The sequence below is a fragment of the Kitasatospora sp. NPDC057738 genome, assembly GCF_042798815.1.
GTDB classification, from domain to species: Bacteria; Actinomycetota; Actinomycetes; order Streptomycetales; family Streptomycetaceae; genus Kitasatospora; species Kitasatospora lactacystinica.
Genome location: NZ_JBHVJT010000007.1, coordinates 93,485 through 145,019 on the forward strand (window position 1 = coordinate 93,485; position 51,535 = coordinate 145,019).

The 51,535-nt window shown below is 72.4% G+C and carries 38 protein-coding genes and 1 riboswitch; of the genes, 20 read left to right on the forward strand and 18 right to left on the reverse strand.

The genetic code is table 11. The features are described from left to right. Positions 1-130 precede the first annotated feature (130 nt). From glgB to ACFVGO_RS05955, 4 genes are all read right to left on the reverse strand, one after another. Complete coding sequence (gene glgB, locus ACFVGO_RS05940; RefSeq protein WP_380630930.1) at positions 131-2,569, reverse strand: 1,4-alpha-glucan branching protein GlgB; 2,439 nt, start codon at positions 2,567-2,569, stop codon at positions 131-133. Positions 2,570-2,630: 61 nt separating this feature from the next. After that, positions 2,631-4,121: a maltokinase gene (locus tag ACFVGO_RS05945; protein ID WP_359901409.1), complete on the reverse strand. Its 1,491-nt coding sequence runs from the start codon at positions 4,119-4,121 to the stop codon at positions 2,631-2,633. Between the two features lie 251 nt (positions 4,122-4,372). Then, a complete protein-coding gene (gene treS / locus ACFVGO_RS05950; protein WP_380348689.1) occupies positions 4,373-6,097 on the reverse strand; it encodes a maltose alpha-D-glucosyltransferase in 1,725 nt (574 codons plus the stop codon). Then, positions 6,094-8,049 carry an alpha-1,4-glucan--maltose-1-phosphate maltosyltransferase gene (locus ACFVGO_RS05955; protein ID WP_359901567.1) on the reverse strand — a complete coding sequence of 652 codons (1,956 nt, stop codon included), beginning with the start codon at positions 8,047-8,049 and terminating at the stop codon, positions 6,094-6,096. Before ACFVGO_RS05955 ends, treS begins: the two co-directional genes overlap by 4 nt. A 1,115-nt stretch (positions 8,050-9,164) precedes the next feature. Between ACFVGO_RS05955 and glgP the strand changes: the two genes are divergently transcribed. Continuing rightward, positions 9,165-11,843: an alpha-glucan family phosphorylase gene (glgP, locus tag ACFVGO_RS05960; protein WP_380630931.1), complete on the forward strand. Its 2,679-nt coding sequence runs from the start codon at positions 9,165-9,167 to the stop codon at positions 11,841-11,843. A gap of 167 nt (positions 11,844-12,010) precedes the next feature. Here glgP and ACFVGO_RS05965 read toward each other — a convergent pair whose 3' ends face one another. Both ACFVGO_RS05965 and ACFVGO_RS05970 read right to left on the reverse strand, forming a co-directional pair. Continuing rightward, entirely contained in the window at positions 12,011-13,858 is a 1,848-nt protein-coding gene (locus ACFVGO_RS05965; protein ID WP_359901418.1) for an ABC transporter ATP-binding protein, read from the reverse strand. Beyond that, entirely contained in the window at positions 13,855-15,750 is a 1,896-nt protein-coding gene (locus tag ACFVGO_RS05970; protein WP_380630932.1) for an ABC transporter ATP-binding protein, read from the reverse strand. Before ACFVGO_RS05970 ends, ACFVGO_RS05965 begins: the two co-directional genes overlap by 4 nt. Before the next feature lie 236 nt (positions 15,751-15,986). Here ACFVGO_RS05970 and ACFVGO_RS05975 point away from each other — a divergent pair, with 236 nt between their 5' ends. Then, positions 15,987-17,414, forward strand: coding sequence for a family 2B encapsulin nanocompartment shell protein (locus ACFVGO_RS05975; protein WP_380348692.1), 1,428 nt, complete (start codon positions 15,987-15,989; stop codon positions 17,412-17,414). A 10-nt stretch (positions 17,415-17,424) separates the two neighbouring features. On the opposite strand, the gene glgX is transcribed toward ACFVGO_RS05975, so the two are convergent. Further along, the gene (glgX, locus tag ACFVGO_RS05980; RefSeq protein WP_380630933.1) at positions 17,425-19,695 is read right to left on the reverse strand and encodes a glycogen debranching protein GlgX; all 2,271 of its coding nucleotides are present in this window, start codon (positions 19,693-19,695) and stop codon (positions 17,425-17,427) included. A 216-nt stretch (positions 19,696-19,911) separates the two neighbouring features. Here glgX and ACFVGO_RS05985 point away from each other — a divergent pair, with 216 nt between their 5' ends. The 4 genes from ACFVGO_RS05985 to ACFVGO_RS06000 all read left to right on the forward strand — a co-directional run bounded on the left by ACFVGO_RS05985 (position 19,912) and on the right by ACFVGO_RS06000 (position 24,927). Continuing rightward, positions 19,912-21,297: an Ig-like domain-containing protein gene (locus ACFVGO_RS05985; protein WP_359901429.1), complete on the forward strand. Its 1,386-nt coding sequence runs from the start codon at positions 19,912-19,914 to the stop codon at positions 21,295-21,297. 217 nt (positions 21,298-21,514) lie between these two features. After that, positions 21,515-22,774, forward strand: coding sequence for an Ig-like domain-containing protein (locus ACFVGO_RS05990; protein WP_359901431.1), 1,260 nt, complete (start codon positions 21,515-21,517; stop codon positions 22,772-22,774). A 214-nt stretch (positions 22,775-22,988) separates the two neighbouring features. Further along, entirely contained in the window at positions 22,989-24,230 is a 1,242-nt protein-coding gene (locus ACFVGO_RS05995; protein WP_359901434.1) for an Ig-like domain-containing protein, read from the forward strand. Between the two features lie 199 nt (positions 24,231-24,429). After that, positions 24,430-24,927: an ATP-binding protein gene (locus ACFVGO_RS06000; protein WP_359901437.1), complete on the forward strand. Its 498-nt coding sequence runs from the start codon at positions 24,430-24,432 to the stop codon at positions 24,925-24,927. 354 nt (positions 24,928-25,281) lie between these two features. On the opposite strand, the gene ACFVGO_RS06005 is transcribed toward ACFVGO_RS06000, so the two are convergent. The 3 genes from ACFVGO_RS06005 to ACFVGO_RS06015 form a co-directional block, all read right to left on the reverse strand. Continuing rightward, positions 25,282-26,130 carry a hypothetical protein gene (locus tag ACFVGO_RS06005; protein ID WP_380630934.1) on the reverse strand — a complete coding sequence of 283 codons (849 nt, stop codon included), beginning with the start codon at positions 26,128-26,130 and terminating at the stop codon, positions 25,282-25,284. A gap of 210 nt (positions 26,131-26,340) precedes the next feature. Further along, positions 26,341-26,538 (reverse strand): DUF397 domain-containing protein, encoded by a 198-nt coding sequence (locus tag ACFVGO_RS06010; RefSeq protein ID WP_380630935.1) that lies wholly within the window; start codon positions 26,536-26,538, stop codon positions 26,341-26,343. Beyond that, positions 26,535-27,323: a helix-turn-helix domain-containing protein gene (locus ACFVGO_RS06015; protein WP_380630947.1), complete on the reverse strand. Its 789-nt coding sequence runs from the start codon at positions 27,321-27,323 to the stop codon at positions 26,535-26,537. The genes ACFVGO_RS06010 and ACFVGO_RS06015 overlap by 4 nt, the downstream gene beginning before the upstream one ends. A 186-nt stretch (positions 27,324-27,509) precedes the next feature. Between ACFVGO_RS06015 and ACFVGO_RS06020 the strand changes: the two genes are divergently transcribed. Both ACFVGO_RS06020 and ACFVGO_RS06025 read left to right on the forward strand, forming a co-directional pair. Next, positions 27,510-27,944, forward strand: a complete 435-nt coding sequence (locus ACFVGO_RS06020) for an ATP-binding protein (protein WP_380348709.1) — start codon at positions 27,510-27,512, stop codon at positions 27,942-27,944. Between the two features lie 98 nt (positions 27,945-28,042). Next, complete coding sequence (locus tag ACFVGO_RS06025; RefSeq protein ID WP_380630936.1) at positions 28,043-28,573, forward strand: GNAT family N-acetyltransferase; 531 nt, start codon at positions 28,043-28,045, stop codon at positions 28,571-28,573. A 64-nt stretch (positions 28,574-28,637) separates the two neighbouring features. On the opposite strand, the gene ACFVGO_RS06030 is transcribed toward ACFVGO_RS06025, so the two are convergent. Beyond that, on the reverse strand, positions 28,638-28,811 hold the full coding sequence (locus tag ACFVGO_RS06030) for a hypothetical protein (RefSeq protein WP_380538158.1): 174 nt from the start codon (positions 28,809-28,811) through the stop codon (positions 28,638-28,640). Between the two features lie 94 nt (positions 28,812-28,905). Next, on the reverse strand, positions 28,906-29,601 hold the full coding sequence (locus ACFVGO_RS06035) for a hypothetical protein (protein WP_380630937.1): 696 nt from the start codon (positions 29,599-29,601) through the stop codon (positions 28,906-28,908). A 435-nt stretch (positions 29,602-30,036) separates the two neighbouring features. On the opposite strand from ACFVGO_RS06035, the gene ACFVGO_RS06040 reads away from it, so the two are divergent. Then, positions 30,037-31,206, forward strand: coding sequence for a protein-L-isoaspartate O-methyltransferase (locus tag ACFVGO_RS06040; RefSeq protein ID WP_380630938.1), 1,170 nt, complete (start codon positions 30,037-30,039; stop codon positions 31,204-31,206). A 159-nt stretch (positions 31,207-31,365) separates the two neighbouring features. Here the strand turns inward: ACFVGO_RS06040 and ACFVGO_RS06045 are convergent, their stop codons facing one another. After that, the gene (locus tag ACFVGO_RS06045; RefSeq protein ID WP_380630939.1) at positions 31,366-32,625 is read right to left on the reverse strand and encodes a hypothetical protein; all 1,260 of its coding nucleotides are present in this window, start codon (positions 32,623-32,625) and stop codon (positions 31,366-31,368) included. Positions 32,626-33,065: 440 nt separating this feature from the next. Here ACFVGO_RS06045 and ACFVGO_RS06050 point away from each other — a divergent pair, with 440 nt between their 5' ends. Both ACFVGO_RS06050 and ACFVGO_RS06055 read left to right on the forward strand, forming a co-directional pair. Further along, positions 33,066-34,001, forward strand: coding sequence for an EamA family transporter (locus tag ACFVGO_RS06050; protein WP_359901466.1), 936 nt, complete (start codon positions 33,066-33,068; stop codon positions 33,999-34,001). Positions 34,002-34,162: 161 nt separating this feature from the next. Further along, positions 34,163-34,615, forward strand: coding sequence for a nuclear transport factor 2 family protein (locus tag ACFVGO_RS06055; RefSeq protein ID WP_380630940.1), 453 nt, complete (start codon positions 34,163-34,165; stop codon positions 34,613-34,615). A 34-nt stretch (positions 34,616-34,649) separates the two neighbouring features. Here ACFVGO_RS06055 and ACFVGO_RS06060 read toward each other — a convergent pair whose 3' ends face one another. Continuing rightward, a complete protein-coding gene (locus ACFVGO_RS06060; protein ID WP_380630941.1) occupies positions 34,650-35,402 on the reverse strand; it encodes a TetR/AcrR family transcriptional regulator in 753 nt (250 codons plus the stop codon). A 145-nt stretch (positions 35,403-35,547) separates the two neighbouring features. On the opposite strand from ACFVGO_RS06060, the gene ACFVGO_RS06065 reads away from it, so the two are divergent. After that, the gene (locus ACFVGO_RS06065; protein ID WP_380348723.1) at positions 35,548-36,171 is read left to right on the forward strand and encodes an NADPH-dependent FMN reductase; all 624 of its coding nucleotides are present in this window, start codon (positions 35,548-35,550) and stop codon (positions 36,169-36,171) included. Positions 36,172-36,193: 22 nt separating this feature from the next. After that, a complete protein-coding gene (locus tag ACFVGO_RS06070; protein ID WP_380630942.1) occupies positions 36,194-37,903 on the forward strand; it encodes a DHA2 family efflux MFS transporter permease subunit in 1,710 nt (569 codons plus the stop codon). 80 nt (positions 37,904-37,983) lie between these two features. Here ACFVGO_RS06070 and ACFVGO_RS06075 read toward each other — a convergent pair whose 3' ends face one another. From ACFVGO_RS06075 to gcvT, 4 genes are all read right to left on the reverse strand, one after another. Beyond that, positions 37,984-39,351: an L-serine ammonia-lyase gene (locus tag ACFVGO_RS06075; protein ID WP_380538136.1), complete on the reverse strand. Its 1,368-nt coding sequence runs from the start codon at positions 39,349-39,351 to the stop codon at positions 37,984-37,986. Positions 39,352-39,513: 162 nt separating this feature from the next. Further along, positions 39,514-40,782 carry a serine hydroxymethyltransferase gene (glyA, locus tag ACFVGO_RS06080; protein WP_359901482.1) on the reverse strand — a complete coding sequence of 423 codons (1,269 nt, stop codon included), beginning with the start codon at positions 40,780-40,782 and terminating at the stop codon, positions 39,514-39,516. Positions 40,783-40,862: 80 nt separating this feature from the next. Next, positions 40,863-41,243 carry a glycine cleavage system protein GcvH gene (gene gcvH, locus ACFVGO_RS06085; protein ID WP_359901485.1) on the reverse strand — a complete coding sequence of 127 codons (381 nt, stop codon included), beginning with the start codon at positions 41,241-41,243 and terminating at the stop codon, positions 40,863-40,865. A 100-nt stretch (positions 41,244-41,343) separates the two neighbouring features. Further along, positions 41,344-42,465 (reverse strand): glycine cleavage system aminomethyltransferase GcvT, encoded by a 1,122-nt coding sequence (gene gcvT, locus ACFVGO_RS06090; RefSeq protein WP_359901488.1) that lies wholly within the window; start codon positions 42,463-42,465, stop codon positions 41,344-41,346. 228 nt (positions 42,466-42,693) lie between these two features. After that, positions 42,694-42,795, reverse strand: a riboswitch (glycine riboswitch). A gap of 258 nt (positions 42,796-43,053) precedes the next feature. On the opposite strand from gcvT, the gene ACFVGO_RS06095 reads away from it, so the two are divergent. From ACFVGO_RS06095 to ACFVGO_RS06125, 7 genes are all read left to right on the forward strand, one after another. After that, the gene (locus ACFVGO_RS06095; protein ID WP_359901491.1) at positions 43,054-43,857 is read left to right on the forward strand and encodes an enhanced serine sensitivity protein SseB C-terminal domain-containing protein; all 804 of its coding nucleotides are present in this window, start codon (positions 43,054-43,056) and stop codon (positions 43,855-43,857) included. Positions 43,858-43,974: 117 nt separating this feature from the next. Then, positions 43,975-44,901, forward strand: a complete 927-nt coding sequence (locus ACFVGO_RS06100; RefSeq protein WP_359901493.1) for an enhanced serine sensitivity protein SseB C-terminal domain-containing protein — start codon at positions 43,975-43,977, stop codon at positions 44,899-44,901. A gap of 445 nt (positions 44,902-45,346) precedes the next feature. Then, positions 45,347-46,336, forward strand: a complete 990-nt coding sequence (locus ACFVGO_RS06105) for an ABC transporter permease (protein WP_359901496.1) — start codon at positions 45,347-45,349, stop codon at positions 46,334-46,336. A gap of 80 nt (positions 46,337-46,416) precedes the next feature. Next, complete coding sequence (locus ACFVGO_RS06110; protein WP_359901498.1) at positions 46,417-48,189, forward strand: ABC transporter substrate-binding protein; 1,773 nt, start codon at positions 46,417-46,419, stop codon at positions 48,187-48,189. Between the two features lie 98 nt (positions 48,190-48,287). Next, positions 48,288-49,298: an ABC transporter permease gene (locus tag ACFVGO_RS06115; RefSeq protein ID WP_380359380.1), complete on the forward strand. Its 1,011-nt coding sequence runs from the start codon at positions 48,288-48,290 to the stop codon at positions 49,296-49,298. Continuing rightward, a complete protein-coding gene (locus ACFVGO_RS06120) occupies positions 49,295-50,365 on the forward strand; it encodes an ABC transporter ATP-binding protein (RefSeq protein WP_359901503.1) in 1,071 nt (356 codons plus the stop codon). The genes ACFVGO_RS06115 and ACFVGO_RS06120 overlap by 4 nt, the downstream gene beginning before the upstream one ends. Positions 50,366-50,399: 34 nt before the next feature. Further along, positions 50,400-51,464, forward strand: a complete 1,065-nt coding sequence (locus ACFVGO_RS06125; protein ID WP_380359384.1) for an ABC transporter ATP-binding protein — start codon at positions 50,400-50,402, stop codon at positions 51,462-51,464. Positions 51,465-51,535 lie beyond the last annotated feature (71 nt).

Sequence of the window (51,535 nt, forward strand, 5' to 3'; positions counted from 1 at the left end):
CACCCCAGAGACCCCCTCCAAGAAAAAGACGGGGGGGGTCGGAAAAGGGGGGGGATTCCCCCCCTGTTCCCCCGCGGGTGGGGGGGCACCCCTGGGCCTTTTTTTTGCCCGCCCCCCGGCCGCCCGGCGCTCAGCGGGCGGGGCGGAGCCAGACGGTGGAGAGCGGGGGGAGGACCAGTTCGGCGGAGCGGGGCTGGCCGTCCCACTCCACCGGCTCGGCCTTGACCGGGTGGGAGTTGCCGACGCCGCTGCCGCCGTACTCCTCGGCGTCGGTGTTCAGTGCCTCCTCCCAGAGCTGCTCGCGGCCCGCCAGCCGGGGCAGGCCGACCCGGTGCCCGTGCCGGACGACCGGCGAGAAGTTGCAGACCGCGACCAGCGGCGTGCCGTCGGCCGCGTACCGGACGAAGGAGAGCAGGTTGTCCTCGGCGGCGCCGCCGTCGAGCCAGCGGAAGCCGTCCGGGACGGTGTCCAGCTCCCACAGCGCCGGGGTGTCGAGGTAGCACCGGTTGAGGTCGCCGACCAGCCGGCGCACCCCGAGGTGGTCCCGGTGGGCCGGCCACTGCTCGTCGAGTACCCACCACTGCGGGCCCTGCTCGTGGTCCCACTCCGCGCCCTGGGCGAACTCCTGCCCCATGAACAGCAGTTGCTTGCCCGGGTGGGACCACATGAAGCCGAGGTAGGCGCGGTGGTTGGCGCGCTGCTGCCACCAGTCACCGGGCATCTTGGAGACCAGCGCCTGCTTGCCGTGCACCACCTCGTCGTGGGAGATCGGCAGGACGTAGTTCTCCGAGTAGGCGTACACCATCGAGAAGGTGATCTCGTTGTGGTGGTACTTGCGGTGCACCGGCTCCTTGGAGATGTAGACCAGCGAGTCGTGCATCCAGCCCATGTTCCACTTCAGCCCGAAGCCGAGGCCGCCGGCGTCGGTGGGCCGGGTGACCCCGTCCCAGGCGGTGGACTCCTCGGCGATGGTGATCACGCCCGGGCAGCGGCGGTAGACGGTGGCGTTCATCTCCTGGAGGAAGGAGGCCGCGTCGAGGTTCTCCCGGCCGCCGTACTGGTTGGGCGTCCAGTCGCCGCCCTCGCGGGAGTAGTCGAGGTAGAGCATCGAGGCGACGGCGTCCACCCGCAGGCCGTCGATGTGGAACTCCTCGCACCAGTACACCGCGTTGGCGACCAGGAAGTTGCGCACCTCCTTGCGGCCGTAGTCGAACTCCAGCGTCCCCCAGTCCGGGTGCTCGGCGCGCAGCGGGTCGGCCGGCTCGTACAGCGGCTCGCCGTCGAAGCGGGCGAGCGCGAAGTCGTCCTTGGGGAAGTGCGCGGGCACCCAGTCGACGATCACGCCGATGCCGTGCCGGTGCAGGGTGTCCACCAGGTGGCGGAAGTCGTCGGGGCCGCCGAGCCGGGCGGTGGGGGCGTAGTAGCCGGACACCTGGTAGCCCCAGGAGCCGCCGAAGGGGTGCTCCATCACCGGCATGAACTCCACGTGGGTGAAGTTCAACTCCTTGAGGTAGCGCGGCAGTTCCTCGGCGATGGCGCGGTAGGTGGTGAGGTCCGGGCGCCAGGACGGCAGGTGCAGCTCGTACACCGACATCGGTGCCCGGTGGTGCGCGGAGCGGGCCCGGCGGGCCATCCACTCGCCGTCCTGCCACGTGTGGTCGGAGGAGGTGACCACCGAGGCGGTGCCGGGCGGGCACTGGGCGGCCCGGGCGAGCGGGTCGGCCTTGTCCAGCACCCAGCCCTGCCGGGTGTGCACCTCGTACTTGTAGGTGGCGCCCTCGGCCAGGCCGGGGACGAACAGCTCCCAGATCCCGGACGAGCCGAGCGAGCGCATCGGGTGCCCGGTGCCGTTCCAGTGGTTGAAGTCGCCGATCAGCCGCACCCCGGCGGCGTTCGGCGCCCAGACCGCGAAGGCGGTGCCGGCCACCCCGTCGACGGTGCGCACGTGCGAGCCGAGCGCCCGCCACAGCTGTTCGTGCCGGCCCTCGGAGATCAGGTGCAGGTCGAGTTCGCCGAGGGTGGGCGGGGTGCGGTAGCCGTCGTGCTGGCGCAGCGGCTCGCCGTCGGGGTACGTCACCAGCAGGGTGTAGTCCGGCGGATCGCCGCCGGCCACCAGGCCGGTGAACAGTCCGCCCTGCTGGTGGGTGAGTTCGGCCGGGCCCTGGGGGGTCTCCACGACCACCCGTTCGGCGAACGGGCGCAGCACCCGGATCGCCGTGCCGCCGAGCACCGGGTGTGCGCCGAGCAGGGCGTGCGGGTCGTGGTGCTGCCCGCCGACCAGCCGGTCCACCTCGGACGGCGGCAACGGTGCCTCGGGCAGCCGCAGCGCCCCGGAGGGGGCCGGGCGTCCGGCCTCCCGGGGTTCTCCGGCGCCGGACCGGGGGGCGGGCCGGGGGGTGGGCGGAGGCTCGGAGGCGGTCCCGGCGTCCTCCTCCTCGGTCGCCCGGCGCGCTTCGCGGTCGTGGCCGGCGCGCCCTTCGGCCGCCCGCCCTTCGGCTGGGAGCGGTCCGGCCAGGAAGGTGGCCGGTACGGTGCGGGTGGGGCGGCCGGTCGGGTCGATCGGCGTCACGGCGGGGTCCTCCTGCGACGGGGGTGGGCGAACTCCTGCGGGCGGTACAGGAAGCGGGGGGTCAGACGGACAGGGCCAGCCGGTTGATCGCGGCCAGCGGGATCGGCAGCCAGCTCGGCCGGTGCCGGGCCTCGTACACCACCTCGTACACCGCCTTGTCGATCTCCAGCGCGCGCATCAGCTCCGGCGAGGCGGCCGGGTCGGCGCCGCCGCCGGCGGTGTAGCCGGCGCAGTAGGCGGTGCGGTTGCGCTGGGCCCAGGCGGCGGCCAGGTGGGCCAGCTCCGGGTCGACCGGGCCGCCGGCCAGCAGGTGGGCGGCCGCGTAGTCGAAGGAGCGCAGCATCGCGGCGACGTCGCGCAGGGCCGGCTGCGGTTCGCGGCGCTCGTTGACGGACTTGGCCGGCTCGCCCTCGAAGTCCAGCAGCACCCAGCCGTGCGGGGTGCGCATCGCCTGTCCGAGGTGCAGGTCGCCGTGGATGCGCTGGACCGGCAGACCGTCCGGGTGGGCGTCGGCGAGCTGCTGGAAGGCGGCGCGCAGCGCGGCCCGGAAGCGCAGCAGCCCGGGGACGGCGGCCACGGCGCTGTCCAGCCGGTCGGCCATCGCGCCGGCCAGGCGTCCGGTCTGGGTGCGGTCGAGCCGGGCGACCGGCATCGAGCGGGCCAGCACCCGGTGCACCTCGGCGGTGGCCCGGCCGAGCCGGTGCGCCTCGATGGCGAAGTTGCCCGGGGACCGGTCGCCCTTGAGCCGGCCGACCTGGTCGAGGGCCAGTTCCCAGCCGTCCTCGGCGTCCGGCAGGTAGCGCTGCAGCAGTCCGAGGGTGGCGGGCTCGGCGCGTTCCATCCGGCTCTCGAACCAGGCGGCGACCCGGGGGATGCGGGTGGACCCGGCCCGCGAGAGCGCGAGCGAGAGTTCGAGGTCGGGGTTGGTGCCGGGGTGGATGCGGCGGAACAGCTTGAGGATGTACGAGGTGCCGTAGATGACCGAGCTGTTGGACTGCTCGGCGGTGGAGGCGCGGCCGGGGAGGTTGGCGGGCAGCCCCGAGCCGGGGGTGCGGCGGAAGGACAGCGCGCCGAAGCGGTCGCCGGTGGCCAGGTGTTCCAGCAGCCGCCCGGTGAGTTCCGGGTCGTGCACCGCGTCGTAGAGGGTCGCGCCGTCGTACGGGCCCTGGCTGAGCCGGCCGAGCACGGCGCCGGGCCCGATGTCCCCGAGCCCGCCGGAGCGGATGCCGAGCAGCAGTTGGTAGATGTCGCCGTGCGGGGCGCCGGCCGTGGTGGCGTGCTCGACCCGTAGCAACAGGTGGAGCAGGGCCGGGTCGCCGACCTGCAGCGGGGTGCCGACCACCGGGGTGAGGCCGGTGATGGGCCGCCCCTTGCCGGCGTACCAGCGCTGGGTGGGCAGCCACGCCGCGATCAGCGGCAGGGCCGCCTGGACGAGTTCGCTGACGCCCAGGGCGGTTCTCCGGACCCCGGCGCCCCGGGTGCCCGCCGCGGCGGCGGAACCGGCGGGGGCGCCGTCCTGGAGGTGGGCTTGAGAACGGGAGGTTTCGGACATGGCTCCCTTTCCCCGGAAGCACGCGGACTGCCCGACGGGTCGTGGCCGGGTCCGTCAGTCTTCCGGATTGCGGCGGCGCGGCGGTCGCGGCACGCGAGCACGGCTCGGGTGTCACGCCTTCGTGTGGGTGGCCGTTGGGCTGTTCTCCGTACGCGGTGGTGCAGAGAACTCCGGGGGCGCGGGGGTTCAACTCGCGCCCCCGGAGGGTCTGATGGTGCTGTTCACGCTGGTGTGCGGCGTGCGGCGGATCGTTACTTCGATCGCCTGGTCCCGCTCAGGCGCGGGGGCTGCCGGAGCTGGAACCAGTAGAAGCCGTGCCCGGCCAGGGTGAGCAGGTAGGGCCACTCGCCGATCGACGGGAAGCGCACCCCGCCGATCAGCTCGACCGGATACCGCCCGCCGTACTGCCGCAGGTCCAGCTCGGTCGGCTGCGCGAACCGCGAGAAGTTGTTCACGCACATGACCAGGTCCCCCTCGTGCTCGCGCACGAAGGCCAGTACGGCGGGGTTGCTGGAGGGCAGTTCGGCGTAGCCGCCGAGGCCGAACGCCGGATTGAGCTTGCGGATCTCGATCATGCGACGCGTCCAGTGCAGCAGCGAACTCGAACTGCTCTGCTGCGCCTCGACGTTGGTCACCTGGTAGCCGTACACCGGGTCCATGATGGGCGGCAGACTGAGCCTGCCCGGGTCGGCGGAGGAGAAACCCGCGTTGCGGTCCGGGGTCCACTGCATCGGGGTGCGCACGCCGTCCCGGTCGCCGAGCCAGATGTTGTCGCCCATGCCGATCTCGTCCCCGTAGTAGAGCACCGGGGAGCCGGGCAGGGAGAGCAGCAGGGCGGTGAACAGCTCGATCTGGTTGCGGTCGTTCTCCAGCAGCGGGGCGAGCCGGCGGCGGATGCCCACGTTGGCGCGCATCCGCGGGTCCTTGGCGTACTCCGCGTACATGTAGTCGCGCTCCTCGTCGGTGACCATCTCCAGGGTCAGCTCGTCGTGGTTGCGCAGGAAGATCCCCCACTGGCAGCCGCCGGGGATCTGCGGGGTCTTGGCGAGGATCTCCGACACCGGGTAGCGGGACTCCCGGCGCACCGCCATGAAGATCCGCGGCATCACCGGGAAGTGGAACGCCATGTGGCACTCGTCGCCGCCGGAGGCGAAGTCGCCGAAGTAGTCGACGACGTCCTCCGGCCACTGGTTCGCCTCGGCGAGCAGCACGGTGTCCGGGTAGTTGGCGTCGATCTCCTTGCGGACCCGTTGGAGGAACTCGTGGGTCTCCGGCAGGTTCTCGCAGTTGGTGCCCTCGCGGGCGAACAGGTACGGCACCGCGTCCAGCCGGAAGCCGTCGATGCCGAGGTCGAGCCAGAACCGCAGCCCGGCGATCATCTCGTCCTGGACCCGGGGGTTGTCGTAGTTGAGATCCGGCTGGTGCGAGAAGAAGCGGTGCCAGAAGTACTGCTTGCGGACGGGGTCGTAGGTCCAGTTGGACGTCTCGGTGTCGACGAAGATGATCCGGGCGTCCGGGTACTGCTTGTCGTCGTCGGCCCACATGTAGAAGTCGCCGTACGGCCCGTCCGGGTCCGTCCGGGAGGCCTGGAACCACGGGTGCTGGTCGCTGGTGTGGTTCATGACGAAGTCGATGACGATGCGCATGCCGCGGGCGTGGGCGGCGTCGACGAACTCCATGAAGTCGGCGAGGTCGCCGAACTCCGGCAGCACCGAGGTGTAGTCGGACACGTCGTACCCGCCGTCGCGCAGGGGCGAGGCGAAGAACGGGGGGAGCCAGAGGCAGTCGATCCCGAGCCACTGGAGGTAGTCGAGCTTGGCCGTGAGCCCCTTGAGGTCCCCGACCCCGTCGCCGTTGCTGTCCTGGAAGGACCGCACCAGCACCTCGTAGAAGACCGCACGCTTGAACCAGTCGGGGTCGAGCGTCTTCTTCGAGGTCTCGGGGAAGGTGTCGGGGACGGGCTCGTTCACTGTCACGCTGGGTTCCTCCGAACCGTGAGGAGGTGAGCCGGCTCGGCTGAGGGATCGAGCCGGACGTAGTTGTGCCGGCCCCAGGTGAAGACGGCGCCGGTGAGCTCGTCGTGCACCGCGTACGGGCCGTCGCCGTCCAGCGTGACGGTGGCCTCCTGGACGTGGTGCGGGTCGAGGTTCACCACGGTGATGACCTGGTCGGTGAGCCCCTCGGGGGTGGTCGCGGTCTTGGAGTAGGCGAGCACCTGGTCGTTGTCGGTGGGGTGGAAGCGCAGGTCGCGCAGCTGCTGGAGGGCGGGGTGGCGGCGGCGCAGCCGGTTCAGCACGGTCAGCAGCGGGGCCAGGGTGTCGGTGCGGCTCCAGTCGCGCGGGCGCAGTTCGTACTTCTCCGAGTGCAGGTACTCCTCGGAGCCCGGGTGGGCCGGCTCGTCCTCGTACAGCTCGTAGCCGGCGTAGACGCCGTAGCTGGGGGAGAGGGTGGCGGCGAGCACCGCGCGGACCGCGAAGGCGGCCCGGCCGCCGTGCTGGAGGTACGCGTGCAGGATGTCCGGGGTGTTGGCGAAGAAGTTGGGCCGCATGTAGGCGGCGGCGTCACCGGTGAGTTCGGTGAGGTACTCGGTGAGTTCCGGTTTGGTGGTGCGCCAGGTGAAGTACGTGTACGACTGGTGGAATCCGATCTTCGCCAGGGTGTGCATCATCGCCGGGCGGGTGAAGGCCTCCGCCAGGAACACGACGTCGGGGTCGGTCCGGGCGACGTCGGCGAGCACGTTCTCCCAGAACGCCACCGGTTTGGTGTGCGGGTTGTCGACCCGGAAGATCCGGATGCCGTGGGACATCCAGAACCGGAGGATCCGGATGGTTTCCTTGACGATTCCGTCCATGTCCTGGTCGAAGTTGACCGGAAAGATGTCCTGGTACTTCTTCGGCGGATTCTCGGCGTACGCGATGGTGCCGTCCGCGCGGTGGCTGAACCATTCCGGGTGCTTGTTCACCCAGGGGTGGTCGGGGGAGCACTGGAGGGCGAAGTCCAGCGCCACCTCCAGGTGCAGCGCCCGGGCCTCGGCGACGAAGTGGTCGAAGTCCTCGATGGTGCCGAGGTCCGGGTGGACCGCGTCGTGGCCGCCCTCGGGGGAGCCGATCGCCCAGGGCGAGCCGACGTCGTGCGGACCGGCCGTCAGGGTGTTCTCCGGCCCCTTGCGGAAGGCTCGGCCGATCGGGTGGACCGGCGGCAGGTAGACCACGTCGAAGCCCATCGCGGCGACGGCCGGCAGCCGCTCGGCGGCGGTGCGCAGGTTGCCCGGGCGCGGCGGCTCGACGCCGGCCGGGTCCACCACGGCGCCCTCCGAGCGGGGGAAGAACTCGTACCAGGAGCCGAACAGCGCGCGTTCGCGGTCCACCTGGAGCGGCAGCGGGCGGGAGGCGCTGAGCAGCTCGCGCAGCGGGTGGCGGACCAGCACGTCGAGCACCTCGGGGGCGAGCGCGGCGGCCAGCCGGGACAGCGGCGGCAGGGTCGGGTCGCGCAGCGCGTCGGCGGCGGCCAGCACGTCGGCGCGGCCCTCCTTCTTGGGCACCCCGGCCGCGGCCCGCTCCAGCAGCCGGGCGCCCTCCTCCAGGACCAGCGCGGTGTCGATCCCGGCGGGCAGCTTCACCGCGGCGGTCCTGCGCCAGGTGGCGACCGGGTCGCTCCACGCCTCCACCAGGTACGACCAGCGCCCGGGCGCGGTCGGGGTGACGTACGCGCCCCAGCGGTCGGTGCCCTCGGCCAGTTCGCGCATCGGCGTCCACGGGCCGCTGCGGCCGCGCGGGTCGCGCAGCACCACGTTGGCGTTGACGGCGTCGTGGCCCTCGCGGAAGACGGTCGCGGTGACCGGGAAGGTCTCGCCGACGACGGCCTTGGCCGGGCGGCGGCCGGCGTCGACGAGGGGACTGACGTCCAGGACGGGGATGCGGCCGATCACGGTGTCGCTCTCTGTCGTCTTGCGGGCGGAGGGCTTGGCGGAGGGCTTGGTGGAGGGCTTGGCGGCGGCCTTGCCGACGGTCCTCCCGGCGGGTTCGGCCGCGGTCCGGCGGGCGGTCGCCGGTTCGGCGGGCGCCTTGGCCGCGGCCGTCCGGCGGCGCGGCGCGGGATCGGCCCCGGTGCCGGCCTTCGGGGTGGTGGCCGACGCGGTGGCGGTGGTGCGGCGCGTGGTGGTGCGCCGGCGGGGCGCCGCGGTCCGGTCCTCCTCGCTCCCGGGGTGTCGGGTCGCGGAGGGCTGTGCCGCGGGGGGCTGGGCTTCGGAGGATCCGCCACCGACCGCCCCGGACGCCCTCGGCGCCGGCATCGCCGGATCTGTCCGAGTGTCAGAATCCATCCGTCCGGCGGATTCCGCGACCGCTGCGTCGAGGCCTTCGGCCACCGGTGTGGACTGGTCCCGCGTGTCGCCGTGCATGCCAAGCTCCTGCCCGAGATCGGCGGCAGCTCCCCGCGGGCCGGGGTCGGGCCGGGGGAGTACCGGAGGACTGCTGGGTGGGGAGGACGTGCCACCGGAGCCTGCCCGCGCCGCTGTTCCCGGCAACCTGCCCGGCGCCCGCCGAGCCGGTGGTGGGACGCCCCGGAGCCCGTGTACGTCCCGGCGCACGCCTGCGCGGGCCACGCCCCGGCCGACCCGGTCCACCCGTGAACGAGCGGGCCGGGCGTCAGGACACGCGTCCGTGCGCGGTGAGCGCCGAATGGGCTAAGAAGGACGGGAACGGCCAACGCGAAAAGGATTCGGACGTGCTGCTTCGCGGGGGACGCCACCCGTCGTCGCTCTCCCCACAGCACCAACGACCTTCGGTCATCCTCGCACCGGCGACAAGGTTTTTGCAGCGGTACGACAGTAGTTTCGGGCCTTCTCCCGGGTGGACGGGCCCCCGGAAATGGAGTCGTACCGAAGAGTTCACGTATTGGTAGCGCGGGCCCCCGAAATGTGCGCCTCGCGCGCCCCTCGTGCAGACCAATGCGCCGAATGCGATCTCATCAATAGCCCGAACGGATGCCCAATAGCCCACTTGACGCACTGTCGGGCCGACCGCCGAGGCTACGCTTCACGCCGTGAAGGCAATCCGCAGATTCACCGTCCGCACCGTCCTGCCCGAACAACTCCAGCCGTTGCACGAGCTGGCCCTCAACCTGCGCTGGTCCTGGCACCCCGAGACCAGGGACCTCTTCCGGTCCGTGGACCCGGAGGTCTGGGCCGCGACCGGCGAGGACCCGGTACGGCTGCTCGGGGACGTCCCGGCCGCCCGACTGGCCGCACTCGCCACGGACCGGCGCTTCCTGCGCAGACTCGGCGACCTCGCCGACGACCTGCGCGAGTACCTCACCGGCCCCCGCTGGTACCAGAACCAACAGCAGTCCGACGCCGCCCCGCTGCCCGCCGCGATCGCCTACTTCTCGCCCGAGTACGGCATCGCCGCCGCGCTGCCCCAGTACTCCGGCGGACTCGGCATCCTGGCCGGCGACCACCTCAAGGCCGCCAGCGACCTCGGCGTGCCGGTCGTCGGCGTCGGCCTGTTCTACCGGCACGGCTACTTCCGGCAGTCCCTGAGCCGGGACGGCTGGCAGCAGGAGCGCTATCCGCTGCTCGATCCGGACGAACTCGCGGTCAGCCTGCTGCGGGAGGCCGACGGCACCCCCGGCCGGGTCGACCTCGCCCTGCCCGGCGGCCGCACCCTGGCCGCCCACATCTGGAAGGCCCAGGTCGGGCGGGTCCCGCTGCTGCTGCTCGACTCCGACATCGAGGCCAACTCGCCGGCCGAGCGGGACGTCACCGACCGGCTGTACGGCGGCGGCAGCGAGCACCGGCTGCTCCAGGAGATGCTGCTCGGCATCGGCGGCGTCCGGGCCGTGCGCACCTACTGCCGGCTCACCGGGCACCCCGCCCCCGACGTCTTCCACACCAACGAGGGCCACGCCGGCTTCCTCGGCGTCGAACGCATCCGCGAACTGATCGCCGACGGCCGGGCCGGCCTCGACTTCGCCGCCGCCCTGGAGGCCGTCCGGGCCGGCACCCTCTTCACCACCCACACGCCCGTCCCGGCCGGCATCGACCGCTTCGACCGCGAGCTGGTCGCCCGCCACTTCGGCGGCGACGCCACGCTGCCGGGCGTACCGGTCGACCAGGTGCTCGCGCTCGGCGCCGAGAGCTGGCCCGACGGGGACCCGAAGCTCTTCAACATGGCCGCCATGGGCCTGCGGCTCGCCCAGCGCGCCAACGGGGTCTCCACCCTGCACGGCGAGGTCAGCCGCTCGATGTTCAACGGCCTGTGGCCCGGCTTCGACCCCGCGGAGGTGCCGATCACCTCGGTCACCAACGGCGTGCACGCCGCCACCTGGATCGACCCGGCGGTGGTCCGGCTCGGCGCCGCCGAACTCGGCGCCGAGCGCGCCGAGGAGGCGATGACCACCGGCGAGACCCGGCGCTGGAGCGGACTGGAACGCATCGGCAACACCGAGGTCTGGGAGCTGCGGCGCACCCTGCGGGCCCAGCTGGTGGAGGAGGCCCGCCGCCGGCTGCACGACTCCTGGCGCCGGCGCGGGGCCGGCGCGGCCGAGCTCGGCTGGGTCTCCTCGGTGCTCGACCCCGACGTGCTCACCATCGGCTTCGCCCGCCGGGTGCCCTCGTACAAGCGGCTCACCCTCATGCTGCGCGACCCGGAGCGGCTGCGCGGACTGCTGCTGCACCCCACCCGGCCGGTGCAGATCGTCGTCGCCGGCAAGGCCCACCCGGCCGACGACGGCGGCAAGCGGCTGATCCAGCAGATGGTCGCCTTCGCCGACGACCCGGCGGTGCGGCACCGGATCGTCTTCCTGCCGGACTACGACATGGCGATGGCCCAGCGCCTCTACCCGGGCTGCGACGTCTGGCTGAACAACCCGCTGCGCCCGCTGGAGGCCTGCGGCACCTCCGGGATGAAGGCCGCGCTCAACGGCTGCCTCAACCTGTCCGTCCTGGACGGCTGGTGGGACGAGTGGTTCGACGGCCGCAACGGCTGGGCGATCCCCACCGCCGACGAGAGCGGCGGGGCGCTCGACCCGGACAGCGGCGAGGCCGAGCGGCGCGACGACATCGAGGCGGCCGCGCTCTACGACCTGATCGAGAACCAGGTCGCCGCCCGGTTCTACGACCGGGACGCCGACGGGCTGCCGCAGCAGTGGATCGCCATGGTCCGGCACACCCTGGTCACCCTCGGGCCCAAGGTGCTGGCCGGGCGGATGGTCCGGGAGTACGTCGAACGGCTGTACGCCCCGGCGGCGCAGGCCCAGCGGGAGCTGGCGGGGCAGCACGCGACCGAGCGGTTCACGGGCGCGCGCGAGCTGGCGGTCTGGAAGGCGAAGGTCCGGGAGGCGTGGCCGGCCGTCCGGGTCGAGCACGTCGAGGCGGACTGCCCGGCCGAGGCGCAGGAGCTGGGCAGCTCGCTGGCGCTGCGGGTGCAGGTCGCGCTCGGGACGCTGGAACCGGGCGACGTCGAGGTGCAGGCGGTCTCCGGCCGGGTGGACGAACGGGACCGGATCTCGGACGCCTGCCTGCTCGCCCTCAAGCCGGTCGGCGGTCCGGACCTGGACGGCCGCACCCGGTACGAGGGCTCGTTGGAGCTGTGCCGGACCGGCCCGTTCGGCTACACCGTCCGGGTGCTGCCCGCGCACCCCCGGCTGGCCTCGCCGGCCGAGCTGGGGCTGGTCGCCCTGCCGGCCGAGTCGGCCGGGATGGACGCCGGACTGCTGCGCTGACCCCGCGGGCGGCTGCCGTGCGTCCCGGCGGGGACGGCGGCGGCCCGCGGGGCGGCCGTGAACCGCGGCCGCGGCCGGGCCCGTAGGTCCGGTCGGGAAGTGGGGAGGCCCGGCCGGGTGCGTGACGGCGCACCCGGGCGGGCACATTCATGGGGGCCCGGAGGGCCCTAGACCAGGCTGTCCCGCCAGGCCCGGTGGAGGGCGGCGAAACGGCCGGAGCCGTCGATCAGCTCCTGTGGGGAGCCATCTTCCACGATCCGGCCCTGATCCATCACCAGGACACGGTCGGCGATCTCCACGGTGGAGAGCCGGTGGGCGATGATCACCGCCGTCCGGCCGGCCAGCACGGTGCGCATCGCCCGCTGCACGGCCTGCTCCCCGGGGACGTCCAGCGAGCTGGTCGCCTCGTCCAGGATCAGCACCGCCGGGTCGGCCAGCAGGGCGCGGGCGAAGGCCACCAGCTGGCGCTGGCCGGCCGAGATCCGGCCGCCGCGCTTGCGCACGTCGGTGTCGAAGCCGTCCGGCAGGGCGGCGATGAACCCGTACGCGCCGATGTCGCGGGCGGCCTGCTCGACCTCCGCGCGGGTGGCGCCGGGGCGGCCGATCGCGATGTTCTCGGCGACGGTGCCGGAGAACAGGAAGGACTCCTGGGTGACCATCACCACCCCGCGCCGCAGCTCGGGGGTGGCCAGGTCGCGCAGCTCCACGCCGTCCAGCCGGATCCGGCCGTCGGTCGGGTCGTAGAAGCGGGCCAGCAGCTTGGCGACCGTCGACTTGCCCGCGCCGGTCGCGCCGACCACCGCCACCGTCTGCCCGGCCGGGATCGACAGGTCGAAGGGCGGCAGCACCTCCTTGCCGGTCCGGTAGGCGAAGCGGGTGCCCTCGAAGGCCACCGCCCGGCCCTTGCCGTCGGCCCGGGGCAGCTCGACGGGCTCGGCCGGCTCGGCGACGGTCGGCTCGTGTGCGAGCAGGCCGGAGATCTTCTCCAGGGCGGCGGCGGCCGACTGGTAGCTGTTCAGGAACATCGCCAGCTGGTCGATCGGGTCGAAGAGCCGGCGCAGGTAGAGCGCGAAGGCGGTGAGCACGCCCAGCTCCAGCGCGTCGTCCACGACCAGGTAGGCGCCGAGCAGCACCACGCCGGTGGTCCACAGGTTGGCGGTGGCGCGGGAGAGGCCGACGTAGCGGGCGATCTCCAGCAGGCCGTCCGCCGTCGCGGTGGCGGACTGCTGGTTGACCACGGCGAAGGCGGCGTCGTTGGCCTTCTCGCGGCGGAAGGCCTGCACCGGACGGATGCCGTTCATGGTCTCGGTGAAGCGGACGATCAGCGAGGCCGCCGAGGTGCGCGAGCGCCGGTAGACCCGGCGCGAGCGGTGGCGGAAGGAGCGGGCGATCAGGGCCAGCGGCAGGAAGGCCGCCAGCGAGACCAGGCCGAGCCGCCAGTCCAGCACCAGCAGCAGCACCGAGATGTAGCAGACCGACAGGAAGACCGTCAGCAGCTCCTGCAGGCCCTCGGAGAGCAGCTCGCGCAGCGCGTCGATGTCGCTGGTGGCGCGGGAGATGATCCGGCCCGAGGTGTAGCGCTCGTGGAAGTCCAGGCTGAGCCGCTGGGCGTGCCGGAAGATCCGGCCGCGCAGCTCCAGCACGATGTCCTGGTTGACCCGGGCGCTGATCTTGATGAACGCCCACTGCAGCACCGGGCTGAGCAGCGCGCAGAACAGGTAGGCCGCGACCACCGCGATCAGCGGGCCGGAGTCGTGCTCGCGCAGCGCCGGGATGCCGCGGTCCATCGCCACCGCGACCAGCAGCGGCCCGGACTGGAGCGCGGCCTGCTGGACCAGGATGATCACCATCGCGATGGTGATCCGGGCCCGGTGCGGGCCGAGCAGCGAGCGCAGCAGCGCCCGGGGAGCACCCGGCGGGACGGGGATGTCCTCCTCGTCGGCGGGAGGCGCGGGCAGCTCCTCCTCGGCCGGCTCGGCGGGCCCGGTCCGGACGGGTTCGGCGGTGGTGGTCATGCGTGCCCTCCATTCGACGCGAGGGAGCCCTCGGGCACCGGGGCGGCCTCGCCCGACATCAGTTCTCGGTAGTGCGCGCAGTCGCGCAGCAGCTCCTGGTGGGTGCCGACGGCCGCGATCCGGCCGTCGGCCAGCACCGCGACCCGGTCGGCGAGCAGCACGGTGCTGGGGCGGTGGGCGACGACCAGGGCGGTGGTGGTGCCGAGGACCTCGCGCAGCGCCCGCTCGACCAGGGCCTCGGTGTGCACGTCCAGGGCGGAGAGCGGGTCGTCCAGCACCAGGAAGGCCGGGTCGCCGACCACCGCGCGGGCCAGCGCGAGGCGCTGGCGCTGGCCGCCGGACAGGCTCAGCCCCTGCTCGCCGACCTCGGTGTCCGGGCCCTGCGGGAGCTTCTCGACGAAGCCGGCCTGGGCGGTGGCGAGGGCGGTGCGCAGCTGCTCCTCGCCGGCGCCCGGGGCGCCCATCAGGACGTTCTCCCGGACGGTGGCGGAGAACAGGGTGGGCTCCTCGAAGGCGACCGCGACGAGTTCGCGCAGCCGCTGCCGGGGCAGCTCGCGGACGTCCCGGCCGTCCAGCGTGATGGTGCCGGCGGTGGCGTCGTACAGCCGGGGGAGCAGGGCGGTGAGCGTGGTCTTGCCGCTGCCGGTGGCGCCGACCAGGGCCATCGTCTCGCCGCTGCGGACGTGCAGGTCGATGCCGGCCAGCAGGTCGGGGCTGTCCCCGGGGGCGTCGGGGTAGCGGAAGCGGACGCCGGTGAAGCGGATGCCGTCCGCGGCGGCGAGTTCGGCGGAGGTGCCCGGGTCCGGGGTCTCCGGCTCGTCCATCACTTCGAAGAAGCGGTCGGTGGCGGTGGCCGCGTCGTTGCCGTAGGCGAGCAGCCAGCCGAGCGACTCGACGGGCCAGCGCAGCGCGAGCGCGGTGGAGAGGAAGGCGACCAGGGTGCCGGCGCTCAGGCCGTCGTTCGCCACCAGGTAGGCGCCGACGGCGAGGGCGCAGCCCAGCGCGATCTCCGGCAGGCCGACGGTGATCGCCCACAGGTTGGCGAGCAGGTGCGCCTTGCGCAGCTCGGTGCGGCGCAGCTCCTGGGACTGGGCGCGGAAGCGCTCGGCCATCGAGCGGTGGCGGCCGAAGGCCTTGAGGATGCGGATGCCGAGGACGGACTCCTCGACCACGGTGGCGAGGTCCCCGTTCTGGTCCTGGGCGCGCCGGGTGGCGCCGGAGTAGCCGGTCTCGAACCGCCGGGTGACCACGAACAGCGGGACGACCGGGATCAGGGCGATCAGGGCGAGCCGCCAGTCCTGGGTGAACATCAGTACCGTGCCGGCCAGGAACATCACCGAGTTGACGATCAGGAAGACCAGCGGGAAGGCCAGGAACAGCCGCATGGTGTACATGTCGGCGGTGGCCCGGGAGAGCAACTGGCCGGAGCCCCAGCGGTCGTGGAAGGAGACCGGCAGCCGCTGGAGCTTGGCGAAGAGGTCCCCGCGCATCGCCGTCTCCAGCCCGGCCAGCGGGCGGGCCAGCACCACCCGGCGGGTGTAGAACAGCGCCGACTCGACCAGGCCGAGGATCAGCAGCAGGCCGACCAGGGGCCAGAGGCCGGCGAGGTCGCGCTCGGCGACCGGGCCGTCCACGATCCGGCCGAGGACCACCGGGACGGCGAGGGTGCTCAGCATGGCGAGCGTCGCGGCCGTCACCGAGACGGCCAGCCGGCCGCGGACGGCGCGGGCGTACGGCCACAGGCGCAGCAGGGAGCGGACCGCGGAGTGCCGCGGCCCGGGCCCGGTCCGGCCGGTTCCGTCGGGTTCGCCGGTTCTGCCGGGCTCCCCGGGGCCGTCGGTTCGGGGGCTTCCCTGGGGCGGGTTGTCGTGGTCCTGCCTGTTCTCGGCCATCGCGGTGAGGGTAGGCACAGAGCCCGTCACTTCTCATCCGGTTTTTCGCCCCTGTCGGTGCGGCCCGCCGAGAACCGGCCACCCGAATGGCCGGGTCGGGCGCCAAGGACGGGGGGCGCGCGCAGCCGTTCGTGCGGGGAGGAGTGCGCCGTGCGCCTCTTGCGAGCGCCCTGCTGATCGGCCGATGACACCTTCTGACGGATGCCTTTTGATGCGCGAGTGACAGGAGTGCACACATGACGGTCGAAACCGAACCCACCCCAGGGCCCGGCTCCGCAATCGTGCAGGTACGGGCCCAGCTCAGCCTCAGCACGACCGCGGCGCGGAACCTGGCGACGACGACCAAGTCGAAGCCGCAGATGCAGGAGATCACCTCCCGCTGGCTGCTGAGGATGCTGCCGTGGGTGCAGGTCAGCGCGGGCACCTACCGGGTCAACCGGCGGCTGAGCTTCGCCCCCGGGCAGGGCCGGGTGAGCTTCGCGAAGACCGGCTCCGCGGTGACGGTGATCGCCCCCTCGCTGGCCGAGGTTCCGGCGCTGCGCGGTTTCGAGGACGAGGAGGTGCTGGCCGAGATGGCCCGCCGGTTCGTGCAGCGGGACTTCGCGCAGGGCGACGTGCTGGTGCGGGAGGGGGAGCCGATCGAGGAGGTGTTCCTGATCGCACACGGCAAGGTGGACCGGATCGGCACCGGCAAGTACGGCGAGCAGACCGTGCTCGGCTCGCTCGCGGACGGCGACCACCTCGGCGACGAGGCGATCACCGAGGGCGGCGGCACCTGGCCGTACACCGTGCGGGCGAACACCTCCGGGGTCGCGATGACGCTGTCCTGGCCGGTGCTCCAGGAGCTGATCGGCCGCTCCGAGCCGCTGCGCGAGCAGCTGCTGGGCTTCGCCGCCGACGTCGCGCAGGCGCAGAACGAGCACGGCGAGGCGAGGATCGACCTCTCGGCCGGCCACCGGGGCGAGTACGAGCTGCCCGGCGCCTTCGTGGACTACGAGCTGAAGCCGCGCGAGTACGAGCTGAGCGTCGCGCAGACCGTGCTCAAGGTGCACACCCGGGTCGCGGACCTCTACAACCAGCCGATGAACCAGACCGAGGAGCAGCTGCGGCTGACCGTCGAGGCCCTGCGGGAGCGGCAGGAGCACGAGATCATCAACAACCCGGAGTTCGGCCTGCTCGGCAACGCCGACTTCGACCAGCGGATCCAGACCCGCGCCGGGGCGCCCACCCCGGACGACCTGGACGAGCTGCTGAGCATGCGCCGTGACACCGACTACCTGTTCGCCCACCCGCGGGCGATCGCGGCCTTCGAGCGGGAGTGCAACCGGGCCGGCGTCTACCCGTCCACCGTCGACGTCCTCGGCAAGCAGCGGCCGACCTGGCGCGGGGTGCCGATCTTCCCGTGCAACAAGATCCCGGTGTCCGGCCAGCAGACCACCGCGTTCATCGCGATGCGCGTCGGCGAGGACAACCAGGGCGTGGTCGGCCTCACCCAGGTCGGCATCCCGGACGAGCTGGAGCCGGGCCTGAACGTGCGGTTCATGGGCATCGACGAGAAGGCGATCGCCTCCTACCTGGTCAGCACCTACTACTCGGCGGCGGTGCTGGTGCCGGACGCGATCGGGGTGCTGGAGAACGTCGAGCTCGGGCACGCCCGCGGCTGAGCCCGAGCCCTCAGACGGCGGGCGCGCGCAGCAGCCGCAGCGAGCGTCCGCCGAGCACGACGGCGCCGCGCGGGCACGGTCCGTCCGGGCCCGCGGCGGTGTCGACCACCGTCTCCCAGCCGGCCGCCGTCTCCCGCCCGGCCGCCGTCTCCCGACCGGTCATCGCCTCCCGCCCGGCGGCCGGCGCCGCGCGGGGCTCGTCGGGCAGGGTGAACACCACCGGTTCGTGGCCCGCGTTGAGCAGCAGCAGGAAGCTGTCGTCGCTCAGCGGCAGTCCGGCCTCGTCCCGTTCGGACAGCGCGGTGCCGCAGAGCAGCATGCCGAGGCAGGCGGTCGGCGCGAACCAGTCGGCCTCGGTCATCTCGGTGCCCCGCGGGGTGAACCAGACGAGGTCGGGCCGGCCGCCGGGGGCGGTGGCGCGGCCGGAGAAGAACGCCCGGCGGCGCAGCACCGGGTGGGCCCGGCGCAGCCGGACCAGCCGGGCGGTGAGTTCGCACAGCTCCTGCCAGCCGGGCTGCTCCAGCAGCGACCAGTCCAGCCAGCCGACCTCGTTGTCCTGGCAGTAGGCGTTGTTGTTGCCGCCCTGGGTGCGGCCCAGCTCGTCGCCGGCGGTGATCATCGGGACGCCGGCGGAGAGCAGCAGGGTGGCCGTCAGGTTGCGCAGCTGGCGCAGGCGCAGGGAGTTGACCGCCGGGTCGGCGGTCTCGCCCTCGGCGCCGTGGTTCCAGGAGCGGTTGTCCTCGGTGCCGTCCCGGTTGTCCTCGCCGTTGGCCTCGTTGTGCTTGCGGTCGTAGGAGACCAGGTCGCGCAGGGTGAAACCGTCGTGCGCCGTCACGTAGTTGACCGAGGCGCCCGGGCGGCGGCCGGCCCGCTGGTAGAGGTCGGAGGAGCCGGAGAGGCGGTAGCCGAGCTCGCGCACGTCCGGGCGGGCGCCGCGCCAGAAGTCCCGGACGGTGTCGCGGTACTTGTCGTTCCACTCGGCCCACAGCGGGGGGAAGCCGCCGACCTGGTAGCCGCCCGGGCCCACGTCCCAGGGCTCGGCGATCAGCTTCACCCGGCTGAGCAGGGGGTCCTGGGCGACGGCGGCGAGGAAGGGGTGGTCCATGTCGACGGCGTCGCCGCCGTTCGGGCCGCCGCGGGCCAGCGCGGCGGCCAGGTCGAAGCGGAAGCCGTCCACGCCCATCTCGGCGACCCAGTAGCGCAGCGAGTCGGTGATCAGCCGGATCACCTGGGGGCGGCGGGTGTCCAGGGTGTTGCCGCAGCCGGTGTAGTCGGCGTAGCCGCGGGGGCGGTTGGGCGGGAGGCGGTAGTAGGCGGCGTTGTCGATGCCGCGCAGCGAGAGCGCCGGGCCGAGTGCGCCGCCCTCGGCGGTGTGGTTGAACACCACGTCCAGGATCACCTCGATCCCGGCGGCGTGCAGGGCGCGGACCATCCGCTTGAACTCGCCGACCTGGCCGCCGCGGGAGCCGGAGGCGGAGTAGCCGGCGTGCGGGGCGAAGTAGCCGATCGTGTTGTAGCCCCAGTAGTTGACCAGTCCGCGGGCCTGCAGGTGGTCCTCGCTGGCGTGCTGGTGCACCGGCAGCAGCTCGACGGCGGTCACCCCGAGGCGGGTGAGGTGGGCGACGGCGGCGGGGTGGGCGAGGCCGGCGTAGGTGCCGCGCAGCTGCGGCGGGACCTCGGGGTGGCGCATGGTGAAGCCGCGCACGTGCAGTTCGTAGAGCACCGTCTCGGCCCACGGGGTCCTCGGGCGGTGGTCGTCGGACCAGTCGTCGTCGTCGTGGACGACCACGGATCTGGGCACGTACGGCGCGGAGTCGCGGTTGTCCCGGACGGTGTCGGCGACGTCCGCCTCGGGCCAGTTGCGGACGGCGGAGCAGACGGCGTCGTGCGAGGTGTAACAGCCGTCCACGGCACGGGCGTACGGGTCGAGCAGCAGCTTGGCCGGGTTCCAGCGGGCGCCGGTCCACGGGTCCCAGCGGCCGTGCACGCGGAAGCCGTAGCGGGTGCCGGGGCGCACGCCGGGGAGGAAGCCGTGCCAGACCTGGACGTCCTGCTCGGTGAGGTGGTGCCGGCTCTCCCGGCCGTCCTCGTCGAACAGGCACAGCTCGACGGCCTCGGCGCCGGCCGCCCAGAGCGCGAAGTTGGTGCCCCGGCGGCCGCGCCGGTCGGTGCGGCAGCGGGCGCCGAGCGGCTGCCAGCTGCCGGGCCAGGGCGGTTCGGCGGTGCGGTGCGGACCGCCGACCGGCCGTACCCCGGCTTCCAGCTCCTGCCCTGACGCCATGGCCGCACCCTCCCTGGGCGGGGTGTCCCGGACCCCGTTCACCTTCTCCTTCCCGGATTGCGCAGATCGGAAGCCGTTGAACGGGGGCTTACCGGCGGATGGCGGCCAGGGTGGCGGGTTGACGGAACGGGGGGATTCCGGGGCGATCGGCGTGTCCCCGCGTCGATGCGCCTCGTTGTTCCCGGCGTCGGACGCGAACAGTGGGAGGGCCCCGGGATGCGGCGCCGAGGACGGGTGTGGGCGCGGGGCGCGGCGGCGGTGGCCTGCTGCCTGGCCGTCCTGACGGGTTGCGGCGGCGGTGGCTCCACGGCCGCGCCGGACGGGGACGCGGCCGCGGCCGGTGGGCGCACCGCGCCGGCGGCGCCGTCCCGGGCGGTGCTCACCGTGACGCCGGCCGACGGCGCGCAGGACGTGCAGCCGGAGGGCGCCGTCCGGGTGAACGCCGCGCAGGGCCGGCTGGTCTCCGTCCGGCTGGCCGACGCCAAGGGCACCGAGGTGCCCGGCACGATCGCCCCGGACGGCACCGGCTGGGCGCCGGACGGCCCGCTGCCGCTCGGCACCGCGTTCACCCTGGACTCCGTCGCCGAGGACGACCAGGGCCAGAAGGCGGCCCAGCACTCGGCGTTCACGACCGTCGCCCGGGCGCACACCTTCGTGGCCTTCTTCACCCCGGAGGACGGCTCCACGGTCGGCGTCGGCATGCCGGTCTCGCTGCGCTTCAGCCGTCCGATCACCGACCGGGCGGCGGTGGAGAAGGCCGTCCAGGTCGCCGCCGACCCGCCGGTGCCGGTGGCCGCGCACTGGTTCGGCGGCCAGCGGCTGGACTTCCGCCCGCAGCAGTACTGGGCGGCCGGCACCAGGGTCACGGTGGCGCTGCGGCTCAAGGACGTGCAGGGAGCGCCGGGGGAGTTCGGCACCCAGAGCCGGGACCTGCACTTCACCGTCGGCCGGGCGCAGGTCTCCACCGTCGACCTGGACGCCCACACCCTGACCGTCCGGGCCGGCCAGGGCGGCCCGGTGGTCCGGGTGCTCAAGGTCTCCGGCGGCAGCCGGGACCACTCCACCTACCGGGGCGTGATGGTGGTGTCGGAGAAGTACAAGGTGACCCGGATGGACTCGCAGACCGTCGGCATGGGCGACGAGTACGACATCAAGGACGTCCCGCACGCCATGCGGCTCACCACCTCCGGCACCTTCGTGCACGGCAACTACTGGGCGGACCAGAGGGTGTTCGGCGCCGCCAACACCAGCCACGGCTGCATCGGGCTGGCCGACGCCAAGGGCGGGGCGAGCAAGGACTCCCCGGCGGGCTGGCTGTTCGAGCACACCATCCCGGGGGACGTGCTGGAGGTGACGGCCTCGTCCGGGGACTTCGTGCCGCCGCAGAACGGGCTCAACGGCTGGAACGTGCCGTGGGAGCAGTGGGTGGCGGGGAGCGCGCTGCCGCAGGCGGCGTCGGTGGGGGCGGCCGAGTCCGGGGTTCCGTCGGCCGGGCTTCCGTCGGCCGCGGTGTCCGGGCCGGCCGGGCCGTCGGCCCTGGTGTCCGTTCCGGCCGTGCCGTCGTTCACGCCGTCCGTTCCGGCCGTGGCGTCCGTGCCGTAAGGGCCGTCCAGGGGCCCGAGGGGGCTTCCGTCCCGTTCCGTCCCGACTTCACGGCTGCTTCACACGCCGTCAACCCGACTCCCCTCAGCTTTCACTCGGAAGGCTTAGTTATCCTGCTCCGGCGCGTCCGGGGTCCGGCCGGAAAGATCGGCCGGACGGTGCAACTCATGGGGGCACTCAGCGCGTCAAGTGAGTGAATACCGGGAGGGGAGAAACCGTGAAGACGGGTAAGACGGCCGGCGCAGCGATACGCACCACCAACCGCTACGGGCGCAGGAGTGCGATGGCGCTGGTCATGGGAGGGGTGCTGCTGCTCACCGCCGCCTGCAATGACGACAAGGGCAGCGGTTCGGGTGGTTCGGGCGGTTCGGCGGCCGGCGGTGGGGCCTCGGCGTCGGCCGCGGCGGACGGGGGCGGGTCGGCCACGCCGAAGCCCTCGGCCGCGGTGCTCGCCGTCGAGCCGAAGGACGGTGCCCAGGACGTTCCGCCGAACGGGCTCCAGGTGTCCGTCTCCAACGGCAAGCTCACCACGGTCGAGGTGACCGACAAGGACGGAAAGCCGGTCGAGGGGGCGATCACCCCGGACGGTGCCGGCTGGAAGCCCGCGGGGGCGCTCGCGGTCGGCATGGCGTACAAGGTGAACGCGCAGGCGAAGGACGGCGAGGGCCTGGTGGCCGCGTCCACCACCTCGTTCACCACCCTGACGCCGGACAAGAAGATCGCCACCAACGACAACATCAGCGACGGCGCCACCTACGGCGTCGGCATGATCGTCTCGGTGAACTTCAACAAGGACGTCAAGAACAAGGACGCCGTCGTCAAGGGCATCAGCATCGAGTCCAGCAACGGCACCGTGGTCAAGGGCCACTGGTTCGGCGACCGCCGGGTGGACTTCCGCCCGGAGCAGTACTGGGCGCCGGGCACCAAGGTGACCGTCAAGTACCGGCTGAAGAACGTCGAGGTCGCGCCCGGCATCTACGGCGACGTGGACAAGGACGAGCCGTTCACCATCGGCCGGTCGATGATCTCCACCGCGGACGCCAAGTCGCACCAGATGACCGTCGAGCGGGACGGCCAGAGCGCCACCCTGCCGGTCACCCTGGGCGCGGACGCCACGCCGTCCTGGGGCGGGACGATGGTGGTCATGTCCAAGGAGAAGGTCACCCGGATGAACTCGCAGACCGTCGGTCTCGGCGGCGAGTACGACATCCAGGACGTGCCGCACGCGATGCGGCTGACCACCTCCGGCACCTTCGTGCACGGCAACTACTGGGCCAGCCCGTTCGGCAAGACCAACGCGAGCCACGGCTGCGTGTCGATGCAGGACGTGAAGGGCGGCAGCGACAGCTCGGTCGCGGGCAAGTTCTTCAACGACTCGATGATCGGCGACCCGATCAAGGTCGTGAACACCAAGGAGAAGACCGTCGCGCCCTCCAACGGGCTGGGCGGCTGGAACGTGGACTGGGCCAACTGGTAGGCCCTACCCGCCGGAGGGCCCGGATACCCGGGCCCTCCGGCGAGTCCTTCGCCGCGCGGCCCGATCCTCACCCGTTGGGGTCGGGCCGCCGCGGTTTCCGGGGCGACGAGCCCCACGCGTGGCGCAACCTTTCCGGTGGCCGGATGCGTGCAACCGGTCGGGTCCGTCGGGTCCACGGGGAGTTTCTCGGATCTTCTGAGGGAGGGAATCGACGTTGAGGTCGATACGCAGAGTGGTGGCGGTCGGTCTGGTCGGCGGGGCGATGACGCTGACGGCGGCCTGCGGCGGGGGCGGCGGGGGTACGGGGGGCAGCGCGGCCAAGGCCGATCTGGGGGCCGGCGCGGCCGCTGCCACGCCCGCGGCGACGGCGCCCGCGGCGGCGCCCACCAGCGCGGTGCCGAAGGTCTCCACGGCCGCCGTGAGCATCGAGCCCAAGGCCGGTTCGGTGGACGTGGCGCCGAACGCGCTCAGGATCGGCGCGACCGGGGGCAGGCTCACCACCGTCAAGGTGAGCGACAAGGCCGGAAAGGAGGTCCCCGGCACCATCTCCGCCGACGGCGCCTCCTGGACGCCCACGGCCGGCCTGGAGGTGGGCACCGCCTACCAGGTCAGCGCGATGGCCGCGGACGCGAACGGCGCGGTCGCCACGGCGGACAGCAGCTTCACCACGCTGACGCCGACGGCGCTCGTCAAGGCCTCCGACAACGTGGACAACGACGCCACGTACGGCGTCGGCATGATCGTCTCGGTGAACTTCGGCAAGGACGTCAAGAACAAGGACGAGGTCCTGCGGGGCATCACCTTCCAGACCGACAACGGCACCGTGGTCAAGGGCCACTGGTTCAACGACCGTCGGCTGGACTTCCGCCCGGAGCAGTACTGGGCGCCCGGGACCAAGGTGGTCGTGCACTACCGGCTCAAGAGCGTCGAGATCGCCCCGGGGGTGTACGGCGCGGACCGGGACGAGCCCTTCACGATCGGGCGGTCCCAGGTTTCGACGGTTGACGCCGCGGCACACAAGATGACGGTCGTACGGGACGGTGCGTCGAGCGACATCGACATCAGCGCCGGAGCACCCGAACACCCCACCTGGAACGGCACGATGGTGGTCATGTCCAAGGAGGGCGTGGTGCGGATGCAGTCCAGCACCCTGCCCGGGATGACCGGCGCGCCGTACGACCTCCAGGTCCCGCACTCGATGCGGCTCACCGACTCCGGCACGTACGTGCACGGCAACTACTGGAGCAGCAGCAGCACCTTCGGCGAGGACAACGTCAGCCACGGCTGCGTGGGCCTCAAGGACGTCGAGGGCGGCGGCGCCAACACCTCCATGGGCAAGTTCTACGACGGCTCGCTGGTCGGCGACGTGATGGTCGTGAAGAACTCGATCCGGAAGGAGACGCTCGACCCGGCGAACGGGCTGAGCGGTTGGAACATGCCGTGGAGCAACTGGTGACCGGCTGCTGAGGCGCGTGAGGGGTCAACCCGGGATTGACGGAAGTCGGCCCGGGTGACCCCTTCTTGCTTCCGGCATATGCCGACTCGCGGAGATCGTTTGCTCATTGTCCGTACGCGGCTGCTTGCGTTCCGCAATGATGGTCCGCATGGCGGGTTGGGGCGAAGCAGATCAGTCATCGGTTCCCGGGGTCGGCGCGGTGGCCGAGGTTTCCTGGATCGACGTCCAGGGCGGCGGGCTCTCGGCGCTGGAACGGCTCACCTCCGAGGAGCTGGAGGAGCTGTACTCCGGCAGACTGTGCGACCAGTCGGCGCCCAACGAGGTGCGGCTGCCGTCCCGGCCGGAGTCCGGCCCGGTGGCCCGCAGACTGGTGCTCTCCGTCCTGGAGTCCTGGGAGCTCCACCAGCACCTGGAGGCCGGGGAGTTGCTCACCAGCGAGCTGGTCGCCAACGCGGTGCGGCACGCGGCCGGGCGCACCATCGGCCTGCACGTCAGCCGCAAGCCCGGCTGGCTCCGGATCGAGGTCCGGGACTCCTCCCGGGCGCTGCCCTGCATGATCCTCGCCGAGGCCAGGCCGGTGAACGAGCGGGGGCGGGGGCTGAAGATCGTCGACGACCTCGCCGACCGCTGGGGGGCGGACCTGCTGCCGCGGGGCAAGGGCGTCTGGTTCGAGCTGAAGGTGCGCGAGCGGCCCTGAGGGTCGGGGCGGGCCGCTCAGGGGCCCGGGTGGCTCTGGGGTCCGGGTGGGGCCGACGGTTTCCCCGGAAAACACGCAAGGCCCCCGGATTCGCCGTGGTCCGGCGGGCGGGGGCCCTTGCAGGTCATCGCGCCGGCCAAGGGGGTGCGTGCCGCGCGATGGGCGTCGGCAGTGCCAGGTCGGGCCCGCCGAAGTCATCGGCCCAGGGCGGCGTGCGGTGTCGCCCGCCGTTGGGCTGCTTCGACTATCGCACGGATCTCAGCATGCGGGCAAACCAGGCGTCTTGGAATGCAAGGCTTGTTACCTAGTTCACCTTTGGATTTTGCATAGGTTAACGCCATTGCCTGTGAATATTCACGATCGCGGCGATGTGACCATGGCTTGGCGGGCTCGCGCGGCGTGCGCGCGGACGGCGGTCGGGGAGAGGCCGCCGGAGCGGGGCGGTGGGGTCGCGGTTCCGCTGCCGCTGCGGCAGGCGCGGCAGAGGCCGCCGAGGAGGACCTGCGGTCGGCAGGGGGTCCGGCAGTCGGTGCACTCGGGGATGCGGACCGGTTGGCGGGGCCGCTCCTCGGGTTGGCGGTCCGGGGGCAGCTTGTCGATCAGGCGGCGCCGGGTGAAGCCCGCCGGACTGTGGATGTCCGGCGGCAGGCTCGCGGTGAGCGCGGCGGTGAAGAGCGGGATGGTGGCCCCTCGGTCCAGCCACTCGGCGGCCAGCGGTTCGAGCGCGGCGCAGTCGGCGGCGGAGAGGGCGAGGCGGTGGTCGACCAGGCCCAGGCCGGCGAGGGCGGCGTACGCGGCCGAGGCGGGGGAGGTGCGGTTGCGCGTTCGCTCGACAGAGGGATCGGGTGCGGCGGGCGTTGACGTCTCCCCGGTGGCGAGGAAATGCGCCCACCAGCCGTCGGGGCGGGGAGTGCGGGAGAAGTAGGTGCGGAACACCCAGCGGCACTGCCGGTCGCCGACCCGCTCGCGGACGCGACGCAGGTGACCTGCGGCGGAGAGCCTGGTGAGGGCCGAACGGCAGGCCATCTGCCCGTAGTGGGGCTGGAGGACGGCGAGGGTCTTCGCGTCCATGGCGGCGCCGTCGGGGAGGTGGTCGATGAGCGAGGCGAGGTACGCCTCGCGCGCCGGAAGGTCCGCGAAGTCGCGCGCGGAGCGGGGGAGTTGCTCGGGGGCGGACTGCTTGCCGTACCCGGGTGCGGCCATGGCGGTACAGTCGTGGGTAGCCACAGGATCGAGTCCGATCGATCGTGCCGGTCAGACCCCCGTTCGGTGCTGGTAACACCGGCGGGGGTTGTTTCGTTGGTGCGCACGCTACACGGGGGAACCGGCTGTGGCGAAGCGATGACGATAAGTCATATGTGCTGCGTGCGACGGTGGTTGGGGAGGTTATTACCTCACCGTTCCATTAAAGGGTCACTCGGTTCGCGCTGCTTGAGCTTCGGCGGCGAAGGCGACGAAGGCCGACCAGGCGGCGGGGGAGAAGGCGAGGGTCGGGCCTGCCTTGTCCTTGGAGTCGCGGACGTGGATGGTGGTGGGGGAGGGGGCGACTTCGACGCATGCGCCGCCTTGATCGTTGCTGTAGCTGGACTTGAACCACTCGTGGTCGCTCAAAGCTCCTCCGCTACCTTTCTGATGAAGTCCGCCGAGTCCTCGGCACCGAGTGCCTGCTGGCTGATCATGCCATGGCGGCGGTTCAGGACGCTTACCTTGTCCGGGTCTGCGTACAGAACCCCGGTTTCTTGCCCCTCGATGTAAGCGAAGTGCTCGTGCTCGGGGGACTCCAACAGGATCAGAGAGCCGCCGAGTCCCTGGTAGGCGCCGCGTCCGACAGGAAGTACCTGTACTGACACATTGCGCAACTTGCCGACCTCCAGCAGGTGATGGAGCTGCCGCTTCATGCATGCTCGTCCGCCGACCATTGACCGTAGTGCGGCTTCGTAGACGACGAAGCTGAACATCACAGTCATCGAGCGATCCAGCCTTTCCTGGCGCTGGAGTCGCGCCGCCACTCGTGCTTCGACGGTTTCGTCGTCCAGGGGAGGGCAGCTGTGGCTCAGCAGCTCTCGGGCGTACTCTTCGGTCTGGAGCAGTCCGGGGATGAGCAGCCCTTCGAACCACTGGATTGCGATCGCCACGCTTTCTGCATCCGTGTAGCCCTGCGAGTAGGAGGGGAACTTCTCCGGCGTCAGGTAGTCCGCCGCCCCCAGCAGCATCCCCTTCGCGTCGCACAGTTCATCCGCTGCCTGAAGCAGCTTGAGCGACGGCCGCCGCCTCCCCGCCTCCATCGACCGCACGCTCTCGATGTCGTAGCAGGCCGCCTTGGCCAACTGCTCCCGGGTCACGCCCGCCTTCGTACGCCACCGCTTGAGCTGGTCGCCGCAGTACTTCCACGACATCGGGTTTTCCTTCGGCGTGCTCACGGCCCCCGTGCTCCTCCCTACCCTGGTCGCAGGGCGGTTCAAGCTCTCGCTGTACATATCGCGTTACTGCTGAGGCTATGCCCGCCTGCCGAGGCTTGAAGGGTGAAGTGGCCGAACTCAGCTCTTGCGAGTGAAGCCGTCCGTACGCCCCCAAGGACTCTGATGCTCACTCACCCCGTCGATGTCGTCGAGTGGATGTTCCCCCGCCTCCCTCGCAGCGCCGGCCGCGCCCGGATCCGTTTCATCCGGCAGGCCTTCGAGTGGGAGGTGCCCGTCGACTCCGCCGAGACCGGGCTCGTCCTCCTCAGCGAACTCGTCACCAACGCCTGCCGTCACGCCCGTTCCCCGCGCGACCGGATGATCGGCGTCCGCGTCCTCCTCCCCACGGACTCCCTCCTCCGCATCGAGGTCTCCGATGCGAACGCCACGCTCCCGACCCTGCGCCACGCCACCTTCGACGACGAGTCCGGCCGTGGCCTCGGACTCGTCGCCTCCCTCTCCACCTCCTGGGGCGCCCACCCGCGCGGTGAGGGCTACATCGGCAAGACCGTCTGGTGCGAACTGGCCCTCCCCGCCCCGGCCAACCCGCACGGCTGAGCCCGTTCTCCGGGCGCACGCAACTGGCGTCGCGCCGGAGCGCGTCCTGATCTTCGACGGCGTCGGAAGTCGCCGCCCGAGAGGATCAGGAGACCACCGTGCGCCCCCTTCCCTGGCCGCCGTCCGCCCCGATCAGGACCGAGCGGCTCGTGCTCCGCGAGCCCGAGGTCCGGGACCGTGCGGCGTTCATCGAGCTGCTGGCCTCGCCGGAGGTGAACACCTACCTCGGTGGGGCCCGGCCGCGTGACGAGATCGAGCGCGAGATGCCCGGGGCGCCCAGCCGCAGCCCCGGCGTCCTCGCGGTCGATCTCGACGGGGAGACGATCGGCCAGGTCCTGCTCCGCAAGGAGGCGGGGCGCGTCGGCCGGGTCGGCGAGAGGGCCGAGCTCGGCTACCTGTTCCTGCCGCAGGCGTGGGGGCGCGGCTACGCCGCCGAGGCGTGTGCGGCGGCACTCGACTGGTTCGCGGGCGTGCTCCCCGGCGAGCCGGTGGTGCTCGCCACCCAGACCGCGAACCTCCCCTCGATGCGCCTCGCGGCGAAGCTGGGCTTCACCGAGGTGGAGCGCTTCGAGGCCTTCGGCGCCGACCAGTGGCTCGGCCTGTGGTCCCCGCCGCCGGCCCGCGACTGACCACAAGGTTCGCCGCCCGCACAGGAAGTCGGCCCGCCCGACTTCCTGTGCTCACCCCCCCGGGTCAGTTCCACGGTTCCCCGTCGGGGTCTTCGCCCAGCACCTTCGCGGCGGCCACGCAGAGGTCCCTGCCGTAGATCTGATTGCTGCCGTACTCGGAGCCCCACAGGTCGGTGGCGGCCCGGGCCACGGCGCGCCGGCTGAACTCCTCGTCGACTCGCCACGTGCGAATCCGCACGGCCATCTCCGTGGTGACCGTTGCCGGGTCCACAAGGTTGGGTTTCATTCCGGCGACGCCAAGACGTGTCCGACAGTTCCGGCCGGGCCGTCGATCAGTCCTTCGCCTCGACCTCGACGGCGGCCCGGATGTCCAGTGTGCGCCGGGCCAGTTCCTCGGGCTCGCTGGCGCCCGTCTCGTCGACGACGATGCCGACGGTGGTGCCGTCCGCCCAGGCGCAGGTGGTCTGGAACGCGGCAGGGTAGTCGAGCACCGCGCAGTCCAGCGCGCCGCCGAGGGGGCCGGTCGGATAGTCCTGGCGGTCAACCACCGGATCACCCGACGGGTCTCTCATCGTCAGCCTGCCGAAGTACTTGTCCAGCTCCCGCCGGACGTCCGGGTAGCTGCCGGTCAGCCCGATCACGATCAGCGTGGTCCTGGTCGACCCGGCGGCGCCGTAGCCGGCGACCGTCAGCTCCCGGTACGGCCGCAGGGCCGTCATCCGCCGCTCGTAGTCGGCGCGCAGGGCCAGGGTGCTGCCCTCGTCCGGGAGCCGCACCTGGTCGCCGATCCGGTCCGCGAGCACGATCCGGTGCCGTGTCGGGGCGCCGGCCCCGGTCACCGCCGCGACGGTCAGCGCGGCGAACAGGCCGACGACCACGACCCCCGCGATCAGAGCCTTGCGCGGTACCCGCCGGTGCCAGGGCAGCGGAGCCACCGGCTCCAGGGTGTTCGCCCAGATCGCCCGGAGGCCGCTGGGCTTCTCGGCCCCCTGGGCACTCCCGGAAGCAGTCGCATCGTCACTCTGCACGGGGCCGGATCCTACGGCAGCGCCCGGAAGGCCCGCCGGGGTTTTCCGGGCGCCGACGCCTCCGGTGGCAGCCGCATCCCCAGCCTCACGGGACGGAACGCCCAGGGACATCGCGGATGTTCGTACAACCTGCTTCTCGTCAGCCGGCCGATGCCTCGACCTCAGGGCCGTCGGCATTCGGAGTGAACCATGACGACGCCCTCCGAACAGGGCAAAGGCCACCGGGCGCGCCCATGGCCGCTCCCGCACGCCCCTGCCTCTGGATCCGATGCGGCGTCAGGATGGCAACCGGTTGTGTCCGTCCCAGCGACAGGAGAACAGCATGGGAGACCACTCGAAGCCGCCGCAGGACCCGAGCCAGGGGACTCCGCCGCCGAACAACGCCGATGGGAAGGTCACCCCGCCCCCGCCGAGCAACGGCAAGCACAAGAAGTGATGACGAGCGACGACGGGGGCCTGGCCGGGTACCGGGCAGGCCTGTACGTGGAGATGGAGCGGCGTGGGGCGTGGCCGGAGGATTCGCCGTGGCTGCGCGACGCCTTCGCCGTGCTGCCGCGCGACCGGTTCGCGCCGGACCGGTTGTGGCGGTGGGACGGCCGGTCCTACGTGCCGATCGACCGCGCGGAGGACCGGGACAGGTGGGCCGCCGAGCTGTACTCCGGCGTCGATGCGCCAGCCGTCACCCAGCTCACCGGCGGCCTCCCGTCGTCGTCGCTGTCCGCACCCTCCGTGGTGGCGGACATGCTGGACAGCCTCCGGGTGGAGCCGGGGCACCGGGTGTGGGACATCGGCACCGGGCAGGGCTGGACTGCGGCGCTGTCCGCCTGGCGGGCCGGGCCGGGCCGGGTGGTCACCACCGAGGTCGACGAGCACCTGGCCGCGTTCGCCCGGGCCAGGCTCGCGGACGCCGGGCTCGACGTCGAGGCGGCGGCAGGGGACGGTACCGGCGGCGGGGTGCCGGGCGGCGGTCCGGTCGACCGCCTCCACGCCGCCTACGCCGTCGAGACCGTCCCCTGGTCCTGGGTGGCGGCGGTCCGGCCGGGCGGACGGATCGTCCACCCCTGGGGCCGGCTGGGGTACGTCGCCCTGACCGTCGCCGACGACGGTGCCGCCGCCCACGGCTGGGTCCACGGCCTGGCCCAGTTCATGGGCGACCGGACCGGCCCGGCCCAGCCGGGCACCGGCCCCGCCGCGTACGCGCAGGTGCGTGGCGACGCCGAACCCGAGACCCGCCGGGCACTGGACCGCGACCCGGCCGGCCTGGAGGACTGGCACCTCCGGTTCGCGCTGCGCGTCGCCGTCCCGGAGGCCGTGCTGTTCACCGAACAGCGCGCGGACGGGCCGGCCGCCCTGGTCCACGACGGGGACCGCTCATGGGCCGAGATCCGCCCGGGCACGGATGGTCGGCCGCTGCTCCTCCAGGGCGGGCCGCGCCGCCTCGGCGACGAACTGCTGGCCGCCTGGTCCCAGTGGGAGGACCTGGGGCGTCCCGAGCTGTACGACTACGGCATCACCGTCACCCCCGACTCCCAGTGGGCGTGGCAGGGCGCCCCGGACACCGGCCCGCGCTGGCCGATCGGATCCCCGCACCCGGCCGTGCGATGACCGTGAGCAGTGCCGATCGAGGAGCCCCGGCGTTCACGCCCGGGGCCCTCGCCCGTTTCCGTCGCCTTCGAGCCCGGCCCCTCCACCTGAGGTCCGCCGCGCAGCAAGTCGGCCCGGCCGACTTCTCACGCTGCGCGGCCCATGGACGACACCCCGGGGTCAGGAGATCGAGAAGCCCATCCGGTTCACCACCGGGGTCATCGGCACGTACATCACCTGCGCGTAGCAGGTCGTCGGGTGCGCCGTGGACCCGGCCGGGCAGCCGACCTCCGACCGGGCGGCCACGATCACGCCGCGGGCCTCCATGTCGCCGTTCGGGCCGGACGGGTTCGCCAGTGCCGGGCCGCCGCTGTCGCCCTTCGCGGCGATCGCCCGTCGGTCGCCGCCCTTCGACTCCGCGACGTCCACCGGCTTGATCCTCGTGCCCTCGTCGTTCGTCGTCTCCACGTCGACCCGCTTGATCTGCACGTCGCACTTCCACCCCGACTGGGCACCGCTGAGGCAGATCAGGTCCCCGACGTTGTTCCGCCCGGCCCCGTAGGTGTGCCGGGACGAGCCGCCCCTGTCCGACCAGGCGCCGTCGTAGAACCGGCCGCCGCCGCTCCCGCTGATCGCGATCATGCCGACGTCCAGGCCGTCCCCGACCGAGGACAGGTCGCCGATGTAGCTCCCGGTGCCGTTGTAGTACCGGCCGCCGCCGCAGTGCGCGGCGGTCAGTACCACCTTCGTCCCGCCCTTCCAGCCGCTGAACGCCGTCGAGCAGAACGACGCCTTTCCGGTGCTCACCTCGGCACCCGCGTAGTGCGGCGCGCTGTCGGAGTGCCGGCTGCCGGACAGCGCGACCGGGGTCTCCTCGACGCCGGCCGTCACCGGCATCCCGGCGATCTCGGCGGCCTGCCGGGAGTACGCCTGCACGGCCGTGTCACCGCCGGTCAGCTGCTTCGCCTTCGCCCGCGCGTACGTGATCGCGATGGCGGTGCCGTCCTCCTGCGGGCCGATCGACGTCCACGCGTCGCGCGCCACGGCGGCGGTGAACCGGTCGATCGCGGCGCGCATCTCGGCGCGGGAGTACGGGCTCCGGTGGACGTCGACGGTGAAGCCGGGGCCGGCACTCGCGGCGTTCGCGTCGAGCAGGGAGCGGACCTCGGCCGGGGCCTCGCCCTTCCAGTAGATGTCGGCGTGCTGGTTCGCCGGGTCGATCACCGTCCCGGCATAGCCGACGGCCGCCGGATCCCCGGACTCCACCCAGTCCTGCACCGGGTCCGTCATGCGGTGGAGCAGCTGCTGGGCCTGCGGGTCGCGGAGCACCGGCAGGCTGACGGACAGGTACGGCTCGTCCTGAACGGTGTCGACGGCGACCAGGCCGGAGGCGATCACGGTGGTCAGGACCAGGGACAACGCGAGGCGGGAGCGGCGCACGGGCGGGTCCTTCCGGCATGTGTCGACGGGTCGGTACTCAGCGTAGGGGTGGATGAACGGTCCGCTACGTCCGGACGTCGCGGCCCGGGCCGGCAGTCGGTGCACGCGTGGGGCGGCGCGCCCCCGGGAGGGGCGGGGCGGCGTCCCGGGGGCGGGTGGGGCGCCTGCGCCCCCGGCCCGTTCCGGCCCGGCCCGGTCCGGTGGCGGCCGCGCAGGAAGTCGGGCCTGTCGACTTCCTGCGCGGGCGGATAGCATCGGGCCCGTGAACCTGTACTGGCACGTCGTGCTGCCACCGCTCAGCGCCTGATCGGGCGCGCGCTTCGGTGGCTTGACCCCTGCGACCCCGGCCCGGCCCGATGGCGGCCGCCGTGGGCCGACGGCGTGCGCCCGTTCTCGGAACCAGTTCCCCCGACGGTTTTCGACGACGGAAGTCCACGACTGTGCCGAATCGTTTGTCCTCGCCCGCCCGTTCCCTTCCCACGGCTCCCCGCCGCACCCGCCCGCGCGGTGGCGCGGGGCCGATCCTGATCGCCGCCGTCCTCTGGGGCACCACCGGGACGGCCAGTTCGCTGGCGCCCGGCGGGGCCCCGGCGGCGGGGATCGGGGCCGCCGGGCTGGTGCTCGGCGGGCTGCTGCTGCTCCTCACCGACCGCGCCGCCCGCGCGCTGCCCCGGGTGTGCGGGCCGCGCGAACGGTGGCTGCTCGCCGCCGGCGCGGTCGCGGTGGCCGGGTATCCGGTCACCTTCTACCCGGCGGTGGGCCGTACGGGCGTGGCGGTGGCCACCGTGATCGCGCTCGGCAGCGCGCCGGTGTTCACCGGGCTGCTCGGCTGGCTCACCCGGCAGGGGCGGCCGGGCGGGCGGTGGGCCGGGGCCACGGCGCTGGCCGTGCTCGGCTGCGCGCTCCTGGTGCTGGGCCCCGAACTCGCCGGGGGCGGCGGTGCGGTGGACCCGCTGGGGGTGCTGCTGGCGGCGCTCTCGGGGCTCTCGTACGCCGGCTACTCGCTGATCGGCGGGCGGCTGATCACGGCCGGGCACCCCTCGGGCGGGGTGATGGGCGCGATGTTCGGCGGTGGCGCACTGATCGTGCTGCCGGTGCTGCTCGCGGGTGACCTGGAGTGGCTCGCCTCGGCGCGCGGGGCGGGCGTGGTGCTGCACCTCGCGGTGGTCACCACCTTCCTCGCGTACTGGCTGTTCGGCCACGGCCTGCGGCACACCAGCGCCCAGACCGCCACCACCCTGACCCTCGCCGAACCGGCCGTCGCGGCGGTGCTCGGCGTGGCCGCCCTGGGCGAGCGCCTGCCGGCGCTCTCCTGGTGCGGCCTCGCCGTCCTCGCCGCCGGCCTGGCCTTCCTGGCGCTCCCCGCCCGGCGGTAGGGCGGCCGCCCCTGCACGGGAAGTCGGCTCGGCCGACTTCCCGTGCGGCAGCGGGGAGTTCGCGGAAGCCGGTTGCCGTCGGTGGTCCCGTCTGTTGGGCTTGCGGGCGGCGGGTCCGACCGAGGCCGCCGACTTCCGTGCCGTACGAGGGGAATCCCGCCATGCCCGACAGCGCCACCGGCCCGCTCGACCTGCTCGCCCGCTACCGGCGGGCGATGCTCGACCTGGACGCGGACGCCCTGGCCGACCTCTACGCGGAGGACGGGGTGCACGAGTTCCCGTTCCTGTTCCCCGGGGTGCCCGAGCGGTACCGGGGACGGGAGGAGATCCGGGCCGGGTACCGCGCGATCTGGGGCCCGAGTGCGGCGCGGCCGCGGGAGATCCGGGAGGTGGCCGTCCACCCGGGCGCCGATCCGGAGGTGCTCACCGTCGAGCAGCAGGTGGTCGGGACGCACGCCGGCACCGGCGAGCCGTTCACCGTGCCGGGCCTGCTGGTGATGCGGGCCCGGGACGGGCTGCTGGTGCACGTCCGGGACTACATGGACGGCCTGGGCGTGGCCCGTGCGATGGGGCGGCTGGGTGCTGTCGCCGCGCGGCTGGAGGCCGGGGAGTAGGGCACCGGCCCGGCCGGCCTCCGACGCGGGCCGGTCAGAGGGCGAAGTGGGCGGCGATGCCGTCGAGGACGCAGTCGAGGCCGGTCTCGAACTGCCAGTCGGGGTCGTCCTTGCGGGTGGCGGTGTGGAGGTAGCGCCGGTAGTTGGGGTAGCGGCCGGTGTCCATCAGCCAGGTCATCCGGGGGGCGAGGCCGGCCCGGGTCTGGTCGCCGTCGGACCAGCCGCGCTCGCGGCGCAGGGTGTTCAGGGTGACCTCGGTGGTGACCGAGCCGTGGACGTAGCCGGTGACGGTGCGGAACACCGCCATGGTGGTGTCGGCGTCCAGGCCGTGCTCGGCCAGGGCGGCGAACGCGTGCTCGGGGACGGCGAGTTGGTGGGGGCTGAGGGAGAACGGGGTGGCCGCCCGGACGGTCCACGGGTGGGCCAGGTGCATGGCCCGCAGGTTGAGGGCCAGGGCGCGCATGGTGTCCCGCCAGTTCTCGGCGGGGGTGCCCAGCGGGAGCCGGCCGTAGACGAAGTCGACCATCAGCTCGATGAGCTCGTCCTTGCCGGAGACGTACCGGTAGGCGGCCATCGGGGCGACGCCGAGTTCGGCGGCGAGCCGGCGCATGGTGACGGCCTCCAGGCCCTCGGCGTCGGCGACGGCGACGGCGGCCTCGGCGATCCGCTGCGGGGTCAGGGTGGTGCGCGGCGCGGGGGCCGGGCGGGCCAGGCGCTCCCAGAGCGAGACCGGGGGCGTGTCGTCGCCGGCGGGGGTGTCCCCGGCTGGGGCCTGCTGAGCGGGCACGGGGCGGGCTCCTTCCGACTGGGGTCGGGCCCACCGTAGCACTCCGCGTGTACGGCGTATCCACAGTGGACGGCGTACACGCTGATGTGTACGTTGTATCTGACAGATACGCCGTACACAGCATTCGTCCCGGAGGGGGATTCCCATGTCCACGGAGCAGAGCCTGACGGAGCAGCACCTGAAGGAGCGGCACCTGAAGGTCGCCGTCCTCGTCGGCAGCACCCGCGAGGGCCGCCTCGGCCCGGTGGTCACCGACTGGCTGCTCGGCCACCTGGAGGCCCACGGCGACCTGACCGCCGACCGGATCGACCTGGTGGAGACCCCGCTGCCCACCACCTTCCCGTCCTTCGGCGGCGAACTTCCGCCGGGCGACGCCGAGTTGCTGGCCGCCGTGTCGCCCCGACTGGAAGCGGCCGACGCCTTCGTGATCGTCACGCCCGAGTACAACCACAGCTTCCCGGCTCCGCTGAAGAACGCCATCGACTGGCACAACCGGCAGTGGCACGGCAAGCCGGTCGCCTTCGTCTCGTACGGCGGCCTGTCCGGGGGCCTGCGGGCCGTCGAGCAGCTCCGGGTGGTACTGGCCGAGCTGAACGCCGCGACGATCCGCAACACGGTGAGCTTCCACGGCGCCGGCCAGTGCTTCGACGCCGACGGCAAGGCGATCGACCCGGCCGCCGACGCCGCCGCCAAGACCATGCTCGACCAGCTCGTCTGGTGGGCCCAGGCGCTGCGGGACGCCCGCCGGGCCCGCCCGTTCGCGGCCTGAGCCGGGGCGGGGGGCGGACACCATGGCCACGGAACCGGTCGAGGAGCAGGCGGAGGGCCGGGCGGAGGGCCGGGCCGAGAGGCAGTCCGAGAGGCAGGCCGAGGGCCAGGCCGAGGAGCGGCCCAAGCCGCCGTTGCTCGGTGTCATCGGGCTGATGCTCGGCATCTTCCTCTCGGCCCTCGACGGGCAGATCATCGGCACCGCGCTGCCGACCGTCGTCGGCGACCTCGGCGGACTGGAGCACCTCTCCTGGGCGGTCACCGCCTACCTGCTGACCTCCGCCGCGGCCACCCCGCTCTGGGGCCGGCTCGGCGACCTGTACGGGCGCAAGGGCGCCTACCAGTGGGCGGTGGTGGTGTTCCTGGCGGGCTCGGTGCTGGCCGGACTCGCCCAGGACATGGGGCAGTTGATCGCCTTCCGGGGCCTCCAGGGGATCGGCGCGGGCGGGCTGATGGTCGGCGCGCTCTCGGTGATCGGGGTGCTCGTCCCCGCCTCCGACCGGGCGCGGGTGCAGTCGGTGGTCGGCGTGCTGATGCCGATCGCCTTCGTCGGCGGACCGCTGCTCGGCGGCTTCCTCACCGAACGGCTGAGCTGGCGCTGGGCCTTCTACGTCAACCTGCCGGTCGGGCTGGTCGCGCTGCTCGCGGTCGGCGTCGGGGTACGGCTGCGGACCGAGCGGGTGCGCGCCCCGTTCGACCGGGCCGGGGTCGTCCTGCTGACCACCGGCATCCTCGCGCTCACCCTGGTCAGCAGCTGGGGCGGCGCCGCCTACTCCTGGACCTCCCCGGTGCTCCTCGGCACGGCGCTCGTCGCGCTGGTCGCGCTGGGCTGGTTCGTCCGGACCGAACTGCGCGCCCCCGGGCCGCTGATCCCGCCCGCGCTGTTCCGCGACCGCAACTTCACGGTGGCGCAGGTGCTCGGCTTCCTCGCCGGCGCGGTGATGATCGCCCTGGTCGGCTACCTGCCGCTCTACCTGCAACTGGCCCGGGGCGCCTCACCCACCGCCGGCGGCCTGCTCCTGCTGCCGCTGATGCTCGGCATGATGGGCACCCAGCTGGTGACGGCGCGGCTGATGGGCCGGCCGGGCGGCGAGCGGCGCTACCCGCTGCTGGGCGGCGCGCTCACCCTGGTCGGCGCCGCACTGCTGCTGCTCCTGCGCACCGACACCCCGATCGCCCTGGCCTCGGCCCTCACGGCCGTCGCCGGGATCGGCCTCGGCCTGGTGATGCAGAGCACCCTGCTGACCTCGATGGGGGCCGTGCCGCCCCGGGACATGGGCGCGGCGATGGGCGTGGTCACGCTGCTGCGGAGCATCGGCGGCTCGCTCGGCATGGCGGCGCTCGGCGCGGTCTACACGGCGCGGCTCACGGACTCCCTCACGGAGCGCCTCGGGTCCGCCGAGGCCGGCCGGCTCACCGGCGGCGGGCTGACCCCGGCCTCCCTCGACAACCTCCCGGCGGAGGTCCGCGACGCCGTCGGGGCGGCGGTCACCGGCGGCCTGCACGGCACGGTCGTGGGCGGGGTCCTGCTGGCGGCCGCGGCGACGGCCTTCGCCTGCCTGGTCCGCCCGAGCCGGGCCCCGCGGCCGGCCGGAGCCGGAACCCGGACCGATGCCCCGGCCGATGCCCCGGCCGAAGCCCGGGCGGAGACGAAGTCCGAAGCCCGGACCGATGCCCCGGCCGATGCCCGGGCGGAGACGAAGGCCGAAGCCCGGACCGAGACGAAGGCCTGAGGCGTACGAGGCACGCGAAGCGGCCCCCGGCGGAGCAGGACTCCGCCGGGGGCCGTCAGGCTGTCGGGATCAGCGGGTGATCAGCACTCGATGACGTTCACGGCGAGGCCGCCGCGCGAGGTCTCCTTGTACTTGATCTTCATGTCGGCCCCGGTCTCCTTCATCGTCTTGATCGCCTTGTCCAGCGAGACGTGGTGCCGTCCGTCGCCGCGCAGGGCCATCCGGGCCGCGGTGACGGCCTTGACGGACGCCATGCCGTTGCGCTCGATGCACGGGATCTGGACCAGGCCGCCGACCGGGTCGCAGGTGAGGCCGAGGTTGTGCTCGATGCCGATCTCGGCGGCGTTCTCGACCTGCTCGGGGGTGCCGCCGAGGACCTCGGCGAGGCCGCCCGCGGCCATCGAGCAGGCGGAGCCGACCTCGCCCTGGCAGCCGACCTCGGCGCCGGAGATGGAGGCGTTCTCCTTGAAGAGCATGCCGATGGCGCCGGCCGCGAGCAGGAAGCGGACGATGCCGTCGTCGTCGGCGCCCGGGATGAAGTTCAGGTAGTAGTGCAGGACGGCCGGGATGATCCCGGCGGCGCCGTTGGTCGGCGCGGTGACCACCCGGCGCCCGGAGGCGTTCTCCTCGTTGACGGCCATCGCGTAGAGGGTCACCCACTCCATCGCGTTGGCCGGCCCGATGCCCTCGGCGCGCAGCGCACGGGCGCCGGACGCGGCCCGGCGGCGGACCTTCAGCCCGCCCGGCAGGATGCCCTCGCGGGACATGCCGGCCCGCACGCACTCCTGCATCACGGACCAGATCTCCAGCAGACCGGTCCGGATCTCCTCCTCGCTGCGCCAGGCCTTCTCGTTCTCCAGCATCAGGCCGGAGATCGACAGGCCGGTCTCCCGGCTGAGCCGCAGCAGCTCGTCACCGGTGCGGAAGGGGTACTTCAGCGCGGTGTCGTCGGGCTTGACCCGGTCCGCGCCGATCGCGTCCTCGTCCACCACGAAGCCGCCGCCGACCGAGTAGTAGGTCTTCTCCAGCAGGGTCGAGCCGTCCGCCGCGTACGCCCACAGGGTCATGCCGTTGGCGTGGTACGGCAGCGAGCGGCGGCGGTGCAGGACCAGCTGGGTGTCCGGGTCGAAGTCGATGGTGTGCTCGCCGACCAGGTTGATCCGCTTCTCGGCGATGATCCGCTCGACGTCCTTGTCGGCCTGGTCGACGTCGACGGTGCGGGGCGAGGCGTTCTCCAGGCCCAGCAGGACGGCCTTCGGGGTGCCGTGGCCGTGGCCGGTGGCGCCGAGCGAGCCGTACAGCTCGGCGCGCACCCCCGTCACCCCGTCCAGGAGGCCTTCGGAGCGCAGTCGGCGGGCGAACATCCGGGCGGCGCGCATCGGGCCCACGGTGTGGGAGCTCGACGGGCCGATGCCGATGGAGAAGAGGTCGAAGACGCTGATGGCCACGGGGGACGTCCTTGTCTGGTCTCGTGGAAGGACTTGCGGGCAGGGAGGGGCCGACACGGGACGGGGCACCGCGCGCACTGTCCAGTGTGCGCGGTGCCCCGGGGTGCCAGGTACGCCGGAGGGGTGAGGCCGGTCACCCCGCCCGAACGATCACCGGAGTGATCAGAGGTTCGGGTACAGCGGGTACTTGTCGGCCAGGGCGCTGACCCGGGCCTTGAGCGCGGTGGCGACGGTCTCGTCGAAGGCGGGCTTGAGCGCCTCGGCGATGATGTCGGCGACCTCGCGGAAGTCCTCGGCCTGGAAGCCGCGGGTGGCCAGGGCCGGGGTGCCGATGCGCAGGCCCGAGGTGACCATCGGCGGGCGCGGGTCGTTCGGGATCGCGTTGCGGTTGACGGTGATGCCGACCTCGTGCAGGCGGTCCTCGGCCTGCTGGCCGTCGAGCTGGCTGTTGCGCAGGTCGACCAGGACCAGGTGGACGTCGGTGCCACCGGAGAGCACGCTGGCGCCGGCCTCGGCCACGTCGGCCTGGAGCAGGCGCTCGGCGAGGATGCGGGCGCCGTCCAGGGTGCGCTGCTGGCGCTCCTTGAACTCCTCCGAGGCCGCGACCTTGAAGGCGACCGCCTTGCCGGCGATCACGTGCTCCAGCGGGCCGCCCTGCTGGCCGGGGAAGACCGCGGAGTTGATCTTCTTGGCGTACTCGGCCTTGGACAGGATGACGCCGCCGCGCGGGCCGCCCAGGGTCTTGTGGGTGGTGGTGGTGACCACGTCCGCGTACGGCACCGGGTTCGGGTGCAGCCCGGCGGCCACCAGACCGGCGAAGTGCGCCATGTCCACCATGAGCAGCGCGCCGACCTCGTCGGCGATCCGGCGGAACGCGGCGAAGTCGAGCTGGCGCGGGTAGGCCGACCAGCCGGCGATGATCAGCTTCGGCTGGTGCTCCTTGGCGAGGCGCTCGACCTCGGCCATGTCGACCTGGCCGGTCTTCTCGTCCACGTGGTACGCGGCCACGTTGTAGAGCTTGCCGGAGAAGTTGATCTTCATGCCGTGGGTCAGGTGACCGCCGTGGGCCAGGCTCAGGCCCAGGATGGTGTCACCCGGCTGGATCAGCGCGAACATCGCGGCGGCGTTGGCCTGCGCGCCGGAGTGCGGCTGGACGTTGGCGTGCTCGGCGCCGAACAGTGCCTTGATGCGGTCGATCGCGATCTGCTCGACCACGTCGACGTGCTCGCAGCCGCCGTAGTAGCGGCGGCCGGGGTAGCCCTCCGCGTACTTGTTGGTCAGCACCGAGCCCTGGGCCTCCATGACCGCCACCGGGGCGAAGTTCTCGGAGGCGATCATCTCCAGGGTGGTCTGCTGGCGGTGCAGCTCGGCGTCGACCGCGGCGGCGATCTCCGGGTCGAGGGCGTGCAGGGACTGGTTGAGAACCGTCATGGTGTGGTCTTCCCGGGAGGAGGAGGGAAAGGGGCCGGGGCGGGGCGGACCGCCGTGCGCGGCCCGTCCCGTCGGGTGGCTCAGCCCTGGGGGTTGATGAGCGCGTCGTACTCGTCGGCGCTGAGCAGCTCGTCGGTGGCCTCGACGCGCACCTTGAACAGCCAGGCGTTCCCGAACGGGTCCGCGTTCACGGAGGCCGGGTCGTCGATGACGTCCTGGTTGATCTCGGTGACCTCGCCGGTCACCGGGGAGTACAGGTCGCTGACCGACTTGGTGGACTCCAGCTCGCCACAGGTCTCGCCGGCGGTCACGGTCTCGCCGACCTCGGGCAGCTGCACGTAGACGATGTCACCGAGGGCGGTGGCGGCGTGCTCCGTGATGCCGACCGTGGAGACACCGTCCGCGGCCGCGGTCAGCCACTCGTGCTCCTTGGTGTACTGCAGGTGCTGGGGGTTGCTCATGGCGTCATTCTCCAGGATGGGAAGCGGGTACGACGAAGCGGGCCGCCGCGCGGACGGCCGCGACGTGCGCAAACGGAAAAACGGGGGCCTCGGCGAAGGCTCAGCGGGCGCGCTTGTAGAACGGCAGCGCCACGACCTGGACGGGCTCGTGCTTGCCGCGCACGTCCACCGCGACGGTGGTGCCGGGGACGGCGTGGGCGGCGTCGACGTAGGCCATCGCGATCGGCTTGCCCAGGGTCGGGGACGGCGCGCCCGAGGTGATCCGGCCGATCGGCTCGCCCTCGGTGGAGACCACGGTGTACTCGGCGCGCGGCACCCGCTTGCCCTCGGAGACCAGGCCGACCAGCACCTTCGGCGGGTTGGTCTCGGCCGCGGCGGCGGCCTGCTCCAGCGCCTTGCGGCCGATGAAGGCGCCCTCGTTGGTGGTCTTGTCGAAGCGGACGACCCGGCCCAGGCCGGCGTCGAACGGGGTGAGGTCGGTGGACAGCTCGTGCCCGTACAGCGGCATGCCGGCCTCCAGGCGCAGCGTGTCGCGGCAGGACAGGCCGCACGCGATCAGGCCGTGGCCCTCGCCCGCGGCGGTCAGCGCCTGCCAGACCGGCTCGGCGTCGGCCGGCCGGCAGAAGATCTCGAAGCCGTCCTCGCCGGTGTAGCCGGTGCGGGCGAGCAGCACGTCGCGGTCGGCCACCCGGGCCGGGAGGATCGCGTAGTACTTCAGGCCGGGCAGGTCGGCGTCGGTGGTCTTCGCCAGGATGCCGGTGGCCTCCGGGCCCTGGACGGCGATCAGCGCGTAGGTGTCGCGGTCGTCGGTGACGACGGCGTCGAAGCCCTTGGCGCGGGCGATCAGCTCGTCGAGGACCAGCTGGGCGTTGGAGGCGTTGGCGACGACCAGGAAGGCGTCCTCGCGCAGGCGGTAGACGATCAGGTCGTCCAGGATGCCGCCGTCCTCGGCGCAGATCATGGTGTAGCGGGCGCGCAGCACGCCCAGCGCGGAGACGAAGCCGACCAGCGCGTGGTCCAGCATCTCGCCCGCCTGCGGGCCGGTGACGGTGATCTCGCCCATGTGCGAGAGGTCGAACAGGCCGGCCTGGGTGCGGACCGCGAGGTGCTCCTCGCGCTCGCTGCCGTAGCGCAGCGGCATGTCCCAGCCGGCGAAGTCGGTCATGGTCGCGCCGAGGGCGCGGTGCAGCGCGTCGAGCGCGGTCAGGCGGAGGGACGACATGGCCAGGAACTCCTCGGTCGGGGCACTCAGGGGTGCACGCGCCGGACCGGACCCGCTCGGGTTCGACCCTGCGCGCGGGCATGCGGCGGCGTGGGTCTCCCCATCTGTCGTCGAACCTGAGAGCTTCACCGCCCACCGCCCGCAGCTGTTTCCAGCTTGGGGGACAGCATGACGGCTTGCACCGTGGGTGGGCGCACGACAGGGCCGGGCGCCGCTTTCCAGATGTGCCTAACCCGTGCGGTAGGGGTGCCTGAGAGATTCCGGGGAGGACTTGCTCCTTCGGCGCCGGCTGTGCCTGAACGGCACTCCGGGCTCTCCCGCGCGGGTTCGAGCGGCCGGTATGGAGTTGTGGGGGCCCGCGGCGCATGCCGTCGGACGGGCACATCATGGCACGTCCGGGACGGCGAGGGGAGAGGGGACCCGGTCACACCGCGCGGCACCCGGGCGCGGGCCCGGGACGGCACCCGGGACCGGGGCCCGCGCGGCACCCGAACACGAGCCCTAAAGGGGAGGGCCCGGGGGCCCTAGACTGCTGCGCGTCGGCGCAGCAGAGGGCGGCCGAGCGGCAGAGGGCGGGATCGGCGGCGCATGGGGTACCCGGTGGAGCAGCAGCAGGAGTGGGGCGGACCGCAGGAGGCGCCGGCGGGCGGTTCCTGGCCGGCCAACGAGCTGGAGCAGGTGCTGACCGCGGCCCTGGGCGACCCGGGCGCGACGCCGAGGGTGATCGAGGTGCTGGCGCGCAGCCAGGTGTGGGTGCCGCTGCCGGCCGGGGCCGATCCGCAGGGGCAGGCGCTGGACCTGCCAACCGTCGAGCTGGGCGGCGATCCGTACGTGCCGGTGTTCTCCTCGCAGGAGGTGTTCCTCCAGCAGGCGCCGGGGATGGCCTTCGCGGTGGCGCCGGTGTGGGAGTTCGCCCGCGGGCTGCCGCTGGGCGTGGGCATCGCGGTGAACCCGGACGCGGCCGTGGGCATCCCGGTGCCGCCGCAGGGGGTCGCCGAGCTGCGCCGCGGTCCGCGCGGGGACCGCTGGGAGGCCGCTGACGACGCCACAGCGCCGACCGGCGGCCGGGTGGCGCTGCGCGAGCCGGTGCCGGGCGAGGACCCGGAGCACTTCCTGGCCGCCTGCCGGGGCGAACTGTCGGCAATGCCGGGAGTGTTGACCGCCCGCAGGGCGCTGGCCAGCATCGAGGGCGAGCCGACCGTGATGTTCGTGGGCGTCCAGCTGGACCCGGCGGCACCGGCCGACCCCGCGGCGGTGAACGACGCGCTCGGCCGAGCGCTGGGAACCGCGCCGCTGCCCGGCGGCGTCCACCTCGTACTGCTCGACCTCGCCGACGACCCGGTGGTCGAGTGGCTGCTCACCCGGGTACTGCCGTTCTATTCGCGGGGCTGAGCGGGGTTCGTATCAAAGGCACGTCGCCGTGGCGGTGGCCGGTGCAGCGCCATAGGGTGCGTGCAGACGGCCGACGGGCCGGCGGGTTGAGGGAAAGAGGCGCGGCGAGGTGGGCGCATGAGTGCGGGAACGGGAGCGGGCGGTGTGCCGGGGCCCTGGGGCCAGGCACCGGCCGGGCGCCCGGGAGCTGATCCCGGCGCGTTGGAGCGCGCCCTGCGCGACGTCGCGCCGGAGCGCTACGACGCGTACGAGCGGCTGCTGCACGCGCTGGCGGACGGCCAGGTCTGGATGCTGCTGTGGCACGGCACGCCGGGCAGCCCGGACGCCCAGTACGGGAACATGGAGATCAGCGGCCACGGCTACGCGCCGGCCGTCACCTCGTCCGAGCAGCTGACCGCCTCCGGCTGGGCGCGGGCCCACGAGGTCATCTCCGGCCGGGAGATCGCGGCCTCGCTCTACCGCACCCGCTGGGGCCTGTGGCTCAACCCGCACGCGCCCGGCGGCGGCGTCGGCGTGCCGTGGGCGGACCTGCGGCGGGTCGCCGCGGGCCTGGACCGGCTGCCGGCCGGGCCGTTGAAGCTGAGCGAGCCGCAGCTGAACGCCCAGTCGTTCTTCGCGCTGCTGGAGCGGCAGGCCGCCGAGGTGCGCGCGGTGCGGGCCCTGCGCCGGGCCTGGGTGCAGCCCGCGGTGGGGGAGCCGTACCTGGCCATCGGCCTCGACCTGTACGAGAGTTCGCCGCCGGCGGTGGAGGCGGTGCGGGCGCTGATGCAGCGTGCGATCGCGGTGGCCCCGGAGGGGCTCGCGGTGTCCACGGTGGCGATGTCGGACGAGTACGACCCGGTGGCGCTGTGGATGCGCGCCAACGCGCGGCCGTTCTTCGACCGGGAGGCGGGCCGCCCGCCGACCGGTCCGTACCCGCCGGTGCCCCCGCCGCCGTACCCGGGGCAGTCGATGCCGGGTTACGGGTACGGCACCCAGCCGCCGGCGCAGGGCTGGCAGCAGCAGCCGCCGCAGCGGCCGTGGCCCGGCTACCCCGGGCGCTGATTCCCAAAACTCATTCCCCGAAGCCGACTTGATTGTCCATCAAGTCGGCTTCGATGCTTTCCGGACGAATTTCCGGATGTGTGCTCCGGTCATCTTGACATGGCAGTTACAGCCATGTGAAGAGGTATATGCCGAAGACCGGGGAGGTGCATGCACGCAGATCACAGTTGGGCATCTGTCGGTTGGCAGGGCTGGCGCAAGCCAGTTCGGATGGCAGAGAGTTCTGCGCAACGCACCGCGCGTGCTTGAACCCCACAAGGGCGAGCGCGCACGCCGACAGTCCGCCCACGCGACGCCCATCCCGCGTGGTGGCAGTGCCTGTGCACGACGCACTGCCGTCAACACCCGCTCCTCCTAAGCACCTCCGCACGTCCGCAGCCGCACCGCCGAAGCCGGCGACCGGCACCCGTGGGCCGGCCACCGTCGGCGAGGGGACCAACTGACCATGACCGCAACCGTGACCACCGCCGGGAACGATCCGGAGGCACCCGCCACCGCAAGCCCGGCCAAGAAGATCGAGGGCCGCTCCCTCGGCCAGATCGCCTGGACCCGCTTCAAGCGGGACAAGGCCGCCGTCGCCGGCGGCGTCGTGGTGATCCTGCTGATCCTGCTCGCCGTGCTCGCCAAGCCGATCGAGTCGATGTTCGGGCTCGACCCGGACGCCCTCCACCAGGACCTGCTGGATGCCGACCTCGGCGGTCTGCCGTTCGGCGACTGGGGCGGCATGAGCTGGGACCACCCGCTCGGCGTCGACCCCCTCCAGGGCCGTGACCTGCTCACCCGCGTCATCGAGGGCTCCTGGGTCTCCCTGCTGGTCGCCTTCGGCGCGACCCTGCTGTCCAACACCATCGGCACCGTGCTCGGCATCATGGCCGGCTACTACGGCGGCTGGGTGGACACCCTGATCAGCCGGGTGATGGACGTCTTCCTGGCGTTCCCGCTGCTGCTCTTCGCCATCGCGATCTCGACCTCGCTCCAGGGCGGCGCGTTCGGCCTGCACGGCCTGCCGCTGCACATGCTGGTGCTGATCTTCGTGATCGGCTTCTTCAACTGGCCCTACATGGGCCGGATCGTGCGCGGCCAGACGCTGTCGCTGCGCGAGCGGGAGTTCGTCCACGCGGCCCGCAGCCTCGGCGCGCGCGGACCGTTCATCCTGTTCAAGGAACTGCTGCCCAACCTGGTCGGTCCGATCCTGGTCTACTCGACCCTGCTGATCCCGACCAACATCCTCTTCGAGGCCGGGCTGAGCTTCCTCGGCGTCGGCATCCAGCCCCCGCAGGCCTCCTGGGGCGGGATGCTCCAGGACGCGATCCGGTACTACCAGGTGGACCCCCAGTACATGGTGGTCCCCGGTCTGGCGATCTTCGTCACCGTGCTCGCCTTCAACTTGCTCGGCGACGGGCTGCGCGACGCCCTCGACCCCAAGAACAACTGACCCTGCGTCACTCGGACCACCCGTCACTCGACGGTGCGTCAGAATCCCTCCTCCACATCCTCAAGGGGTTGATCTCACCCATGCGTAGGTCCCGTACCGTCGCCCTGACCGCGGCGGCTGCCGCCGCGGTCCTGGTCGTGACCGGTTGCACCAGTTCGTCGAAGAACGGAGGGTCCTCCACGGCCTCCGGCTCCGCCGAGGGCGGCTCCGGTGCCAACGCGGCCACCAAGGGCATCGTCAACGCCTCGGACAAGAAGGGCGGGACGGTGACCTACGAGATGAAGGGCACCCCCGACTCGCTCGACCCGGGCAACACGTACTACGCGTACATCTACAACTTCTCGCGTCTGTACGGCCGGCCGCTGACCACCTTCAACCCGGCGCCGGGCGAGGAGGGCAACAAGCTCGTCCCGGACCTCGCCGAGTCGATGGGCCAGCAGAGCGCGGACGGCCTGACCTGGACGTACAAGCTCCGCAAGGGCCTGAAGTACGACGACGGCACCCCGATCTCCTCGAAGGACGTCAAGTACGCCATCGAGCGCTCGAACTACGCGCTGGACGTGAACTCCAACGGCCCGGTGTACTTCCACGACCTGCTGGTCGACAACGCCACGCCGTACGCGGGTCCGTACAAGGACAAGGAGGGCGGCCTCAACTCGATCGAGACGCCCGACGACACCACGATCGTCTTCCACCTGCAGCACCCCTTCGCCGACTTCGACTACCTGGTCAGCGCCCCGGAGACCGTGCCCGTCCCGCAGGCCAAGGACACCGGTGCGGAGTACGTGAAGAAGATCGCGTCCTCGGGCTCCTACAAGTTCGAGTCCTACGAGGACGGCAAGCAGGCCGTCCTGGTGCCGAACACCAACTGGGACAAGAGCACCGACCCGATCCGCAAGCAGCTCGCGGACAAGATCGTGCTCAAGTTCAACATCGACCAGGCCACCATCGACAAGGACCTGCTGGCCGGCAACGCCCAGGTCGACCTGGTGGGCGGCGGCGTCGACCCGCAGACCCAGGCGCAGATCCTGCAGAACCCGAAGCTGAAGGCCAGCACCGACAACGCCTACGGCGGCCGTCTGGTGTACATGGCGATCAACTCCAAGCTCGCGCCGTTCGACAACGTCGAGTGCCGCAAGGCCGTCCAGTACGCGATCGACAAGGTCTCGGTGCAGACCGCGCTCGGCGGTCCGATCCGCGGCCAGATCGCCAACACGGTCCTCCCGCCGGACATCGCGGGCCACCAGGACTTCAACCTGTACGAGACCAAGGACAACAAGGGCGACGAGGCCAAGGCCAAGGAAGCCCTGAAGGCCTGCGGCAAGGAGGGCGGCATCAACACCGTCCTGTCGGCCCGCACCGAGCGCGCCACCGAGGTCGCCGCGGCCACCTCGATCCAGGCCGCGCTGAAGAAGGTCGGCATCAACGCCGAGATCCAGCAGTACCCGCAGGGCAAGTACCTGCAGGACGCCGCCGGGTCCCCGCAGTTCGCGGCCGAGCACAACATCGGCCTGATGATGATGCAGTGGGGCGCCGACTGGCCGACCGGCTACGGCTTCCTCCAGCAGATCGTCGACGGCCGCACCATCAAGCCGTCCGGCAACAACAACCTGGCCCAGCTGAACGACTCCGCCGTCAACAAGCTGATCGACGACGCCGCGATCAACCCCGACAAGGGCGCCCGCGAGAAGATCTACGGCGACGTCGACAAGAAGGTCATGGAGCAGGCGGTCTACGTCCCGCTGACCTACTTCAAGGTCTTCCTGTACCGCCCGGACAACGCCACCAACCTGGTCTCCACCTCGGCGTTCTCGGGTGAGTACGACTACCTGAACATCGGCTCCACCAAGTAAGAGCCTGGCTCCGCATCCCTGAAGGCAGGTGAAGGCAGCGGCGCCCGCCGCCGTCCGGAAGATCCCGGACGGCGGCGGGCCGCCGGAGCCGCCCAACTGTGTTTGCCTACATCATCCGCAGGATCATCGCGGCGGCGATTTTGCTGCTGGTCGTCAGCGTGGTCACCTTCGCGATCTTCTTCCTGCTCCCGCGACTCGCCGGAGAGACGGCCGACCAACTGGCCGCCCAGTACATCGGGAAGAACCCGTCGCCCGAGGCGATCGCCGCGGTCAAGCAGAACCTCGGCTTCGACCAGCCGCTGTACACCCAGTACTGGCACTTCCTCAAGGGGCTGGTCAGCGGCGCCGAGTACACGTTCGGCCCGGAACCGGCCACCTGTCACGTGCCCTGCTTCGGCTACTCCTTCAAGAACCACCTGGAGGTCTGGCCCGAGCTGACCAAGCGGATCCCGGTCACCATGTCGCTCGCCGCCGGTGCGGCGGTGCTCTGGCTGGTCTCCGGCGTCGCCACCGGCGTCGTCTCCGCGCTCAAGCCGCGCTCGATCTTCGACCGGCTCTCCATGGGCGTCGCGCTCGCCGGCGTCTCGCTGCCGGTCTTCTTCACCGGCGCGCTGCTGCTCACGCTGTTCAGCTACGAGTGGCCGATCCTGGACAACCTGCAGTACGTGAACCTCACCGACAACCCGCTGATGTGGGCCCGCAACCTGATCCTGCCCTGGATCTCGCTGGCCTTCCTCTACTCCGCGCTCTACGCCCGGCTCACCCGCGCCGGAATGCTGGAGACCATGAGCGAGGACTACATCCGCACCGCCCGGGCCAAGGGCCTGGTCGAGCGCAAGGTCGTCACCCGGCACGGGCTGCGCGCCGCGCTCACCCCGATCGTCACGATCTTCGGCATGGACCTCGGGCTGCTGCTCGGCGGCGCGCTGATCACCGAGCAGGTCTTCTCGCTCCAGGGCGTCGGCCAGTTCGCCGTCCAGGCGATCTCCGACAACGACCTGCCCAAGATCCTCGGCGTCACCCTGCTCGCCGCCTTCTTCATCGTCGCCTGCAACCTCGTGGTCGACCTCCTGTACGCCCTCGTCGACCCCCGGGTGAGGCTCTCGTGACCGACCTCCAGAAGTCCCCGGCGGACGCCGCGCAGACCCCGTCGGGCGACCCCTTCCTCTCGGTCCGCGACCTGCGGATCCACTTCGACACCGACGACGGCCTGGTCCGCTCGGTGGACGGGGTCAGCTTCGACCTCCACAAGGGGCGCACCCTCGGCATCGTCGGCGAGTCCGGCTCCGGCAAGTCCGTCACCTCGCTGGGCATCATGGGCCTGCACCGCTCCAAGCGGGCCCGGATCAGCGGCGAGATCCGGCTGAACGGCGAGGACCTGATCGCGGCCGGCCCGGACCGGGTGCGCCAACTGCGCGGCCGCGACATGGCGATGATCTTCCAGGACCCGCTGACCGCGATGCACCCCTACTACACGGTGGGGCAGCAGATCGTCGAGGCGTACCGGGTGCACCACCCCCAGGCCTCCAAGAAGCAGGCCAGGGCCCGGGCGATCGAGATGCTCGACCGGGTCGGCATCCCGCAGCCCGACCGCCGGGTGGACGACTACCCGCACCAGTTCTCCGGCGGCATGCGCCAGCGCGCCATGATCGCCATGGCGCTGGTCAACGACCCCTCGCTGCTGATCGCCGACGAGCCCACCACCGCCCTGGACGTCACCGTCCAGGCGCAGATCCTGGACCTCATCCGCGACCTCCAGGAGGAGTTCGGCTCCGCCGTCATCATCATCACCCACGACCTCGGGGTGGTCGCCGAGCTGGCCGACGACATCCTGGTCATGTACGGCGGCAAGTGCGTCGAGCGCGGCCCGGCCGAGACCCTCTTCGACGCGCCCGAACACCCCTACACCTGGGGCCTGCTGGGGTCGATGCCGCGGCTGGACCGGGAACTCCAGGACCGGCTGGTGCCGGTCAAGGGCACCCCGCCCAGCCTGATCAACGTGCCGTCCGGCTGCGCCTTCCACCCGCGCTGCCCGTACGCCGACCTGACCGGCGGGCGCTCCACCGGCGAGCTTCCGGTGCTGGCCGAGGCCGCGCCCGGGCACTTCGCGGCCTGCCACCTGGCGGCCGACGAGCGGCACCGCATCTTCGCCGAAGAGATCGCGCCCCGGCTGTGAGCCCGGCCTCGTACCACCTTTCTGGAGAGAACCGATGACGGACACTCAGGCGGCCACGATCCCGTCGCCGGCACCCGCCCCCGGCCGCGAGCCGCTGCTGAAGGTGGCCGGCCTGACCCGGCACTTCCCGATCCGCGGCGGGCTGCTGCGGCGCCAGACCGGCGCGGTGCGGGCCGTCGACGGCATCGACTTCACGGTCAACGCCGGCGAGACCCTGGGCGTCGTGGGCGAGTCCGGCTGCGGCAAGTCGACCATGGGCCGACTGGTCACCCGGCTCGACGAACCGACCGGCGGGACCATCGAGTTCGAGGGCACCGACATCACCCACCTGGGCGTCGGGGCGATGCGGCCGCTGCGCCGCGACATCCAGATGATCTTCCAGGACCCGTACTCCTCGCTGAACCCCCGGCACACCGTCGGCACCATCGTCGGCGCGCCCTTCAGGCTCCAGAACGCGGTGCCGGAGGGCGGGCTCAAGAAGGCCGTCCAGGAACTGCTGGAACTGTGCGGGCTCAGCCCTGAGCACTACAACCGCTACCCGCACGAGTTCTCCGGCGGCCAGCGCCAGCGCATCGGCATCGCCCGGGCGCTCGCGCTGAAGCCGAAGATGATCGTCGCGGACGAGCCGGTCTCCGCGCTGGACGTCTCGATCCAGGCGCAGGTGGTCAACCTGCTGGACGACCTCCAGCAGGAACTCGGGCTGACCTACCTGATCATCGCGCACGACCTCTCGGTGGTCCGGCACGTCTCGGACCGGGTCGCGGTGATGTACCTCGGCAAGATCGTGGAGATCGCCGACCGGGACTCGCTCTACCGCAGCCCGATGCACCCGTACACCAACGCGCTGATGTCCGCCGTGCCCGTCCCCGACCCGCGCCGCCGCCAGCGCGCGGGCCGCGAGCGCATCCTGCTCAAGGGCGACGTCCCCTCGCCGATCAACCCGCCCAGCGGCTGCCGCTTCCGCACCCGGTGCTGGAAGGCGCAGGACGTGTGCGCGAGCCAGGAGCCGCCGCTGACGGTGCTGGCGACCGGGCACCAGGTGGCCTGCCACTTCCCGGAGAACGCTCCGGAGAAGGCGTCGGCCGACGCCACGGCCTGAGGCCCTCGCACGTACGCAGGAGGGTACCCTCCCCCTGGCCTCCCGTGACAGGCGGCCGCATGACAATCCCC

What these genes read in the sequence shown, in the direction of transcription:
- ACFVGO_RS06070 (WP_380630942.1), top strand. Translation starts at nt 36,194, where the DNA reads ATGGCCACGGAACCGGTCGAGGAGCAGGCGGAGGGCCGGGCGGAGGGC.
- gcvT (WP_359901488.1), bottom strand. Translation starts at nt 42,465, where the DNA reads ATGTCGTCCCTCCGCCTGACCGCGCTCGACGCGCTGCACCGCGCCCTC.
- ACFVGO_RS06040 (WP_380630938.1), top strand. Translation starts at nt 30,037, where the DNA reads ATGACGAGCGACGACGGGGGCCTGGCCGGGTACCGGGCAGGCCTGTAC.
- ACFVGO_RS06055 (WP_380630940.1), top strand. Translation starts at nt 34,163, where the DNA reads ATGCCCGACAGCGCCACCGGCCCGCTCGACCTGCTCGCCCGCTACCGG.
- ACFVGO_RS06020 (WP_380348709.1), top strand. Translation starts at nt 27,510, where the DNA reads ATGCTCACTCACCCCGTCGATGTCGTCGAGTGGATGTTCCCCCGCCTC.
- ACFVGO_RS05975 (WP_380348692.1), top strand. Translation starts at nt 15,987, where the DNA reads ATGACGGTCGAAACCGAACCCACCCCAGGGCCCGGCTCCGCAATCGTG.
- ACFVGO_RS06095 (WP_359901491.1), top strand. Translation starts at nt 43,054, where the DNA reads ATGGGGTACCCGGTGGAGCAGCAGCAGGAGTGGGGCGGACCGCAGGAG.
- ACFVGO_RS05970 (WP_380630932.1), bottom strand. Translation starts at nt 15,750, where the DNA reads ATGGCCGAGAACAGGCAGGACCACGACAACCCGCCCCAGGGAAGCCCC.
- gcvH (WP_359901485.1), bottom strand. Translation starts at nt 41,243, where the DNA reads ATGAGCAACCCCCAGCACCTGCAGTACACCAAGGAGCACGAGTGGCTG.
- ACFVGO_RS05945 (WP_359901409.1), bottom strand. Translation starts at nt 4,121, where the DNA reads ATGTCCGAAACCTCCCGTTCTCAAGCCCACCTCCAGGACGGCGCCCCC.
- ACFVGO_RS05965 (WP_359901418.1), bottom strand. Translation starts at nt 13,858, where the DNA reads ATGACCACCACCGCCGAACCCGTCCGGACCGGGCCCGCCGAGCCGGCC.
- ACFVGO_RS05985 (WP_359901429.1), top strand. Translation starts at nt 19,912, where the DNA reads ATGCGGCGCCGAGGACGGGTGTGGGCGCGGGGCGCGGCGGCGGTGGCC.
- glgX (WP_380630933.1), bottom strand. Translation starts at nt 19,695, where the DNA reads ATGGCGTCAGGGCAGGAGCTGGAAGCCGGGGTACGGCCGGTCGGCGGT.
- ACFVGO_RS06015 (WP_380630947.1), bottom strand. Translation starts at nt 27,323, where the DNA reads ATGTCGTGGAAGTACTGCGGCGACCAGCTCAAGCGGTGGCGTACGAAG.
- ACFVGO_RS06125 (WP_380359384.1), top strand. Translation starts at nt 50,400, where the DNA reads ATGACGGACACTCAGGCGGCCACGATCCCGTCGCCGGCACCCGCCCCC.
- ACFVGO_RS06105 (WP_359901496.1), top strand. Translation starts at nt 45,347, where the DNA reads ATGACCGCAACCGTGACCACCGCCGGGAACGATCCGGAGGCACCCGCC.
- ACFVGO_RS06005 (WP_380630934.1), bottom strand. Translation starts at nt 26,130, where the DNA reads ATGGCCGCACCCGGGTACGGCAAGCAGTCCGCCCCCGAGCAACTCCCC.
- ACFVGO_RS06110 (WP_359901498.1), top strand. Translation starts at nt 46,417, where the DNA reads ATGCGTAGGTCCCGTACCGTCGCCCTGACCGCGGCGGCTGCCGCCGCG.
- ACFVGO_RS06100 (WP_359901493.1), top strand. Translation starts at nt 43,975, where the DNA reads ATGAGTGCGGGAACGGGAGCGGGCGGTGTGCCGGGGCCCTGGGGCCAG.
- ACFVGO_RS06065 (WP_380348723.1), top strand. Translation starts at nt 35,548, where the DNA reads ATGTCCACGGAGCAGAGCCTGACGGAGCAGCACCTGAAGGAGCGGCAC.
- glyA (WP_359901482.1), bottom strand. Translation starts at nt 40,782, where the DNA reads ATGACGGTTCTCAACCAGTCCCTGCACGCCCTCGACCCGGAGATCGCC.